General features: G+C 71.3%; 53 protein-coding genes and 1 pseudogene (2 of these 54 cut by a window edge). 30 read left to right on the top strand and 24 right to left on the bottom strand.

Annotation, left to right across the window (positions count from 1 at the left end; translation table 11 throughout):
- The 3 genes from OG904_RS15015 to OG904_RS15005 all read left to right on the top strand — a co-directional run.
- Window positions 1-810 carry the final stretch of an acyl-CoA dehydrogenase gene (locus OG904_RS15015; protein WP_405491128.1) on the top strand. Its footprint begins 1017 nt before the window's first position, so the window shows 810 of its 1827 coding nt (coding positions 1018-1827); its start codon lies off the left edge, out of view; it ends in the stop codon at window positions 808-810.
- Between the two features lie 216 nt (window positions 811-1026).
- Window positions 1027-1767, top strand: coding sequence for a hypothetical protein (locus OG904_RS15010; protein WP_405491126.1), 741 nt, complete (start codon window positions 1027-1029; stop codon window positions 1765-1767).
- 100 nt (window positions 1768-1867) lie between these two features.
- Complete coding sequence (locus tag OG904_RS15005; RefSeq protein WP_405491124.1) at window positions 1868-3163, top strand: M18 family aminopeptidase; 1296 nt, start codon at window positions 1868-1870, stop codon at window positions 3161-3163.
- A gap of 77 nt (window positions 3164-3240) precedes the next feature.
- Here OG904_RS15005 and OG904_RS15000 read toward each other — a convergent pair whose 3' ends face one another.
- The gene (locus tag OG904_RS15000) at window positions 3241-5076 is read right to left on the bottom strand and encodes an NHL domain-containing thioredoxin family protein (RefSeq protein ID WP_405491122.1); all 1836 of its coding nucleotides are present in this window, start codon (window positions 5074-5076) and stop codon (window positions 3241-3243) included.
- A gap of 140 nt (window positions 5077-5216) precedes the next feature.
- On the opposite strand from OG904_RS15000, the gene OG904_RS14995 reads away from it, so the two are divergent.
- A complete protein-coding gene (locus OG904_RS14995; RefSeq protein ID WP_405491120.1) occupies window positions 5217-5771 on the top strand; it encodes a Uma2 family endonuclease in 555 nt (184 codons plus the stop codon).
- A 12-nt stretch (window positions 5772-5783) separates the two neighbouring features.
- Here OG904_RS14995 and OG904_RS14990 read toward each other — a convergent pair whose 3' ends face one another.
- Window positions 5784-6584: a hypothetical protein gene (locus tag OG904_RS14990; RefSeq protein ID WP_405491118.1), complete on the bottom strand. Its 801-nt coding sequence runs from the start codon at window positions 6582-6584 to the stop codon at window positions 5784-5786.
- 32 nt (window positions 6585-6616) lie between these two features.
- Between OG904_RS14990 and OG904_RS14985 the strand changes: the two genes are divergently transcribed.
- On the top strand, window positions 6617-7126 hold the full coding sequence (locus OG904_RS14985) for an LURP-one-related/scramblase family protein (RefSeq protein WP_405491116.1): 510 nt from the start codon (window positions 6617-6619) through the stop codon (window positions 7124-7126).
- A gap of 88 nt (window positions 7127-7214) precedes the next feature.
- Here the strand turns inward: OG904_RS14985 and OG904_RS14980 are convergent, their stop codons facing one another.
- Together OG904_RS14980 and OG904_RS14975 are read right to left on the bottom strand one after the other, a co-directional pair.
- Window positions 7215-7916 carry a hypothetical protein gene (locus OG904_RS14980; RefSeq protein WP_405491114.1) on the bottom strand — a complete coding sequence of 234 codons (702 nt, stop codon included), beginning with the start codon at window positions 7914-7916 and terminating at the stop codon, window positions 7215-7217.
- Between the two features lie 139 nt (window positions 7917-8055).
- Window positions 8056-8835, bottom strand: coding sequence for a carbon-nitrogen family hydrolase (locus OG904_RS14975; protein ID WP_405491112.1), 780 nt, complete (start codon window positions 8833-8835; stop codon window positions 8056-8058).
- Window positions 8836-8990: 155 nt separating this feature from the next.
- Here OG904_RS14975 and OG904_RS14970 point away from each other — a divergent pair, with 155 nt between their 5' ends.
- The gene (locus OG904_RS14970) at window positions 8991-9821 is read left to right on the top strand and encodes a maleylpyruvate isomerase family mycothiol-dependent enzyme (protein WP_405491110.1); all 831 of its coding nucleotides are present in this window, start codon (window positions 8991-8993) and stop codon (window positions 9819-9821) included.
- 74 nt (window positions 9822-9895) lie between these two features.
- Here the strand turns inward: OG904_RS14970 and OG904_RS14965 are convergent, their stop codons facing one another.
- The 7 genes from OG904_RS14965 to OG904_RS14935 all read right to left on the bottom strand — a co-directional run bounded on the left by OG904_RS14965 (window position 9896) and on the right by OG904_RS14935 (window position 17336).
- Window positions 9896-11323, bottom strand: a complete 1428-nt coding sequence (locus tag OG904_RS14965; protein ID WP_405491108.1) for a nitrate/nitrite transporter — start codon at window positions 11321-11323, stop codon at window positions 9896-9898.
- A complete protein-coding gene (locus OG904_RS14960) occupies window positions 11320-11970 on the bottom strand; it encodes a GntR family transcriptional regulator (RefSeq protein ID WP_405491106.1) in 651 nt (216 codons plus the stop codon). The genes OG904_RS14965 and OG904_RS14960 overlap by 4 nt, the downstream gene beginning before the upstream one ends.
- Window positions 11971-12057: 87 nt before the next feature.
- Window positions 12058-12375 carry a protease inhibitor I42 family protein gene (locus OG904_RS14955; RefSeq protein ID WP_405491104.1) on the bottom strand — a complete coding sequence of 106 codons (318 nt, stop codon included), beginning with the start codon at window positions 12373-12375 and terminating at the stop codon, window positions 12058-12060.
- Window positions 12376-12428: 53 nt separating this feature from the next.
- On the bottom strand, window positions 12429-14324 hold the full coding sequence (locus tag OG904_RS14950; RefSeq protein WP_405491102.1) for a C1 family peptidase: 1896 nt from the start codon (window positions 14322-14324) through the stop codon (window positions 12429-12431).
- A gap of 125 nt (window positions 14325-14449) precedes the next feature.
- Window positions 14450-15223, bottom strand: a complete 774-nt coding sequence (locus tag OG904_RS14945) for a hypothetical protein (RefSeq protein WP_405491100.1) — start codon at window positions 15221-15223, stop codon at window positions 14450-14452.
- A gap of 256 nt (window positions 15224-15479) precedes the next feature.
- Window positions 15480-16709 carry a monooxygenase gene (locus OG904_RS14940; RefSeq protein ID WP_405491098.1) on the bottom strand — a complete coding sequence of 410 codons (1230 nt, stop codon included), beginning with the start codon at window positions 16707-16709 and terminating at the stop codon, window positions 15480-15482.
- Window positions 16710-16814: 105 nt separating this feature from the next.
- Window positions 16815-17336, bottom strand: a complete 522-nt coding sequence (locus OG904_RS14935; protein ID WP_405498021.1) for a GNAT family N-acetyltransferase — start codon at window positions 17334-17336, stop codon at window positions 16815-16817.
- Between the two features lie 100 nt (window positions 17337-17436).
- On the opposite strand from OG904_RS14935, the gene OG904_RS14930 reads away from it, so the two are divergent.
- On the top strand, window positions 17437-18657 hold the full coding sequence (locus OG904_RS14930; protein ID WP_405491096.1) for a DUF1266 domain-containing protein: 1221 nt from the start codon (window positions 17437-17439) through the stop codon (window positions 18655-18657).
- 305 nt (window positions 18658-18962) lie between these two features.
- On the opposite strand, the gene OG904_RS14925 is transcribed toward OG904_RS14930, so the two are convergent.
- A complete protein-coding gene (locus OG904_RS14925; RefSeq protein ID WP_405491094.1) occupies window positions 18963-19619 on the bottom strand; it encodes an FMN-dependent NADH-azoreductase in 657 nt (218 codons plus the stop codon).
- A gap of 98 nt (window positions 19620-19717) precedes the next feature.
- On the opposite strand from OG904_RS14925, the gene OG904_RS14920 reads away from it, so the two are divergent.
- Both OG904_RS14920 and OG904_RS14915 read left to right on the top strand, forming a co-directional pair.
- Window positions 19718-20077, top strand: coding sequence for a winged helix-turn-helix transcriptional regulator (locus OG904_RS14920; protein WP_405491092.1), 360 nt, complete (start codon window positions 19718-19720; stop codon window positions 20075-20077).
- Between the two features lie 70 nt (window positions 20078-20147).
- Entirely contained in the window at window positions 20148-20564 is a 417-nt protein-coding gene (locus OG904_RS14915) for a PPOX class F420-dependent oxidoreductase (protein ID WP_405491090.1), read from the top strand.
- Between the two features lie 42 nt (window positions 20565-20606).
- Here OG904_RS14915 and OG904_RS14910 read toward each other — a convergent pair whose 3' ends face one another.
- The 5 genes from OG904_RS14910 to pdhA (OG904_RS14890) all read right to left on the bottom strand — a co-directional run bounded on the left by OG904_RS14910 (window position 20607) and on the right by pdhA (OG904_RS14890) (window position 26218).
- The gene (locus OG904_RS14910; protein ID WP_405491088.1) at window positions 20607-21356 is read right to left on the bottom strand and encodes a hypothetical protein; all 750 of its coding nucleotides are present in this window, start codon (window positions 21354-21356) and stop codon (window positions 20607-20609) included.
- A 141-nt stretch (window positions 21357-21497) separates the two neighbouring features.
- Entirely contained in the window at window positions 21498-22439 is a 942-nt protein-coding gene (locus OG904_RS14905) for a GNAT family N-acetyltransferase (RefSeq protein WP_405491086.1), read from the bottom strand.
- A gap of 127 nt (window positions 22440-22566) precedes the next feature.
- A complete protein-coding gene (locus OG904_RS14900; RefSeq protein ID WP_405498019.1) occupies window positions 22567-23991 on the bottom strand; it encodes a dihydrolipoamide acetyltransferase family protein in 1425 nt (474 codons plus the stop codon).
- Window positions 23992-24020: 29 nt separating this feature from the next.
- Window positions 24021-25001: an alpha-ketoacid dehydrogenase subunit beta gene (locus OG904_RS14895; protein ID WP_405491084.1), complete on the bottom strand. Its 981-nt coding sequence runs from the start codon at window positions 24999-25001 to the stop codon at window positions 24021-24023.
- 5 nt (window positions 25002-25006) lie between these two features.
- Window positions 25007-26218, bottom strand: a complete 1212-nt coding sequence (gene pdhA / locus OG904_RS14890; protein ID WP_405491082.1) for a pyruvate dehydrogenase (acetyl-transferring) E1 component subunit alpha — start codon at window positions 26216-26218, stop codon at window positions 25007-25009.
- Between the two features lie 325 nt (window positions 26219-26543).
- Between pdhA (OG904_RS14890) and OG904_RS14885 the strand changes: the two genes are divergently transcribed.
- Entirely contained in the window at window positions 26544-27206 is a 663-nt protein-coding gene (locus OG904_RS14885; protein WP_405491080.1) for a response regulator, read from the top strand.
- Between the two features lie 198 nt (window positions 27207-27404).
- Complete coding sequence (locus OG904_RS14880) at window positions 27405-27821, top strand: pyridoxamine 5'-phosphate oxidase family protein (RefSeq protein ID WP_405491078.1); 417 nt, start codon at window positions 27405-27407, stop codon at window positions 27819-27821.
- An 89-nt stretch (window positions 27822-27910) separates the two neighbouring features.
- Here the strand turns inward: OG904_RS14880 and OG904_RS14875 are convergent, their stop codons facing one another.
- Window positions 27911-29458, bottom strand: coding sequence for a protein kinase domain-containing protein (locus OG904_RS14875; protein WP_405491076.1), 1548 nt, complete (start codon window positions 29456-29458; stop codon window positions 27911-27913).
- A 262-nt stretch (window positions 29459-29720) separates the two neighbouring features.
- On the opposite strand from OG904_RS14875, the gene OG904_RS14870 reads away from it, so the two are divergent.
- From OG904_RS14870 to OG904_RS14785, 18 genes and pseudogenes are all read left to right on the top strand, one after another.
- Window positions 29721-31406, top strand: coding sequence for a protein kinase domain-containing protein (locus OG904_RS14870; protein ID WP_405491074.1), 1686 nt, complete (start codon window positions 29721-29723; stop codon window positions 31404-31406).
- A 107-nt stretch (window positions 31407-31513) separates the two neighbouring features.
- Window positions 31514-31936: a hypothetical protein gene (locus OG904_RS14865; RefSeq protein WP_405491072.1), complete on the top strand. Its 423-nt coding sequence runs from the start codon at window positions 31514-31516 to the stop codon at window positions 31934-31936.
- Window positions 31937-32106: 170 nt separating this feature from the next.
- On the top strand, window positions 32107-32619 hold the full coding sequence (locus OG904_RS14860; RefSeq protein ID WP_405491070.1) for a hypothetical protein: 513 nt from the start codon (window positions 32107-32109) through the stop codon (window positions 32617-32619).
- A 163-nt stretch (window positions 32620-32782) separates the two neighbouring features.
- Window positions 32783-33475 (top strand): PadR family transcriptional regulator, encoded by a 693-nt coding sequence (locus tag OG904_RS14855; protein ID WP_405491068.1) that lies wholly within the window; start codon window positions 32783-32785, stop codon window positions 33473-33475.
- 32 nt (window positions 33476-33507) lie between these two features.
- Window positions 33508-34239: an ABC transporter ATP-binding protein gene (locus OG904_RS14850; protein ID WP_405491066.1), complete on the top strand. Its 732-nt coding sequence runs from the start codon at window positions 33508-33510 to the stop codon at window positions 34237-34239.
- Window positions 34236-37091 carry an FtsX-like permease family protein gene (locus tag OG904_RS14845; RefSeq protein ID WP_405491064.1) on the top strand — a complete coding sequence of 952 codons (2856 nt, stop codon included), beginning with the start codon at window positions 34236-34238 and terminating at the stop codon, window positions 37089-37091. The genes OG904_RS14850 and OG904_RS14845 overlap by 4 nt, the downstream gene beginning before the upstream one ends.
- A gap of 118 nt (window positions 37092-37209) precedes the next feature.
- Window positions 37210-37749 (top strand): bacterial proteasome activator family protein, encoded by a 540-nt coding sequence (locus OG904_RS14840; RefSeq protein ID WP_405491062.1) that lies wholly within the window; start codon window positions 37210-37212, stop codon window positions 37747-37749.
- 324 nt (window positions 37750-38073) lie between these two features.
- Window positions 38074-39045, top strand: coding sequence for an NTP transferase domain-containing protein (locus OG904_RS14835; RefSeq protein ID WP_405491060.1), 972 nt, complete (start codon window positions 38074-38076; stop codon window positions 39043-39045).
- Window positions 39042-40334, top strand: a complete 1293-nt coding sequence (locus OG904_RS14830) for a molybdopterin molybdotransferase MoeA (protein WP_405491058.1) — start codon at window positions 39042-39044, stop codon at window positions 40332-40334. Before OG904_RS14835 ends, OG904_RS14830 begins: the two co-directional genes overlap by 4 nt.
- Window positions 40322-41422 (top strand): potassium channel family protein, encoded by a 1101-nt coding sequence (locus OG904_RS14825; RefSeq protein ID WP_405491056.1) that lies wholly within the window; start codon window positions 40322-40324, stop codon window positions 41420-41422. Before OG904_RS14830 ends, OG904_RS14825 begins: the two co-directional genes overlap by 13 nt.
- Before the next feature lie 75 nt (window positions 41423-41497).
- Window positions 41498-41884 (top strand): annotated as a pseudogene (locus OG904_RS14820) (alcohol dehydrogenase catalytic domain-containing protein); the annotation flags it as partial.
- 93 nt (window positions 41885-41977) lie between these two features.
- A complete protein-coding gene (locus OG904_RS14815) occupies window positions 41978-43732 on the top strand; it encodes a recombinase family protein (RefSeq protein ID WP_405491054.1) in 1755 nt (584 codons plus the stop codon).
- 590 nt (window positions 43733-44322) lie between these two features.
- Complete coding sequence (locus OG904_RS14810; protein WP_405491052.1) at window positions 44323-45495, top strand: phage major capsid protein; 1173 nt, start codon at window positions 44323-44325, stop codon at window positions 45493-45495.
- Window positions 45496-45508: 13 nt separating this feature from the next.
- Window positions 45509-45685, top strand: a complete 177-nt coding sequence (locus tag OG904_RS14805; RefSeq protein ID WP_405491050.1) for a hypothetical protein — start codon at window positions 45509-45511, stop codon at window positions 45683-45685.
- 1445 nt (window positions 45686-47130) lie between these two features.
- Window positions 47131-47376: a hypothetical protein gene (locus OG904_RS14800; protein ID WP_405491048.1), complete on the top strand. Its 246-nt coding sequence runs from the start codon at window positions 47131-47133 to the stop codon at window positions 47374-47376.
- Window positions 47345-47869, top strand: a complete 525-nt coding sequence (locus OG904_RS14795; protein WP_405491046.1) for a DUF6879 family protein — start codon at window positions 47345-47347, stop codon at window positions 47867-47869. The genes OG904_RS14800 and OG904_RS14795 overlap by 32 nt, the downstream gene beginning before the upstream one ends.
- A 24-nt stretch (window positions 47870-47893) precedes the next feature.
- The gene (locus OG904_RS14790; protein WP_405491044.1) at window positions 47894-48745 is read left to right on the top strand and encodes a helix-turn-helix domain-containing protein; all 852 of its coding nucleotides are present in this window, start codon (window positions 47894-47896) and stop codon (window positions 48743-48745) included.
- An 810-nt stretch (window positions 48746-49555) separates the two neighbouring features.
- Window positions 49556-50569, top strand: coding sequence for an NAD(P)H-quinone oxidoreductase (locus tag OG904_RS14785; protein WP_405491042.1), 1014 nt, complete (start codon window positions 49556-49558; stop codon window positions 50567-50569).
- Window positions 50570-50681: 112 nt separating this feature from the next.
- Here OG904_RS14785 and OG904_RS14780 read toward each other — a convergent pair whose 3' ends face one another.
- The 3 genes from OG904_RS14780 to pdhA (OG904_RS14770) are packed head-to-tail and all read right to left on the bottom strand — an operon-like array spanning window position 50682 to window position 54237.
- The gene (locus tag OG904_RS14780) at window positions 50682-52076 is read right to left on the bottom strand and encodes a dihydrolipoamide acetyltransferase family protein (protein ID WP_405491040.1); all 1395 of its coding nucleotides are present in this window, start codon (window positions 52074-52076) and stop codon (window positions 50682-50684) included.
- On the bottom strand, window positions 52076-53074 hold the full coding sequence (locus tag OG904_RS14775) for an alpha-ketoacid dehydrogenase subunit beta (protein WP_405491038.1): 999 nt from the start codon (window positions 53072-53074) through the stop codon (window positions 52076-52078). The genes OG904_RS14780 and OG904_RS14775 overlap by 1 nt, the downstream gene beginning before the upstream one ends.
- A complete protein-coding gene (gene pdhA, locus OG904_RS14770) occupies window positions 53071-54237 on the bottom strand; it encodes a pyruvate dehydrogenase (acetyl-transferring) E1 component subunit alpha (protein WP_405498017.1) in 1167 nt (388 codons plus the stop codon). The genes OG904_RS14775 and pdhA (OG904_RS14770) overlap by 4 nt, the downstream gene beginning before the upstream one ends.
- 387 nt (window positions 54238-54624) lie before the next feature.
- Between pdhA (OG904_RS14770) and OG904_RS14765 the strand changes: the two genes are divergently transcribed.
- Complete coding sequence (locus OG904_RS14765; RefSeq protein ID WP_405491036.1) at window positions 54625-55068, top strand: Lrp/AsnC family transcriptional regulator; 444 nt, start codon at window positions 54625-54627, stop codon at window positions 55066-55068.
- On the opposite strand, the gene OG904_RS14760 is transcribed toward OG904_RS14765, so the two are convergent.
- From OG904_RS14760 to OG904_RS14750, 3 genes are all read right to left on the bottom strand, one after another.
- Window positions 55065-56018: an IS481 family transposase gene (locus OG904_RS14760; RefSeq protein ID WP_405491034.1), complete on the bottom strand. Its 954-nt coding sequence runs from the start codon at window positions 56016-56018 to the stop codon at window positions 55065-55067. The two genes, OG904_RS14765 and OG904_RS14760, sit on opposite strands and share 4 nt — an antisense overlap.
- A 214-nt stretch (window positions 56019-56232) precedes the next feature.
- Window positions 56233-56820 carry a TetR/AcrR family transcriptional regulator gene (locus OG904_RS14755; RefSeq protein ID WP_405491032.1) on the bottom strand — a complete coding sequence of 196 codons (588 nt, stop codon included), beginning with the start codon at window positions 56818-56820 and terminating at the stop codon, window positions 56233-56235.
- Window positions 56817-56936, bottom strand: the final stretch of a protein-coding gene (locus OG904_RS14750) for a 3-hydroxyacyl-CoA dehydrogenase (protein WP_405491030.1). It continues 1440 nt past the right edge of the window; 120 of the gene's 1560 nt are visible here — the last part of the coding sequence; its start codon lies off the right edge, out of view; it ends in the stop codon at window positions 56817-56819. Before OG904_RS14750 ends, OG904_RS14755 begins: the two co-directional genes overlap by 4 nt.

Here is a 56936-nt window from a genome sequence, read left to right as displayed (position 1 = left end):
AAGGTCACCATCACGCACCACCCCGACGTGCGCCGCTCGCTGATGACGCAGAAGGCGTACGCCGAGGGCATGCGCGCCCTGGTCCTGTACACCGCGTCCATCCAGGACGAGATCCAGTTCAAGCAGGCCGCGGGTGAGGACACCAGCTCGCTGGTCGGCCTGAACGACCTGCTCCTGCCGATCGTGAAGGGCTACGGCTCGGAGAAGTCCTACGAGCAGCTCGCCCAGTCCCTGCAGACCTTCGGCGGTTCCGGTTACCTGCAGGAATACCCGATCGAGCAGTACATCCGCGACGCCAAGATCGACACCCTCTACGAGGGCACCACGGCCATCCAGGGCCAGGACTTCTTCTTCCGGAAGATCGTCCGCGACCAGGGTGCTTCCCTGAACGTCCTCTCCGAGACGATCAAGAAGTTCCTGGCCGAGGCCGTCGGCGGCGAGGACCTCGCCCCGGCCCGCGACGCGCTCGCCAAGGCCGCCGTGGACCTCGAGGCCATCGTCGGCCAGATGATCGTCGACCTCACCGCCACCGGCGAGGACGTCAAGAACATCTACAAGGTCGGCCAGAACACCACCCGCCTGCTGATGGCCTCCGGTGACCTGGTCGTCGGCTACCTGCTCCTCAAGGGCGCCGCCGTGGCCGCCGAGAAGCTGCCGACCGCCTCCGCCAAGGACGCGCCGTTCTACACCGGCAAGATCGCGGCCGCGAAGTTCTTCGCCGCCGAGGTCCTGCCCGGCGTCGCGGTCGCCCGCGCGCTCGCCGAGAGCGTCGACAACACCCTGATGGAGCTCGACGAGGCCGCCTTCTAGGAGGCCCCGTCCCCCCATCTCACAGCTGTACGCGGTGTACGTACGCGCCGACGGCCGGGCCCTCTCTCGCACAGGGGCCCGGCCGTCGCCGTGCCCGCTCCCGGCCGTCGGCGCGCCCGCTCCCTCCGTCGGCGCGCCCGCCGCCCGACGGCCCCCGTACCGCCTGTGGTCTGCGGGTTTCCCGGGTTGTCGGTGCTTCGTGGGACGCTCGTGGTTATGAGTCCACAGGAGCAGCAGCGCGGCAGCAGGGGGTACTCCGTCCCGACCGGGCGCCCCTACGCCCTCAAGGAGCTGCAGTCCGCCGTGGGCAGCCTCGGAGACCACCTCAAGGAGCTCTACGAGGGCGCCCACCCCACCGAGTACGAATCGGTCGCCGACGCCCTCTACACCGCCTTCCAGACCGCCGCCGGGCTCGCGCCCGCCAAGAGCTACACCGGCTGTCCTGAGCACCCGAACGGCGCGCTGGACCCCGAGGCCCCCGACGGCTGGGGACGCTGCCTGATCTGCAACGACCGCCGCCGCCTCGGCCTGCGCGCGCAGGGCGCCCGGGCGGCCTCCGCCGCCCCGCCCGCCGGGGAGCAGCGCCGGCTGGGCTACCCCGTGCCCGAGCCCCCGTACACGCTCCAGGCGCTCCACGAGCGGCTGCGCGCGGTCGAGGAACGGCGCTTCCACCTGAGCCTGTCCTCGCCCCCCGACGAGTTCGTCGCGATGGCCGACGACCTCCACCGCGCCTTCATCGTGGCCCGGGAGCTGTCCCGGCCGCGCAACGCCTCCGGCTGCTCCGAGCACCCGGGCGCACCGATCGACCCCGACGCGCCCCCGGGCGAGGCCTGTATCTTCTGCGCCGGACGCAAAAGACGCGCACAGCGCTCCGCGCAGACCCCGGAGATGCTCCCGCGCATCCGCCGGGGCGAGCGCAGACAGCTGCAGCGCCGCTTCGAGCGTCCGCCGGGCTGACAAGGATCCGGGGCCCGGGCCACACCCCCCGCGACCCCGTCCTTCGACTATCCGCCGCAGTCCGGCCATGGCGAACACGACCGTCGTTAAGGTGAACAACATGAGCTCTCCCGCCGCCCGCTTCGACCGCGGCCACACCGACGATCTGATGACCTTTCTGACGGCGAGTCCGTCGCAGTACCACGCCGTGGCCAACGCGGCCGAGCGGCTGGAGAAGGCCGGATTCAGGCAGTTGGCGGAAACGGACGCGTGGGACGCGAGCACGGGCGGCAAGTTCGTGATCCGCGGCGGCGCGATCATCGCCTGGTACGTGCCCGAAGGCGCCTCCGCGCACACCCCGTTCCGGATCATCGGCGCGCACACGGACTCCCCCAACCTCCGGGTGAAGCCGCTGCCCGACACCGGCTCCCAGGGCTGGCGGCAGATCGCCGTCGAGATCTACGGCGGCACCCTGCTCAACACCTGGCTCGACCGCGACCTGGGCCTGGCCGGGCGGCTGACCCTGCACGACGGCTCCGAACGGCTCGTCAACGTCGACCGCGCGCTGATGCGCGTACCCCAACTCGCCGTCCACCTGGACCGGTCGGTGAACACCGACGGGCTGAAGCTGGACAAGCAGCGGCACATGCAGCCGATCTGGGGTCTGGGCGAGGTCCAGGAGGGCGACCTGATCTCCTTCCTGGAGGAGGAAGAGGGCCTGCCCCAGGGCTCGGTGGCCGGCTGGGACCTGATGGTCCACTCCATCGAGCCGCCCGCGTACCTGGGCCGCGACCGCGAACTGCTGGCCGGGCCGCGCATGGACAACCTGCTGTCGGTCCACGCGGGCGTGGCCGCACTGGCCGCCGTCGCGACCGCCGGCAAGGTCGACCACATCCCCGTCCTGGCCGCCTTCGACCACGAGGAGAACGGCTCCCAGTCGGACACCGGCGCGGACGGGCCGCTGCTGGGCAACGTGCTGGAACGTTCAGTCTTCTCCCGCGGGGGCTCCTACGAGGACCGCGCGCGCTCCTTCGCCGGCACCATCTGCCTCTCCTCGGACACCGGCCACGCCGTGCACCCCAACTACGCGGAGCGGCACGACCCCTCGCACCACCCGCGCGCCAACGGCGGCCCGATCCTGAAGGTCAACGTCAACCAGCGCTACGCGACGGACGGCAGCGGGCGCGCGGTGTTCGTCAGCGCCTGCGAGCGGGCCGGCGTGCCGTGGCAGACCTTCGTCTCCAACAACTCGATGCCGTGCGGCACCACGATCGGCCCGATCACCGCCGCCCGCCACGGCATCCAGACGGTCGACATCGGCGTGGCCATCCTCTCGATGCACAGCGCCCGCGAACTGTGCGGCGCGGACGACCCGTACCTCCTGGCCAACACGATGGTGGCGTTCCTGGAGAGCTGAGCGCGCGCGTGCCCGCCGGGTGTTCCCGGCGGGCACGCGCGCGTCCGTGCGTCCGTCACGCGTCCAACGCGCGTCCGTTACGCGTCCATCCCGGCCAGGACCAGGGGGAGGCGGGACGCGCCGTCGGCGGTGATGCGCAGCGGCACTCCCCAGTCCTGCTGGTGGACGTGGCAGGCCGGGTACTCGTTGGCCGGGTCGTCGTCACAGGAGGCGGCCATCGCCGAGACGTGCAGGACGCCCTCGGTGAGCTCCGGGTTCAGTTCGAGTTCCCGGAACAGGTCCGTGCCCGCGCCCTCCCCCGCCACCAGCAGCCCGGGCGGGGTGGAGGAGACCAGCAGGCGGGTGGAGGGCCCGTAGCGGGTGTCCAGCTTCTGCCCGGCCGGGGCCTGGAAGACCACGTCGAGGCGGAGCGTGCCGGGGGCCACCTCGGTCGCGGCCCGCTGCGTACGGTGGGCGACCGCGTCCACCCGTACGGCCTCCTCGGGAAGCCGCAGCCGGGTCAGCCGGTGCCGGGCGGACTCCACGACCACGATGTCCTCGCCGACGAGCACGGCGTCGCTGGGCTCGCGCAGATCGGTGGCCAGCGTGGTGACCTGCCCGGTCGCGGGGTCGTAGCGGCGCAGGGCGTGGTTGTACGTGTCGCACACCGCGACCGAGCCGTCGGGCAGCACGGTGACGCCGAGCGGGTGCTGGAGCAGTGCCTGGGCGGCGTCGCCGTCCCGGTGCCCGAAGTCGAAGAGCCCGGAGCCGACGGCGGTGGTGATGGCGTAGCCGGCGTCGGTGGCGTGGACGTACCTGATCGAGCTGGTCTCGGAGTCGGCGATCCACAGCCGGTCCTCCGTGGCCGCGAGCCCGGACGGCTGGGCGAACCAGGCCTCGGCGGCCGGCCCGTCGTGCAGCCCCTCGTTGGTGGTGCCCGCTGCCAGGGCGACGGTGCCGCTCTCCGGGTCCCAGGTCCACAGCTGGTGGACACCGGCCATGGCGATCCACACCCGGCCCTGCCACCAGGCCACGTCCCACGGCGAGGACAGGTCCACCTCCAGGGCCGGGCCGGAGGTCGGGGACCCCTGCCACCACTGGCGGCCGGTCCCGGCGACGGTCTCCACGGCCCCGGTCCGGGGGTCGAAGCGGCGCAGCGCGTGGTTCACGGTGTCGGCGACGACCACGGACCCGTCGGGCAGCAGCGCCAGCCCCTGCGGCTCGCTGAAGCTCCCGGCGCCGAACCCGCGCTCCCCGCTCCCGATCCGCCGTACGACGACCTCCCCGTCGGGGGACAGCTCCACCAGCTGGTGCCGGGTCGTGTCGGAGACGAGGAGGTTCCCGGACGGCAGCACGAGCGCCTTCCCGGGGAACCGGAGATCCCCCGCCACCGGCTCGGGAGCCACGTACGGCCCGTCCCCGCGCCGCAGCGTCCCCTTGGCCTCGTGCTCGGCCTCCAGCTCCTCCACGAGCCGCGCGATGGCGTGCGCGTGCCCCTCCCCGGCGTGCTGCGCGACGACGTACCCCTCGGGGTCGATCACGACGAGCGTCGGCCAGGCGCGGACGGCGTACTGCTTCCAGGTCGCGAGCTCGGGGTCGTCGAGCACGGGGTGGTGCACCCCGTACCGCTCGACGGCGTCGACGACGGCGGAGTGATCGGCCTCGTGCACGAACTTCGGCGAGTGCACGCCGACGATCACGACGGTGTCGCGGTGCTTCTCCTCCAGCTCGCGCAACTCGTCGAGCACGTGCAGGCAGTTCACACAGCAAAAGGTCCAAAAATCGAGGACGACGATCCGTCCTCGCAGGTCGGCGAGGGTGTACGGCTTCCCACCGGTGTTGAGCCAGCCACCTTTGCCGATCAGCTCGGGGGCACGGACACGGGCACGGCGGGACGCGGGCGCGGGGGTGTGCGCCGGGGCGGCATCGTTCATGCTTCAAGCTTGCCATCCGCGTATGAACACCGGATCACGCACGTACGGCAGACCCCGGGACGAGCTCCACCCGCCGGGGTGACGACGCCACCGGGGGCCCCGTGGGACGCTGGGCTCACGCAGCGAAGGAGGCGTCCGGCATGACCACCGCGCACGACTACAGCCAGGGCATCGACCCCGAGCACGCGCTGAAGTACGCGATCCAGCGCTGGCATGGCGACCGCTCCGAGATCGTCGAAGGGATCCTCACGCACGTGACACCCAGCTGGGCGCACGAGCGAGCCGCGAAGCTCGTTCGTCGCCAGATCGAAGCCCGAGTGGACGAGCTCGGCTGCGTCGAAGGGTCCGGGAATCTCGACCTGCCCGGTTCAGCGAATTGGTACGTGCCGGACATCGCGGTGGTCCCCGATGAGCTCGCGGACGGCGGCGGGGCCCTGGTCCCCGACCAGACCCTGCTCGTGGTCGAGATCACCTCCGAGTCCAACGCCGACACCGACCGGGTCGTGAAGCGCAAGCGGTACGCCGAATACGGGGCACCGCTCTACCTCCTCGTCGACCGGATGGACAAGACCGCCACCCTCTTCTCCGAGCCCGGGCGGCTCGGGTACGGCAAGGTCGACGGGCCGCACCCCTTCGGGACCCCGGTCCGGCTGCCGGAGCCGTTCGGGATCGTGCTCGACACCAGCGGGCTCTGAGCGCGGAGGGGGTCAGGCTCCGAAGCTGTGGAGGGAGTGGACCAGGGTCGTGACGAAGTGGTCCTGGACCTCGGTGGGGAGGAGGTCCAGGGAGAGGTACGGGTTGAGGTCCTCCAGTTCGACCAGGAGGAGGTCGCCGGAGGGGGCGCGGCAGGCGTCCACGCGCTGGATGCCGTGCGTGAGGGTGTTCCAGGTGATGAAGGTCCGGGCGAAGGACAGGTCGGCCGGGGTCGGAGCGTAGGGGACCAGGTCCCAGCGGCGGTCCGGGTCGGGGGCGTGGAGGGCGTACTGGAAGGCGTCGTCCACGAAGTAGAAGGACACCTCGTACGCGAAGTCGATCCGGGGCTGGATCAGGAACTCCCCCGGTGCGCAGTCCGGGTGCGGGGTGAAGGTGAGGCCTATCGAGTCCGCGCCCTGTTTCGGCTTCACCGCGTAGGTGGGTGAGGGCGGGAGGAGGGACAGGTCCGCCGGGTCGTCGATCGTCGGGATGACCGGGTGGCCGGCGGCGGTCAGGTCGAGGAGGTACTGCTTGCCCGCCATGTCGCCGCGGCCGGTGAGCGGGTTGTAGACCCGGGTGCCCGCGGCCAGCGCCGCCGCGCGGAAGGAGTCGTAGGCCTGCTGGTAGTGCAGGACCGGGCCGCTGTTGCGGACGAGGACCGTGTCGAAGGCCGGGAGGAGGGCCTCGGCGTCCAGCGGGTGGCACAGGGCCAGGTCGAAGTGCTCGCGCAGGCGCGAGGTGAGGAGGATGTCCTCGTCGCAGTAGCGGCGGCCGCGGGCCGGGTACGCCAGGTCGGTCACGTAGAGGATCGGCATGACGGGAACCTATCGCGGGCAGCGATGACGGCATGAAATACCTGGTTCGCGACAAACTGCTGGCCATCGGGGACGACTACTGGATCGAGGACGAGAACGGGCGCCCCGCCTTCCTCGTCGACGGGAAGGCGCTGCGCTTCCGGGACACCCTGGAGCTCAAGGATCCCGACGGGCGGATCCTGATCACGCTGCGGGCCAAGATGTTCAGCCTGCGCGACGCGATGACGCTGGAGCGGGACGACCAGCGGCTCGCGGTGATCCGCAGGAAGCGGTTCTCCCTGCTGCGCAACCACTTCCTCGTGACCCTGAACGAGGGCACCGAGCTCGACATCAGCGGCCGGATCCTGGACCGGGAGTTCAAGGTCGAGTACGACGGGGAGCTCCTCGCGCTGATCTCCCGCCAGTGGTACCGGGTCCGCGAGACGTACGCCGTCGACGTGATCCGCGAGGACGCGGACGCCTCGCTGCTGATCGCCGTCGCCGTGTGCGTGATCCGGATGGCGGAGAAGGAGCGGGAGGGGGACCGGGAGGACGAGGACTAGGGCGGGGAGTGGGGCGGGGAGTGGGGCGGGGAGTGGGGCGGGGAGTGGGGCGGGGAGTGGGGCGGGGAGTGGGGCGGGGAGTGCCTGGTCAGTCGCAGTCGCCGCGGCCGCACTCCTTGACCGGGCCGGCGCCGGGCATGCGGGCGAGGGCCTCGCGCAGGGCGGCCCGGCCGGCGGGGTCGAGGTCCTCGTCGTACGTGACCCTCAGCCGGGTGCCCGAGTCGAGGCCGCTCTCGCTGATGCCCGTCACCCCGTACTGCCAGAGGTCCGCCTCCGGGTCGGCGCCGGCCGTGCCGTACAGGTCGCCCGATATCTCCACGGAGTAGCTGTGCGAGGGCTTCAGCCAGACGTCGTACGCCAGCGGGGCCCCCGCCGTCACCAGGGTGGCGGCGGCGGCCACCGTGAGCCCGGCGTACACCCGGGCGAGGACCGGGCGGCGGCGCGGGTCCGCGGAGCGGGCCAGCAGGAGGATCACGCCGGAGGGGATCATCACGAACATGCCGATGCAGACCAGGAGGACACCGGCGACCGTCACCCCCGCACCCACGACGAGGCACCGGGAGCGGAACGCCTGCCGGTCCCGGACGAAGAGCGTCCAGGCGACGGCGAGGAACGGGAGGAGGAGGGGAATGCCGAGCGGGAACTGCGTCCCCCAGGCCGCGGCGGCGGCGGCGAGGAGCGCGGCCACCCCTGCCATCGACCGCTGGAGCCAGTGGATCCGCTCCGGAGCCGACTCCAGCTCCGACTCCAGCTCCGGCTCCGGCTCCGGCTCCGGGGTGGCCTGCGCCACCTGTTCCGCTACCGGTTCCGTCTGCGGTTCCGCTACCGGTTCCGTTACCGGACCCGCCTGCGCCCCCGTCTCCCCGTCCGCCATGCCCCGTACTCACCCTCTGTCCAGTGCCGACCTCGCACCAGTAGACCCCACCGCCTCAGCGGCCCAGACGGCGGTCCTTCAGGGCGGGGAACTGCTCGCGCGTCTCGGCGACCTTCTTCGGGTCGAGCTCCACCGTCAGGACGGACTCCCCCGGGCCCGCTTCCGCCAGGACCTCGCCCCAGGGGTCGACGACCAGGCTGTGGCCGGCCTGCTCGACGCCTCCGTTGGTGCCCGACGACCCGCAGGCGAGGACGTACGCCTGGTCCTCGACGGCGCGGGCCCGGTTCAGCAGCGTCCAGTGGCCCCGGCGGCGGGCCGGCCAGCCCGCGGACACGACCAGCGTCGTCGCCCCGGCGTCGACCAGTCCGCGGAACAGCTCCGGGAAGCGCAGGTCGTAGCAGGTGGCCAGGCCGAGGGTCTGCTCCGGCAGGGCGACGGTGGTCAGGGACTCCCCGGCGGACATCAGGACGGCCTCGCCCTGGTCGAAGCCGAAGCGGTGGATCTTGCGGTAGGTGGCGGCGAGCTCGCCCGCCGGGGAGAGGACGAGGGCGGTGTTGTAGAGCGAGCCGTCGCCCGCGCGCTCCACGAAGGAGCCGGCGTGCAGCCAGACCCCGGCGTCACGGGCCGCCGCGGACATGGCCTGGTAGGTCGGGCCGTCCAGCGGCTCCGCCTCCGTCTCGAACTGCTCGTAGGCGAAGGCGCCGACGGTCCACAGTTCGGGCAGGACGACGAGGTCCGAGGAGGCCTGTTCGCGTACGAGGTCGGCGACCCGGGAGCGGCGGGAACCCACCGACTCCCCCTCATTCACTGCGATTTGGATCAGGGAAGCGCGCACAGTACCACCGTCCTGGCTCTCAAGCCGTCAACTCGGGCCTACGATCGTCACACGAAAGCACTGCCGGGGTGCTCACCGGCAGCGTAGTTTTGAAGCCATTGCACAAGCTTCCAGAACGCGCCAACGCGCCAATGAACAGCACGCGAGGGGTCCCGTTGACCGTCCATCCGCACCCGAGTCTTCAGCCCTATGCCGACGCGTGGACCCACTCCATCGAGGCGATATCCGAGCTGGTCCTCCCGCTGACGGAGGGCGAGTGGAGCCGGGCGACGCCCTGCCCCAACTGGTCCGTGCGTGATGTCGTGTCACACATCATCGGGATTGAATGCGAGCAGCTCGGCGACCCGCGGCCGATACACACCCTGCCGAGGGATCTGCGGCACGTGGTCGACGAGTTCACCCGGTACATGGAAGTACAGGTCGACGTACGGCGTCACCACACCGCTCCCGAGATGACCTCGGAGCTGGAGTACACGATCATCCGCCGCTCGCGGCAGCTGCGGAACGAGAAGCGGGATCCGGACACCGTGATCCGCGGGCCGCTGGGCGAACCCGCGACCCTGGAGCACTCGCTGCGGCTGCGAGCCTTCGACGTGTGGATCCACGAGCAGGACCTGCGGGCGGCGCTGGGCGCGCCGGGGAACTGGGACTCCCCCGGCGCCCACGTGGCCCGGGACGTGCTGCTCGCCGGGCTGCCGAAGGTGGTCGCGAAGAAGGCGGGCGCGCCCGCGAACTCGGCCGTCGTCATCGACGTGCACGGGGCGCTGGAGTTCATGCGGACCGTACGGGTGGACGCGGAGGGCCGCGGCACGATCGACAAGGCCCCCTCGCTGGGCCCCGCGGTGGCGCTGACGCTGGACTGGGAGACGTACGTACGGCTCGCGACCGGGCGGGTGCGGGCGCACACCGTCGCCGACCGGGTCAAGGTGGAGGGGGACCCGGCGCTGGCGGAGGCCATCCTGGCCCAGTTCTCCGTGACTCCGTAGCGCCGGCCGTGCCCGCCGCCGCGCGCATCGTCAACGACCCCCGCACGCAGTGCGCACGTGGCCGTCCGGGGCGCTCATAGGCTCGCAGCACGCGTTTGGCCGGAACCCGACTCCTCGGAGCGGACGGACGGGAGCGAGCGGGCGGACGGGCGCACGGGCGGGAGAGGACGGGGGTCTGTCCCGCCCGGGCCCGTCGCCCGCGGTACGGGGGCCCGCTCGCGTTCGCGGGCCAGGGCCCGGCCGCGCAGGCGCAGGATCTGGCTGATGCCCACGAGCTCCAGGACGAAGACCGAGGAGAACGCGACGCGGTAGTCGTCGCCCGTGGCGTCGAGCAGCAGGCCCACCACCAGCAGGGTCGTCATCGAAGCGATGAAACCGCCCATGTTGGTGATTCCGGAGGCCGTGCCCTGACGCTCCGCCGGGTTGGCGGGACGGGCGAAGTCGAAGCCGATCATCGACGCCGGACCGCAGGTGCCCAGCACCAGGCAGAGGCCGACCAGCAGCCACATCGGCGCGTGGTCCCCGGGGTAGGCCAGGACCGAGCCCCACAGCAGCGCGGTGAGGGCGACCGTGCCCAGGGCGAGCGGGATCCGCGCGGACTGCCGCCGTCCGACGACCTGTCCGTAGACCAGGCCGAGCGCCATGTTCGAGGCGACCACCAGCGTCAGCAGCCCGCCCGCGGTGGTCCGCGAGAGCCCCTGCGCCTCGACGAGGAACGGCATGCCCCACAGCAGCAGGAACACCATCGCCGGGAACTGCGTCGTGAAGTGCACCCACAGGCCGAGCTTGGTGCCGGGCTCCTTCCAGGAGTCGGAGATCTGGCGCCGTACGAACTCCCCCGCGCCGGGACCCCCCGACGCGGGCCCCGCCGAGGGCGCGGGCCCGTACCCCTCGGGGTGGTCGCGCAGGAACAGCACGAGCGGGACCAGGACGACCAGCCCCGCCGCCGCGCTGCCCGCGAACGCCGGTGTCCAGCCGACCCCGTGCAGGACCGGCGCCAGCACCAGCGTGGAGACCAGGTTGCCCGCCATCCCGACCAGGCCGGCCAGCTGCGCCATCAGCGGGCCCCGCCGGGCCGGGAACCAGCGCGTGCCGAGCCGCAGCACGGAGATGAAGGTCATGGCGTCGCCGCAGCCGAGCAGGGCGCGGGCGGCCAGGGCCGTCCCGTAGGAGGGGGAGAGCGCGAAGCCGATCTGGCCGGCGGTGAAGAGCACGGCGCCGAGCGTCAGCACCTTCTTGGTGCCGAGGCGGTCCACCATCAGGCCGACGGGTATCTGCATGCCCGCGTAGACCAGCAGCTGGAGGAGGGAGAAGGTGGACAGCGCGGAGGCGTTCACGTGGAAGCGGTCGGCGGCCTCCAGTCCGGCGACGCCGAGGCTGGTGCGGAAGATGACCGCCACGAAGTAGACGGCGACGCCGATCGACCAGACGAGCACCGCCTTCCGGCCGCCCGGGGGGTCCTTCACCACATGGGTCACGGAGGGGGCGGGCGCGTCGCTCATCGGGCGGACCCCCGGACCAGTTCCCCGACCCGGCCCACGTGCGCCCGTACCGCCGCGGCGGCCGTGTCGGCGTCGCCCGCGCGCAGTGCGTCGAGGATCTCCGTGTGCTCGGCCAGCGTCCGCTCCACCCGCTCGGGGTGCGCGTGCAGCAGGGCCACGCCCATCCGCAACTGGCGGTCGCGCAGCTGGTCGTAGAGGCGGCACAGGATCTGGTTGCCGGCGCTGCGCACGATCTCCGCGTGGAAGGCCCGGTCGGCGGCCATCATCGCCCCGAGCTCGCCCGCGGCGCCGAGCCGGCGCTGCTCCTCGACCAGTTCCGCGAGCCGTTCCAGCAGTCCGGCCGGGGCGGGCACGGCCCTGCGTACGGTGAACTCCTCCACCAGCAGCCGGGTTTCGATCACGTCGGCGATCTCCTGGGCGGAGACCGCGAGGACGAGCGCGCCCTTCTTCGGGTACAGCTTCAGCAGGCCTTCGGTCTCCAGCCGCAGCAGCGCTTCTCGGACCGGCGTGCGGGAGACCCCGACGGCCTCGGCGAGCTCGCCCTCCGTCAGCAGGATCCCGCCCTCGTAGCGGCGGTCGAGCACGCCCTGCTTGACGTGTTGGTAGACGCGTTCGGCGGCGGTCACGGTGGTACTGGCGGATGGCATGCGCACAGCATAGATACAACAGAGGTGCAAGCCGGGAGCCCGTCCACGATGTGGACCTTGATTCCCGAGGCGGCTCCGGTCACCGCACTAGCCCGAAGCCGACACGGCCACGTCCAGGACGCACTCGTCGTACGGGGCCTCGTCCGGATACGGCGGGCGGACCTGCGCGAAGCGGATCCGGGCCCGGCCGCCGGCCAGCCCCCGCACGCGGTACACCCGCTCGACGGTCGCCCCGGGCAGCGGCGGCCGCGCGGCCCCGGCGTCCGGCGGCGGGCCCTCGGACACCGAGACGGCGTCCGCGTCGCCCGTCACCCGCCAGGTCCAGACGTACCCGCGCGCGCCGCGCCCGGTGAGCCGCAGCTCGTACTGCTCACCCGGCGCGAGCACCACCTCGCGCACCTCCACGCGGACTCCTCTCCGGCCATGGCGGCGGCGACGGCAACGGCGACTGCGACGACCTAGGCCGGGCCGATCACCGCCCCCTCGTGCCAGCCCGCACCGTCGCGCCAGTAGTGCTGGAGCAGGCGGTCGGCGCGCAGGACGATCACCTCCAGGTTGAACCCGAAGCTGCCCTGCAGCATCCCGGTGACGGCGAGCACGTCGTGGCCGAAGACCGCGGAGCGCTGCCAGGCTGCGCCGCCCGCGTTGTCGCGCCACCAGTGCTCCACGCGGCCGTCCGCGCCCGTCACGCACAGCTCGTAGTTCCCGGCGGTGTCCTCGTCGGCCGCCCCGTACTGCGCCTCGATCAGGCAGGGGGCCGAGGTGATACCGCTGCCGAAGATCTCGCCGGGGCGCCACACGAACCCGTTCGGGTCGTCGCGCCACCACAGCTGCATGCGGCCGTCGGTACGGGTCGCGACCAGGTCGAGGTGGCGGGAGCGGGTCTGGACCAGCGCCGGGCCGTAGTGGGCGATGCCGGAGGCGAAGCGGCCGCCGTCGTTCCAGGTCCAGGGGGCGCCGTTGATCCGCCACCAGTGGTTCAGGCGGCCGTCGGCGGTGCGGACGACCACCTCGAAATTGCCCGGCGCCCCGTAGTCGCTCTGGATGAAGGCCGGGGTCGTTCCGACCTCCGCGTCGCCGGGACCGAAGACGCCGCCGTCGCGCCAGGCTCCGGCGAAGTGCTCGTAGTACCAGTGGCGCAGCCGGCCGCCGGTGGTCACGTGCAGGGACTCCATGTTCCGGTTGTACGTGGTCCCCGTGAAGGCGGGCTGGCCGGAGGCGTCGGAGGCGAAGCTCCGGGCGCGGACCCACGCGAAGGGGGCTTCGCCCTCGCGCCACCAGTGCTGGAGGGAGCCGCCGGCGCCGATCGCCGCCATCTCGAAATTGCGGTGGGCGCGGCCGTTCCCGCTCTCGTAGACGTTTCCGGTGTGCAGGCGGCGCTTGCTCCACGGGTCGATGTTGGTGCCCACCAGCCCGCACTTGGCCCAGTGGTCGATCCGCACCTCGCCGTACGCGATCCGGCCGTGGCCGCCCACGTGGTAGCCCGTCCCCCAGGAGTTCTTGAACAGCCAGCAGCCGGCCGCGTCGTCGTAGCCGGTGATCAGGACGCAGTGACCGCCCGCGAGCCGGTCGCTGGTGCGGTGGTAGACGCCGGAACCGAGACCGAAGAAGTCGTCGTACACGTCGAAGCAGGCGGTCAGCGGCCCGACCGTGTCCAGCCACACCTTCTGCTGCTCCACGTCGCCGAGCCGGACGTGCTCGGGGATGCGGACGGTGCGGCCGGAACGGTCCCAGCTCGGGGTGTACTCCGCCCGCCAGGCCTCCCGGCGGTCGGCGGGGGTGCCGGGCGGCGGCGGCGAGTAGGGCCAGCAACCCGGGTCGGCGAGACCGCCGTTGGTCCGGATCCAGTCCAGCGCCGACTCGGGACTGCCCGTCTGCCCGCAGGGGGCCTTCAGCCCGTCGTGCACGTCACCCTCGGACCGCTCGGCCCATACGTGGTGCTCGATGCGGGCCATCGACTCCACCAGGCCGGCCGCCCCGAACGCCCAGCAGGAGCTGCACGGGTTCTGGTCCTTCACCTTGGTGATCCAGGGCCAGCCCCAGCGGCTGCGCCAGTCCACGGCCACCGGCCGGGCCGCCGCCGGGCCCCCGGTGCCCCGCAGCAGCCCGTGCGCCGCCCTGCGCCGGGTGAGGTGCGGATTGCCGCTCGCCGGGCCGATCAGCTGCCGCAGGTCCACGGCCGGCGCGGCCGCCGCGGTCGTGAGGGCGGCCCCCGGCGCCAGGCCCAGCGCGGGCCTGGGCACGGGGTCGTCGTCGGCGAGGTGTTCGCTCACGGACCAGCGCGCGCCCCTGGCCACGAGGTGCGCGCGCAGCTCGCCCGCCGACTGGACGTGCTGCTCCGACTGCTCCGGCATTCCGGCCCCCCAATGCAACCGTACGGATCCGAGCCCCGGGAGCGTCCACCTGGCCGGAGGGCGCGTCAAGGGGGTCCGTACGGTCGCGCGGCGGCACGCCGGTCGCACGCCGGGGTGCGGGCCGCTTACTCGATGGGGAGGCCGGGGGCCGGGAGCGCGGGGGCCGGGACGGGCAGCTCCGGGACCGGGAGCGCCGGGACCGGAAGCTCCGGGACCGGGAGGGTGGGCAGACCGGGCAGGCCGAGTCCGGTGAGCAGGGCGACCAGGGCGGCGACCAGGTCGGCCACCACCTCCTTGGCCTTGTTCAGGGCGTCGGCGGAGCACCCGCAGGCACCGGCGGCCTTGGTGAGGGCGTCCACGGAGGCCTTGAGCTTGTCGATGGCTCCGGTGACCGGGTCCAGCGGTCCGTCGGCGGCCTTGCGGGCGGCCACGGGGAGCGGGACGGGCAGCTTCGGGGTGTCGACCGGGAGCTTCGGCACCGGCAGGTTGGGCGTCTCCACCGGCAGCTTCGGCGCGTCCACCGGGAGCTTCGGCGCGTCCACCGGCGGCACCGGTACGGGCAGGGCAGGGGCGGCGGGCGGGCTCTTCTTCAGGTCCGCGAGCGCCGCGTCGACCTTCGCCTTCAGGGCCGCCAGGTCCGCCTCCTGGACCTTGCCGTCGGGGGCGCTGAGGATGGCGGTCAGCAGATCGGTGACGGGTTTGAGCAACCCGCCGACGGCGCCCAGCGCCTGGACCTTGGACAGCAGCGTCTCCGCTCCGGGGATGGCCTTCCCGGCCGGCGCGGCCGCCGCGGCCTGCGGCTTCCCGGACTCCGCGGTGGCCGTTGCCAGACCGGGGGACGCGGTCAGCAGGGTCAGGCACAGGGCAGCGGGAATGGTGTAGCGCGTGATGCGGTGCAACGGATCTCTCCTGTCGGAAGGCCATGGCAGTGGCCGGGGACCTGGGGACATGGGCAGGGGACGTGCCCATGTCCACTCACCGACACCCCGTCACCGCCCGCAACCCGATCCCCGGTTGCCCCAGGCATGACACGCCGGGCAACCGGCCTACACGAGCCCCTGACCTGCGCGGACACCATCACCCTCGGGCGATGCACCGTCAGGCGGACAGTCCGGGCCGGGGCCTGCCCGGACGGCTACGGGCGGCTACGGGCGGCTACGGGGCCAGCGCCTGGCCGCCGATGTCCGCCGCTCCCGCCAGCTGGCCCCGCCACCACGCCTCCGCCTCGCCGGCCCCCATGGCCCCCCAGTCCGGGGTCCGCTCCACCTGGGCCCGCCCCAGCCGCCGGGCCAGGGCCACCAGTTCCCGCCCCGCACCGCCCCGGGCGTCCTGGTAGTCGGCCAGCAGCTCCTCCCACGAACCGGCCCGGCGCCATGCCGTCTCGAAGGCGCTCGCGTCCTGCAGCGCCTTGGCCGCCCCGCTGGTGTTGTGCGGGCGCACCACGGACGCGGCGTCCCCGGCGAGCAGGCAGCGGCCCGCGGTGGTGCGGTCGGTCTCCAGGTCGTAGATCGGCTGGACGTAGACGTCCTGCGGGTCCGTCAGCCCGAGCACCCGGCCCCAGTACGGCGGGAACTCCCGCTCCAGCAACTGCGCCAGGTGGGCGGCCAGTTCCCCGGTCACCGTGCCCGGCGGGAAACTCGTCGGGTCGTCGAGCCGCAGCCCGGCCGCGGGCGGCGGGACGGCGTACAGCACCCAGTTGACGCGGAGCCCGCCGTCCGGCTCCGGGATCCGGTAGATCACGCAGCTCCCGCCGGGGAAGCACACCGTGCTCACCGCGTCGGAGGGCCAGTCGGCGCCGCCCGCCGCCGGGGAGTCCAGCCGCCGGGCGTCGAAGTGCCCGCGCCAGCACACGTACCCGGCGTACCGCGGCCGCGATCCGGGGCAGACCGCCTCGCGCACCACGGAGCGGTAGCCGTCGGCGCCGACCGCGAGGTCGTACCGCTCCACGGCCCCGCCGGCCAGCCGCACCTCGACTCCGCCCGCCGCCGGTGCCACCTCCGTGACGCCCTCGCCCTGCCGGTAGACCACCGAGTCGGGGGTCGCCTCCCGCAGCCCGCGCCACAGCAGGCCCCAGTGGTAGGAGTGGAACGGGAACGGCTGCTCCCAGATCACCCGCCCGGCCGGCCCCGCCACCGCATCGCGGACCACCCAGCGGCGCCGGGCCAGCGGGTGCGCGGGGATCCCGGCGGGCAGCGCCCCGGTCGCGGTGAGTTCGGCGGCGCGGTCGTCGTGGACGCACAGCCCGATCCCGCGGTCCGCGAGCCGTCCCTGCGTGCGCTCCAGCACCACCACCCGGGCCGCACCGGCCCGCGCGGCCGCCGAGGCGAACGCGCAGCCCGCGATGGAACCGCCGATCACCGCGACCGTACCCGTACCGCTCCGCATGGCCGCTCCCTCTGCCGCGACGAGTCCCCCGGGGCCCGACACCCTACTGGCGTTCCGGGTGCGGGCGGACCGTGCGGATCCGGCCACGCCGTACGGGAGACGCGATCAGCCGGTCGTCAGCTGCCACCTGACTTCCCCGTCGTGCCACTGACCGGTGGGGGTGAGCCCGGCCGCGGTGGCCACGGCGGCGGACGCCGTGTGGTCGGGGTGGACGTGCGCGACGACCGTGCGCACCCCGGCCGCCGCGAGCCAGGAGACCAGGGCGCGGGTGGCCTCGGTGGCGATGCCGCGCCGCTGCCAGGAGGTCCCCACGACCCAGGCGATCTCGGCGAGGCCGCCGCTCCCGTCGGCGGAGGCGGAGACCGTGGCCTGGACCGTGCCGGTCAGACGGGCCGCGGCGTCGAGCCGGACCACCCAGTTGCACCAGGACACGGCGGGGTCCGGCGAGCCGGCGACCAGGCGTTCGTAGCGCGTGCGCAGGGCCTGCGGGGTGAGCGGAGCGCCGCCGATGAAGGTGTGCAGGTCCGGATCGCCGAGCACGGCGGCCACCTCCTCGGCGTGCTCGGCCCGCAGGGGCAGCAGCGTCAGGCGGCCGGTGCTGATGGTTCCGGCTTCGAGGGCGGCCACGTGGTGCCGGCTGACGGCATCTTCTTCAGGATTCTCCACCCGCACAGTAGATCCGACACGGGCCGAACAAGCGCTCGGAAGGGCCGGATAAAGTCTCCCCATGGGGACCTGGACCGCGCCGAGCGCGATCGAGCGAGAGCTCTACGAGGCCAAGGCGCGCGGCGACTGGCCGGGCTACCTCGACGCACTCGCCCGCAGCGAGCTGTTCCTGCCGCAGTACCGCGCCCAGGTCGACGCCGAGCCCACGCAGGCCCGCTTCCACCCCACCCCCGACCGCGGCGCGCTCGTCGTCCTCACCCGTGGCATGCTGCCCGCGCCCGACCCGCACACCGTGTACCTCCCCCGGTCCCTCGCCTGGTTCGCGAACGCCTGGGACTCCGCCGACCCGCCCCACCTCGCCGTGAACCCCGGCTCCCCCGCCGAGGCCTACCTCACCACCACCCCCGCCGACCGCGCCCGCTGGCGCGCCCACTGGGACGCCGTCGCCCCGGTCTGGGGCCTCGCCCCCGGAGCCGTGCACTCCCTGCACACCGGCGGACCGCTCCACGGGCCCGTCGCGCACGGACTCGCCGTCGGCGCCCATCTGGCCGTCTCCAACGGGGAGTTCTGGAACGCCCTCGCCTACCACGGCAACGGCTACACCCGCGAGCGCGAACGGCTGCGCCAGAGCTGGGGCATCACCACCTCCGAGGGCTGGCACGAGGTCCTGCGCGGGATGCTCGGCGCCGACATGGTCAGCCCCGTCTGGGAGTTCGCGCTGCGCGTGCGCCGCGTCCTGGCCTCCGACTTCGCCGGCCCCGTCGACGTGGAGCACTGGCGGCACGCCGCCGCCTCCACCCTGCGCCGCAGCGCCGAGCGGGCCGCCGAACCGCAGCTCACCCCCGAGGGGGTCACCGTCGCCGAGCCCCGCCCCACCGCCGAGGTGGAGGGCGAGGTCGCGGGCGTGCAGCGGCTGATCGGCCGGATCGCCCGCTACGAGCAGCGCTTCCGCGCGGACGGACTGCTCGCCGACGGGGACTGGGTCCGCTCCGTCGAGGGCTGGGACCACGGCCGGGCCTCCCAGATGGCCCGCTGGGGCCTGGGCGCCCGCTACGGCACGCTCGCCGACGCCGAACGCGGCGTACTGCGCGCCGGGGAGGCGGCCCGCGGGGTGTACCGCTCCTGGGAGGAGTTCTCCGCCGGGTACGCGCTGGGGCGGTGCCTGCACTTCGACGAGGAGGAGTTCGGCGACTGGTACGCGGGCACGCTCGCCACGCACCTCACCCTGACCGGGGAACCGGCGAGCCCCTGGCGCAACATCCCCTGGCGGGGGACGGCCTAGGGTCCCGGAGTCTGCTGCCGGACGGCCGCGCCGAGGCGGTCGTACAGGGCGCGGCCGTAGGCGGTGAAGACGAGACCGAAGTCCGATGGCGGCCCGGACGACGGACGCGGCGTCGCCGCGGAGGTCGGCGACCGGTCCGGCGAAGCCCGGGGTGAGGTCGGCGTCCAGCCCGTCCGCCCCGGCGTCCGGCATCAGCAGGGACCCCAGCCCCCCGAAGAGGAGGAGGGCCCTCGCGCAGCCGTCTCCGGTATCCGCGGCGGGCGTTCCGGCCGGTTGCCACGCCCCCGGCCGGCACCGCGTGAGGCTCAGGCGGCCGAGGCCACGCGCGCCGCGAGGGACTTGCCCTTCGTCTCCGCGTCCGCGACCGCCTTGGCGTACGAGGCCTCCGCGAGGGGGATGAGCTCGGCCATCGCCGGGTTGCTCGCGGCCAGGGTCAGCTCGGGGACGATGAAGTCGACCTCGGCACCGAACATGGAGGTCAGCAGCCCCTCCAGGTAGTTCTGCACGTACTCCAGGCCCTCGCGCGGGGTACCCGGGGCGTAGGAGCCGCCGCGGCTGGCGACGACGGTGACCGGCAGGCCCTTGAGGGGGGACTCGGGGCCCGCGGTGCGGCCCATCACGATGACCTGGTCGAGCCAGGCCTTCAGGGTCGAGGGGATCGCGAAGTTGTACATCGGGGCGCCGATCAGCACGGCGTCCGCCTGCTCCAGCTCCGCCACCAGCTTCAGCCGCTCGGCGAAGGCCGCGGCCTGCTCGGGGCTGTGGGTGGAGGGGTCGGTGAAGGCGGCGGACGCGGCGAGGCCGTCGAGGTGCGGGACGGGGGCGGCCGACAGGTCGCGGTAGACGACCGTGCCCTCGGGGTGCTGCTCCTCCCAGGCCTGGCGGAACGCGGCGGTCACCGCACGCGAGGCGGAACCGGCGGCGGGGCTCAGGGACGAGTCCAGGTGCAGAAGGGTGGCCATGGGAACCTCCAGAGAGAGTGCTTTTTCGTACGTCACTATTGATAACACAGTCACTTACTTTTTTTCACCCCCTAAGGCGCGGGTAGTACCCTGGGGTCATGGCGGACAAGGGGAAGCACCAGGACACAGAGGCGTGCAGCCGGGTCAGCGACGGCATCACGCAGGTCTTCGGGCTGCTCGGAAAGCGCTGGACCGGCGTGATCCTGGCCTCCCTGATGGCGGGCCCGGTGCACTTCGCGGACCTGCGCAGGTCCATCTCCGGCATCAGCGAGCGCATGCTGTCCGACCGGCTGGTCGAGCTCGGCGCGGCCGGCCTCGTGCTGCGCGAGGTGGACGAAGGGCCGCCGCTGCGGGTGGCCTACCGGCTGACGGATTCGGGCGCCGCGCTGAAACCCGCGCTCACGGAGCTGGGCCAGTGGGCGGAGAAGTGCCTGCTCAAGGGCGAGGGCACCTGCTGACCTGCCCTAGTCCCCGCGCATCCGCCGAACCGGGCGCGCGCGGGCCGGCATCCCAACTACCGTTCCCCGCATGACTTCTGTGCTGAACGACACGGTACGCAAGCTGCTCGACGCCCCGCACCCGGCGGTGCTGGCCACACTGAACCCCGATGGCAGTCCCCAGAGTTCGGTGGTGTGGGTGACCCGCGACGGGGACCAGATCCTGATCTCCACCGAACGCGGCCGCCGCAAGGAACGCAACATCGCGCGGGACGCCCGCATCGGCCTCACCGTCTTCGACCTGGCCAACCCCTTCCTCTACGCCGAGATCCGCGGCACCGCCACCGTCACCGAGGACACCGGCCGGGCCGTGGCCGTCCGCATCGCGGAGGAGTACCAGGGTCCGGGCGCGGGCCAGGCCTACGCGAACGCCCCGGCCGAGCAAGTACGGGTCGTCGTACGCCTCACCCCGGCCAAGGTGCTCGGCAACGCGGCCCGCCAGGGCTAGGGCAGCGGGTCCTGGGCGGCCGGGGCCTAGGGCGGCCGGGGCCTAGGGCAGCCGGGGCCTCAGCGCCGTCCAGGCGTCGGCCGCCGCGGCCAGGGGGTCGGTGGCGGCCAGGTGCGGGCGGGCCGGGTCCATGCAGGGGATCAGGTTCTTGATGCGGCGCAGGTGCTGGATGGCGGGGCGCGGCAGGTCCCGCCAGGCGCGGGCCTGCCCGGCCGCCTGGGCCGGGGTCAGGCCGAAGCGGGCCAGCACGTCCCGGCAGAGCGCGGCGGGGTCGCGGTCGGGATCCCCGTCCTCGCCGGGGCCGAAGCACTGGATCAAGTAGGCACGTACGTAGGGCTGTTCCTCCGGACGCCCGGCCCGGTCGAGGGCCGCCAGCGCGATCCGGCCCCAGCGCAGCCGCATCCCGTCGGGCAGCGCGTCGTCCTGCATCCGGGCCGTCGCCAGGGCCCGCAGCGGCCCCGGATGCGGCTCCTCCAGCAGCGACGGCCCGGTGGCCAGCCAGGCCTCCACCTCCGCCAGCGCGTGCCCGCCCGGCGGTACGTACGTCAGCACCTGCCCCCGGGCGAGCAGCGCGACCACCGCCCCCGTGAGGTGGACCTTGGCCACGCGGCCGGCCCCGAAGCACTCCACCGTGCGCCCGTACCGCTCGATCCGGCGCAGCCCGAGCCGGAGCTCCCCGGCCGCGTAGACCTGCCCGGGCCGGGCGACTCCGCCGACGCACCGCACCACGCACACGCCACCCGTGGCATCGGCCGCCTCGACGGCGTACACCTGCAACTCGGCGATGGACACCCGCCCCACCCCTCTCCAGGCCCGGGAGGCTACCGCGTTTCAGTTCCCGCTCCGGCCGGTTCCCCGCTTCCGGAAGGCTTCCCGTGCCGCGCGCACCGCGGCCTCGAGGGGAAACGCTGCGCGGGGCCCCGCCGGTTCCCCTCAGGCGTCCTGGGATGACTCCAGCACCAGGCGGATCTCGGTCACCTCGTAGCCGGCGCGGGTGAAGGCGGCGGCCATCGGCGCGTTCACGGTGTCCGTGGTGGCGGTGATGCGCTCGGCTCCCTCGGAGGCGTGGAAGCGGGTGATCTCGGCGAGGATCTCGTCGATCAGGCCCTGGCCGCGCTGTTCGGGGACGACGCCGAGGTAGCCGACGTTGCGGTGGTACGGGGTCGCGGAGGGGATCGCCATTCCGGCGAGCGTGCCGTCCGGCAGGTGGGCCAGGCGCCACCAGGAGCGCTCGCCCGGGCAGTCGGTGTAGAACTCGATGTCGTCGCGCGCCAGTTCCTCGGCGTCGATCGTGCGCAGCTCGTTCTGCGTGTGCAGGTCCAGGCTGCCGGCCGACAGCCGGACGAAGGCGTCGAGGAACTCCTCGTCGGTGCCCTCGCGGAAGACGAGGCGGCCGGTGGGCGCGGCGGTACCGGCGGCCGGGGTCCACTCGAAGCGGAGCCGTTCGATCTCGCGGGTCAGACCGGTCTTGTACGCGGCCTCCTGCCGCCAGGCGATCGCGTCGGCCAGGCCGCCGGGGGCGGTGCGCCAGTCGCGCGGCAGCGAGATGTTGTAGTCGGGGAGCCTGCCGAAGGCCTCGTGCCCGGCGGCGAGCAGCCCGGCGGCGACGGAGGCCGGGTCGGCCACGGAGCTCCGTACCTGGAGGCAGTCGAGCACGGCCGGCCGCTCGCTGTCGCCGCGGCCCCACCACAGGGCGCGGGCCAGTATCTCGCCGTCCTCGTCCTCGGCGATCCAGGTCCACTCGGGACGCATCTGGTTCGCGGCGAGTTCCTCGCGGATCTTCTCGGGGGTGAGGGCGGGGACGGGGCCGTCTGCCGGGTAGGCGAGGGCACGGTCCAGGTCTGTGGGGTCTGCGAGGGCAGAGCGGAAGCGCATGGGCCGATGATCACATCGCCGGGGGGTGTTCCCCAAGGCATTTGCGCACGTCAGCAGGGATTTCACAGGTCAAAGGCGGAGGACCGGCCTCCGGGCGGTTGCCCGCAGGCCGGTCTTCCGGTGGCCGTCAGGACCAGGTGATCAGACGGCGGGGGTGCTCCAGGACGGCGGCGATGTCCGCGAGGAAGCGGGAGCCGAGTTCGCCGTCGATGAGGCGGTGGTCGAAGGAGAGCGCCAGCGTGGTGACGTGGCGGGGCTTGACCTTGCCCTTGTGGACCCACGGCTGGAGCTTGATCGCGCCGACCGCGAGGATCGCGGACTCGCCGGGGTTCAGGATGGGCGTGCCGGTGTCGACGCCGAAGACGCCGACGTTGGTGATGGTGATGGTGCCGTTCTGCATGTCGGCCGGGGAGGTCTTGCCCTCGCGGGCCGTGGCGACCAGCCCGGACAGGGCCCCGGACAGCTCCGGGAGCGTCTTGGCGTCGGCGTCCTTGATGTTCGGGACGATGAGCCCCCGGGGGGTGGCCGCGGCGATGCCCAGGTTGACGTAGTGCTTGAGCACGATCTCCTGGGCCGCCTCGTCCCACGAGGCGTTGACCTCGGGATTGCGGCGGATCGCCACGAGGACGGCCTTGGCGATCAGGAGCAGCGGGTTGATCCGGAGCCCCTCGAGGTCCGGGTCCGCCTTGAGCTCCTGGACCAGCTTCATCGTCCGGGTCACGTCGAAGGTGATGAACTCGGTGACGTGCGGCGCGGTGAAGGCCGAGCCGACCATGGCCTGGGCGGTGACCTTGCGGACGCCCTTGACCGGGATGCGGGTCTCCCTGGCCGGTACCGCCGCCGGGGCGGTTGCCACGGCCTGGACCGGGGCCGGAGCCGGGGCCGCCGGAGCCACGGACTGCGGGGCGATGGCCGCGGCCGCGTGCACGTCCTCGCGGGTCACGATCCCGCCGTCGCCGGTCGGGACCACGGCCGCCAGGTCGATGCCGAGGTCCTTGGCCAGCTTGCGCACCGGCGGCTTCGCCAGCGCCCTGGCACCGGAGCCGGCGGAGCCGTTCTGCGCCGGAACCACGACGGCCGGGGCCACCGGGGTCACCGGGGCCGCGGGCACCGCGGCGGCCGGGGCCGCCTGGGCCACGCCCGTGCCGTTCTGCGCGGCGAGCGCGGGCTGCGGAGCCTTGCGCGGGCGGCGCTTCGTAGAGGCGGTGGAGACCCCGTAGCCGACCAGGACGGGCTGGCGGGCCGCAGGAGCCTCGGGCTCCGCCTCGGCGGCGACCGGGGCGGCGGCGACCGGGGCAGCGGCGGCGGCCGCGGCCGGAGCCTCGTCCGCCGGACCTGTCCGGACCGAGATGATGACCTGGCCGACGTCGACCGTGACGCCCTCTTCGAAGAGGAGCGCGTGCACGACCCCGTCGAAGGGGATCGGCAGCTCGACGGCCGCCTTCGCCGTCTCGACCTCGCAGACGACCTGTCCGTCGGTGACGGTGTCACCCGGCTGGACGTACCACTTGAGGATTTCCGCCTCGGTGAGGCCCTCGCCCACGTCGGGCATCTTGAATTCGCGGATGGTCACGGCTCTCCTCAGTACGCCAGCGAGCGGTCGACTGCGTCGAGCACCCTGTCCAGGCCGGGCAGGTACTCGTCCTCCAGGCGGGCCGGCGGGTACGGGGCGTGGTAGCCGCCCACCCGCAGCACGGGCGCCTCCAGGTGGTAGAAGCACCGCTCAGTGATGCGGGCGGCGATCTCCGAACCCACGCCGAGGAACACCGGGGCCTCGTGGACGACCACGAGCCGCCGGGTGCGCTCCACCGAGGCCTGCAGTCCGTCGAAGTCGATCGGGGACATCGAGCGCAGGTCCACGACCTCCACCGACTTGCCCTCCTCTGCGGCGGCCGCGGCGGCCTCCAGGCAGACCTTCACCATGGGCCCGTAGGCCGCAAGGGTGATGTCGGTGCCCGCGCGGGCCACCCGCGAGCCGTGCAGCGCGTCGGGGATGGCCTCGACGTCGACCTCGCCCTTGTCCCAGTAGCGGCGCTTCGGCTCGAAGAAGATCACCGGGTCGTCGCTGAGGATCGCCTGCTGGAGCATCCAGTAGGCGTCGCTGGCGTTCGAGGGCGAGACCACCTTCAGGCCCGGGACGTGCGCGAACAGCGTCTCCGGGGACTCCGAGTGGTGCTCGACCGCGCCGATGCCGCCCGCGTAGGGGATGCGGATGACGACCGGCATCTTGATCGTGCCGAGAGAGCGCGCGTGCATCTTGGCGAGCTGCGTGACGATCTGGTCGTACGCCGGGAAGACGAACCCGTCGAACTGGATCTCCACGACCGGCCGGTACCCGCGCAGGGCCAGGCCGATCGCGGTGCCGACGATGCCCGACTCGGCGAGCGGCGTGTCGATGACCCGCTCCTCGCCGAAGTCCTTCTGCAGTCCGTCGGTGATGCGGAAGACACCGCCCAGCTTGCCCACGTCCTCGCCCATGATCAGGACCTTCGGGTCCTGCTCCAGGGCCTTGCGCAGCGAGTCGTTGAGCGCCTTGGCGATGGTCAGCTTCTGTACGGCCATGACGGTCACTCCCCGCCTTCGAAGGACGCGAGGTAGGCGGCGAACTGCGCGCGCTCCTCGTCGACGAGCGCGTGCCCGTCCGCGTAGACGTTCTCGAAGATCGCCATGGTGTCCGGGTCGGGCATCGAGCGCACGACCTCGCGCACCCGCTTGCCGAGGGCCTCGCTCTCGGCCTCCAGCTCCGCGAAGTACGCCTCGTCGGCGCCTCCGGTGGCCAGCAGGTGGGCCTTCAGGCGCAGGATCGGGTCCTTGGCCTCCCAGGCCGCCGTCTCCTCGTCGCGCCGGTACTTCGTCGGGTCGTCGGAGGTGGTGTGCGCGCCCATCCGGTACGTGAAGGCCTCCACCAGGGTGGGTCCCTCTCCCCGGCGGGCCCGCTCCAGCGCCCAGCGGGTGACCGCCAGGCAGGCCAGCACGTCGTTGCCGTCCACCCGGACGCCCGGGAAGCCGAAGCCCTTGGCGCGCTGGTACAGCGGCACGCGCATCTGGCGCTCGGTCGGCTCGGAGATCGCCCACTGGTTGTTCTGGCAGAAGAACACCACGGGGGAGTTGTAGACCGCCGAGAAGGTGAAGGCCTCCGCGACGTCTCCCTGGCTGGAGGCGCCGTCGCCGAAGTAGGCGATGACGGCCGAGTCGGCCCCGTCCTTGGCCACGCCCATCGCGTACCCGGTCGCGTGCAGCGTCTGGGAGCCGATGACGATCGTGTACAGGTGGAAGTTGTTGGTGGTCGGGTCCCAGCCACCGTGGTTCACACCGCGGAACATGCCGAGGAGGTTGGTCGGGTCGACCCCGCGGCACCAGGCCACGCCGTGCTCGCGGTAGGTCGGGAAGACGTAGTCGTCGTCGCGCAGGGCCCGGCCGGAGCCGATCTGGGCGGCCTCCTGGCCGAGCAGCGAGGCCCACAGGCCCAGCTCGCCCTGGCGCTGGAGGGCGGTCGCCTCCCCGTCGAAGCGGCGGGTCATGACCATGTCGCGGTAGAGACCGCGCAGGTCCTCGGTGGTGATGTCGGCGACGTAGGGGGCGAATTCCGCGACGTCGGGATTGTCCGCGACGTCGACCCGGTCCCCCTCGGGCGTCAGCAGCTGTACGAACTGGGGCTCGGCGTCATGCGTCTGCGCGGTGGCGGCGGCGGGGGTCTTGGCGGCGCTCGCCGCGCCTGCCGCCCGCTTGGTGCCGCTGCTGCGTCGCGGCTTGCGCGCGGCAGTGCTCTCCACGGTCACGATTGCTCCTCCGTCGGTCCGGCACCCGGGTTCTCCGGGGACCAGTGCGGCTCACCTGTATCTCTGCCCGCGCACGGGGTGGGTGCGCTTCGGGTCTGGGATTCAGGCGTGACAGGTGCCCCGGCGAGTGCCCTGCGCAATGCACGTTACCCAGTGCGTCGCATAACTGCGAAACCCCGTTTGACCTGCGATTTTGCTTGGATTTCCAAGTAAATCGGCGGAACCGGGAACAACCACTGGTCACAGCCTTGCAGGGGGCCGGAACAACGGCACGTTATCCCGGTCGTCACCGGCAGGGAAGGGGTGAGTGTGTGAAACTGAGTTCGTGCGCGAAAACGGAAAAATCAAGGTATTCCTCCTGGACGACCACGAAGTGGTACGCCGGGGTGTTCACGAGCTGCTGTCGATGGAAGCCGACATCGAGGTCGTCGGTGAGGCCGGTACGGCCGCCGACGCACTGGTCCGCATCCCCGCCACCCGCCCCGACGTGGCCGTCCTCGACGTCCGCCTGCCCGACGGCAGCGGTGTGGAGGTGTGCCGCGAGGTGCGCTCCCAGAACGAGGACATCAAGTGCCTGATGCTCACCTCGTTCGCCGACGACGAGGCGCTGTTCGACGCGATCATGGCGGGTGCCTCGGGCTACGTGCTGAAGGCGATCCGCGGCAATGAGCTGCTCAACGCCGTACGGGACGTGGCGGCCGGCAAGTCGCTGCTGGACCCCGTGGCCACGGCCCGGGTGCTGGAGCGGCTGCGCGACGGCAAGAACGGCAAGGGCGACGACCGCCTGTCGAACCTCACCGAGCAGGAACGCAAGATCCTCGACCTGATCGGCGAGGGCCTGACGAACCGCGTGATCGGCGAGCGCCTGCACCTGGCCGAGAAGACCATCAAGAACTACGTCTCCAGCCTGCTGTCCAAGCTGGGCATGGAGCGCCGGTCCCAGGCCGCCGCGTACGTGGCCCGCCTACAGGCCGAGAAGCGGAACTAGTCCCTCTCGGAACTGGTCCCCCTCGGACTGAGCATTCGCCGAACCGGTCCCCCTCGGACCGAGCATTCGCTACACAGCGTCACGCCCCGTGGTTGCACGATTCCACGGGGCGCGCTGTTTGATTCGGGACCTACGTCCCCGATGTGCGGGGCGGGCTCCTCTTTTCCGGCACCGTGTCGGTACCGGAAAGTGGATGACATGTCCCCAGAGGAACTCCACGCCATCGAACTGCTGCGCCGCGTGCCGTACGGCCGGGCCGCCACCAGCATGCGCGCGCTGCCCTTCCTCGCGGTCGCGCGCCACATCGTGGTGAACGGCAAGGTCGTCCTGAGAATGCACGCCGGTTTCGGCTACCACCACGCCTGCAACGGCAGCGTGGTTTCCTACGGCGCCGACAACTTCAATTCCAACGAGCCGCATCTGTGGTCGGTGCAGTTCACCGGTACCGCGAACATCGTCGAACCCACCACCGCCGAACTGGAACTGTTCGGCCCGGGTCCGCACTTCGTGGACGGCGCGGTCTTCGACCCCGTCTACATGCGGATCGAGCCCCACCTCGTCACCGTGCACACCCTCGCGGGCAATCTGGACCGGCAGTACCAGCACGCGCTCTGAGCGACCCCCGCGGGACTTCGGTCCCACGGCGAACGGCCCGGCGGAATTCCGCCGGGCCGTTCGCGTGCGTCAGACCGTACGACCCGGGGTCACTGCGCCTCGTTGCCGTTCCCACCGGGGTCGTCCGGGCTCTTCGAGTTCGAAGGCTTCGGGGACGAGGACTTCGACGGGGTCTGCGACGCCGAGTGCGAGGGCGACGCGGAATCCGACGGGGAGCTCGACGGCGAGTACGACGGCGAGTAGCTCGGCGTGTACTTGCTGCGGCTCGGGCTCGGCGAGTAGGAGTACGAGCTCTCCGACGAGGACTTGGACGGGGTGGTGTCCGGGGACGGGCTGTCCGGCGTCGCATCGCCCGAGGAGGAGACCGAGGACGCCGGCGGCGTGCTCGGCGTCTGGCCCTTGCCGCCGAAGCCGTTGACCGCGTACGCCACGCCGCCCGCGACCGCGAGGACCGCGAGGACCGCGAACAGCCACAGCTTCCAGCGGCCGCCGCCCGAGCGGTCGTCGTACCCGTCGTAGCCGTCGTAGCCGCCACCGCCCTGGCCGCGGCCGTTGCCGCCACCGCCGGGGTAGGCCGAACCGTCGTCCGGGTTCAGCGGCGGCACCATCGGCTGCTGGAACTGCGAGGTCGTGGAGTGCGAGCCGTACTGCGGCTGACCCTGGCCGGGCATCGGCATGGCCGTGGTCTGCGAGGGGCCGCGCCCGTGCGGCAGCGCCATGGTGACCGGACCGGTGTTCCAGGTGCCGGTGTTGGGCCCCTGGTCGTGCAGCATCTGCAGGGAGTACTGGACCAGCCCGCGCATCTCCTCGGCGCTCTGGAACCGGTCGTCCGGGTCCTTGGCCAGGGAGCGCATGACGAGCCCGTCGAGCTCCTGCGGGATCTGGTGGCCCTCCGGCAGCTGCGAGGGCGGGATCGGCGCGTCCTGCACGTGCTGGTAGACCACCGACAGCGGGGTCTCCCCGGTGAACGGGGGCCGCAGCGCGAGGAGTTCGTAGAGCAGGCAGCCCGTCGCGTACAGGTCGGAGCGGTGGTCCACGGCCTTGCCGAGGGCCTGTTCGGGCGAGAGGTACTGCGGCGTGCCCATGACCATGCCGGTCTGGGTCATCGTCGACTGCGCGCCGTGCAGGGCGCGCGCGATGCCGAAGTCCATCACCTTGACCGCGCCGGTGTCCGTGATGATCACGTTGGCGGGCTTGATGTCGCGGTGGACGATGCCGTGCTGGTGCGAGTACGCGAGCGCCTCGAGCACGCCGGACACGATGATCAGCGCCTGGTCGGGGCCCGGGGCCTCGGCGCTGATCAGCAGGTCGCGGATGGTGCGGCCCTCGACCAGCTCCATGACGATGTAGGGCACGACGTTCGGGCCGACCCGGTCCTCGCCCGAGTCGTACACGGCGACGACGGCATGGTGGTTGAGGCCGGCGACCGACTGCGCCTCGCGCGTGAAGCGGGCCTTGGACACCGGGTCCTCGGCGAGGTCCGGGCGCAGCAGCTTCACGGCGACGGTCCGGCCCAGCCGGACGTCCTCGGCGGCGAAGACCTCGGCCATGCCGCCGCGTCCGAGACGGTGGGTCAGCCGGTAACGGCCGTCTCCCACCAGGCCGCCCGCGCCCCAGTGCTCAGGACCTTCGGCCATCCCGGCGCCGCTTCCCTCGGGTTCGGGTGCCATCAGTCCTCACCGTCGTCTGTCTCGGCCGCCGCTCAGCGGTAGGTCCTCGTCGTGTGCTCCGACGAACGCTACAGCCTCACAACCGCTCACCGTTCGGACAAGGACCCCCTGTGGCCTTGTGGTCACGGAACGGGAACCTGGCTTGACGTGTGCTTGCCCTCCGGCAGACTGAGGCCGACATGCGCTCAGCCAGAGGCGTAGGGACACATCCCGAGGGGAAGCAACAGTCATGAGCCAGGACGGCACTCAGGGCCAGTACGCGGGCGGCTCTCTTGCCGGTGGCCGTTACCAGCTAAGGGACTTGCTCGGTGAGGGCGGCATGGCCTCCGTCTACCTCGCCTACGACTCGGCGCTCGACCGGCAGGTGGCGATCAAGACCCTGCACAGCGAGCTCGGGCGCGAGCAGTCCTTCCGCGAGCGCTTCCGCCGCGAGGCCCAGGCTGTAGCGAAACTGTCGCACACCAACATCGTCTCGGTGTTCGACACGGGCGAGGGAGTCGTCTCCTTCGCCGACCCCTCGGCGGCCGACGGCGCGGTCATGCCGTACATCGTCATGGAGTACGTCGAGGGCCAGCCGCTCGGCTCGGTCCTGGACGGGGACATCAGGCAGTACGGGGCCATGCCGGCCGACAAGGCGCTGAAGGTGACGGCCGACGTCCTGGCCGCTCTGGAGAGCAGCCACGAGATGGGGCTGGTCCACCGCGACATCAAGCCGGGCAACGTCATGATGACGCGGCGCGGGCTCGTCAAGGTGATGGACTTCGGCATCGCCCGGGCCATGCAGTCGGGGGTCACCTCGATGACGCAGACCGGCATGGTCGTCGGCACCCCGCAGTACCTCTCGCCCGAGCAGGCGCTCGGCCGCGCCGTGGACGCCCGCTCCGACCTGTACTCGGTCGGCATCATGCTCTTCGAGCTGCTGACCGGGCGGGTGCCCTTCATCGCGGACTCGGCCCTGGGCATGGCGTACGCGCACGTGCAGGAGGAGCCGGTCGCGCCGTCCTCGATCAACCGCTCGGTCACCCCGGCGATGGACGCTCTGGTGGCGCGGGCCCTGAAGAAGAACCCGAACGAGCGCTTCCCCACCGCCGCCGCCATGCTCGACGAGGTCGCACGGGTGGCCGGCGCCGGGCACACCGGGGCCCCCGTCATCGTCCCCGGCTCGCACCCCACCAACAGCGGTGCCGGGCTCGGCTCGGCCGTGTTCCCGCCGGTGGACTCCGGTCTTCCGGCGCCGCCGCAGTCGGTGCAGCAGCCGTACCAGTCCCCGTACACCCCGGCGCCGTCCCCGTACGCTCCGGCGCAGACTCCGGCGCCCTCGTCCGGGGCGTACGGGTACCCGCAGCAGTCACACCAGTCGCACCAGCCCCAGCCGCCGACCCCGCAGCCGTACTCGGCTCCGACCCCGCCGCCGTACGCGCTGTCGCCGCAGAGCGCGCAGGCCTCCCCGTCCGCACCGTCCGCGCCGGGGAAGAAGAACACCCAGCTCGTGGTGGGGGCCGTCGTGGTGGCGCTGCTGGTGGTCGGCGGGGTGATCGGGGCCTTCCAGCTGGGCGGGGACAAGGACAAGGGCGACACGGCCAGCCCGGGCTCCTCCACGGCGGCATCCGGTCCGGCGAAGACCGGGCACAAGGGGCCCGACACCACGAAGGTGATCGACGAGGCCAAGTGCAAGTCGCCCTCGAAGGACGCCACCGACGCGACCAAGGTGTCGGCGCCGGACTTCCGGTACATGAACCAGGTCTCGGTGAAGGCGTGCATCCGGGCCGGCGGCTGGAAGTACGAGGCGACGCCCAAGGACGAAGCGGTCTACGGCGAGGGGACGGTCATCGAGCAGATGCCCGCCGCCGGAGCCAAGATCGACCCGAAGAACACCACCTTCACCCTGTACATCTCCACCGGCGACCCGGAGTGATGCCGCCGCAGGGGCGCGCCACGGGTTGATGAACCGGAGTTCGCCCGCCGGGCGCCGGTTCTGATACATACGCGCAGGACACACCCGCCGATCTTCCGGGAGTCCTCTTGCGCAACCTCGTACGCATCCTGACCACGGCCGCCGCCGCGGTCGCGGCCTGCGCGCTCGCCGTCTCGCCCGCCACGGCCGCCGGAGCCTCGTCCAGCTGCGACAGCGCCGGTGCCTACGGCAGCGCCGACTGGACGTGGGTGAACGGCGTCTTCATCGTCCACGTCAAGCTCACCTCCGTGGACACCGCGGACGACGCCCGCGTCGCGGGGGTCCAGCTCTACACCGTGGACCGCTCCGGGCACTCGCACGAATGGCCGTGGCGGTTGAACCGGCGCGGGCACGGGAGCAGCCAGACCTGGGAGACCAACCTCCAGGACGACCGGGGCATCGACCGGGTCGGCGTGCAGGCGGCCGCGTTCAACGACGCCGGCTACCGGTCGCTGTGCGGGTCCGGATCCGTGCGGAACCCGTACTTCTGAACGGCCCGGTGGACAGCCCGGTAGGCGACCCTGCAAACAGCCCGGCAACCGGCCCGGTAGACGACCCCATCTAGGGCCCGGTCGACAGCCCGGAATCCCCCGGAATCCCCCGGAATCCCGAACGGCCCGCACAGGATGCCGGTTTTGTCCGGTTATGCAAATCTGAATCCGTGACTTACGCCCGCGCGCTGCGCTGGACCGCCGGGGCAGCGATGGCAACCGCCACGCTGCTGGTCGCGGCGCCCGCGCACGCCGGGCCGGGGCACGTCTCCACCATCGCCCGCACGGCCTGGGCGGCTCCCGCGGCTCCCGTCGCCGCCACCCCCGTCACCGGGTTCTCCGGCGCTCCCGCGCCCGTGGCCGACGTAGCGGACCGGTCGTTCGAGGATCTCGCCGGGAGCGCCGCCGGGGCCGGGCGGGAACGGCCGGGCCGGCCGGTGGGCGAGCCCGCCAATCCCGAGACCGTGCTCGCCGCGCGGCCCGTCCCGGTGCGCCCGCGCACCGAACCGGTCCCGCAGGCTCCGGTGCCCCCTTCCCCGCCTCCGGTGGTCAGCGCGCTGGGCTCCGAGCCGAACGAGCGGGCCGCCGATCTGGCCGCGCACATACTGCCGCTGGGAACGGGATTCGCCCTGATGGGACTGGGTTTCGGCTACATGGGACTGCGGCTGCGCCGGGGGCACTGACCCCTTCCCGGGCCCCCTCCGAACCAGCTCCGAACCCTCTCCGAACCCGCCCCCGACCCACTCCGGACTCCCTCCCGGGACGGACCCCGGAGAGCGCCTCCCCCTTCCGGTATAGGCCTCAGGGTGGTTGCGGCCGCGGGCATACTCGGTATACATACTGAGTATGTCGATCCGCCACGGCCTTCTCGCCCTGCTGGAACGGGGCCCCCGGTACGGCTCCCAGCTGCGCACCGAATTCGAGTCCCGCACCGGTTCCACCTGGCCTCTCAACGTCGGGCAGGTGTACACCACACTCGCCCGGCTGGAGCGCGACGGCCTCGTCGCGCCCGGCGGCGAGGACACCGCCGGGCACACCCTCTACGCCATCACCGACACCGGACGCTCCGAACTGCGCGAGTGGTACGAGCGCCCCGTCGACCGGACCAATCCACCCCGCGACGAGCTCGCCATCAAACTCGCCATGGCCGTCGGCTCGTCCGGCGTGGACATCCGCGCCGTCATCCAGGCCCAGCGGCACGCCACCGTCCACGCCATGCAGGACTACACCCGGCTCAAGGCCCAGGCCCTCACCGCCATCGAGACCGGCCGCGGCAGCGAGCGCGACGACATCGCCTGGCTGCTGGTCCTGGAACAGCTGATCTTCCAGACCGAGGCCGAAGCCCGCTGGCTGGACCACTCCGAGGCCCGGCTCGTACGGCTCTCCGCGCTCGCGGAGCCCGCACCGGCCGAGGCCGAGCCGCCCGAGACCACCGTCGGGTCCACCGGCACCGCCGTCCCGACCACGACCACCACCACGACCCCGAACCCGACCACCGACCGGCTGCTTCCCCGTACCGCCCGCACGCGGCGGGGCTGAACACCGCTCCACGTCCCAGGGGGGACTCCTTCATGCCTGACCAGCCCGTATTGCAGTTGGACCAGCTCGTCCGCACGCACGGCAGCGGCGCCACCGAGGTGCACGCCCTGCGCGGAATCAACCTCTCCGTGTACCCCGGCGAACTCGTCGCGGTCATGGGCCCCTCCGGGTCCGGCAAATCCACGCTGCTGACCCTCGCCGGCGGACTCGACATCCCGAGCAGCGGCAGGGTGATCGTCGAAGGCACCGACATCACCACCGCGAGCCGCAAGCAGCTGGCCGCACTGCGCCGCCGCAGCATCGGGTACGTCTTCCAGGACTACAACCTGATCCCGGCCCTCACCTCGGCCGAGAACGTGGCCCTGCCGCTCGAACTCGACGGCATCTCCGCCCGCAAGGCCCGCACCAGCGCGCTCGCGGCCCTGCAGGAGATGAACCTCGGACAGCTCGCCGACCGCTTCCCCGACGAGATGTCCGGCGGCCAGCAGCAGCGCGTGGCCATCGCCCGCGCCCTGGTGGGCGACCGCCGCCTGGTCCTCGCCGACGAGCCGACCGGCGCCCTCGACTCCGAGACCGGTGAATCCGTACTGGCCCTGCTTCGCTCGCGCTGCGAGGCCGGCGCGGCCGGAATCCTGGTCACGCACGAGCCGCGGTTCGCGGCCTGGGCCGACCGCGTGGTGTTCCTGCGCGACGGCAGCGTCGTCGACGAGACCCTGCGCAGCCGGGCCGACTCCCTGCTCACCGGGCAGGCGGCCGCTCAGTGATCTCCTCGTACCACTCCTGGATCGCGGCCATCCGGATAGCCCGCCGCGATGCCTGGCGCTCCAAGGGCCGCAGCGCCCTCGTCCTGGCCATGATCGCCCTGCCGATCGTCGGTGTGAGCGCCGTCGACCTCACCGTGCGCAGCTCCCAGCTCTCCGGAGAGCAGCGCATGGAACGGCTGCTCGGCGCGGCCGACGCCAAGGTCAGCGACCCCCACATGGGCACGGCCATCTACCAGAGCCCCGACGCGCAGAGCTACGCCCCGGTCGGCGGCTACGACAAGTACGAGCCGGGCCCCGGCAGCGGGAACGAGGACAGCGCCAACAAGCCCGCGCCTCCGCTCCCGGCCGGAGCCCAGTCCGTCAAGGACAGCAAGTCCTACGGCAAGGTCCGCACCCGGTACGGGATCCTGCAGACCGAGCTGCGGGAAGTGGACCCGGCGAGCCCGCTGGTCAAGGGCCTGTGGACGCTGGAGCGCGGCCGGCTGCCGCAGACTGCGGGCGAGATCATCGCCAGCACCTCCTTCCTGGAGCAGTCCGGGTACTTCGTCGGCTCCAGCGTGGTCCCGCGCGAGTCGACCACCTCGTACAAGATCGTGGGCGCCTACGAGCTGCCCGACGCGCTGGGCCAGCCGCAGCTCCTCGCCCCGCCCGGCACCCTGCTGGCCCCGCTCGACCGGGACATGAAGGCCGCCGGCAGCCCGGGCGTGCGCACCCAGGACGAGTACCTGGTGAAGGTCGGCGGCGCCGGCTTCACCTGGGACCTGGTCAAGCAGGCCAACGCCCAGTCCCTCCTCATCGAATCGCGCGTGGTCCTGCTGAACCCGCCCGCCGACTCCGAAGTGCCGCTCTTCACGCAGCAGCCGCGCGACCGCTACCAGTCCGGCAGCTTGGTCGGAGCCACCGAACTCGCCGTCCTCTCCACCGTCGTCGGCCTCGCCATGCTGGAGATCTGCCTGCTGGCCGGACCCGCCTTCGCGGTCGGCGCCCGGCGCTCGCGGCGCCAGCTCGGCCTCGTCGGCGCCAACGGCGGCGACCGGAGGCACATCCGGGCCATCGTGCTCTCCGGCGGCCTGGTCATCGGCGCCGCTGCCGCCGTCATCGGCACCGCCATCGGCATCGCCCTCACCGTGGGCCTGCGGCCGGTGCTCGAGGAGACGATCGGCAAGCGCTTCGGCGGCTTCGACGTCCGCCCGCTGGAACTGCTCGGCATCGGCCTGCTCGCCGTCCTGACCGGGCTGCTGGCCGCCATCGTGCCGGCCGTCACCGCCTCCCGGCAGACCGTGCTCGCCTCGCTGACCGGACGCCGCGGCGTGCGCCGGGCCAACCGGATACTGCCCGTCCTCGGCCTGCTCGCCATCGCGGGCGGCACGGTCATCGCCCTGTACGGAACCGTCTCCAAGATGGGCTCCACCGTCGTCGCGGGCGGCAGCGCCATTGCCGAACTGGGCATCGTCGCCCTCACCCCCACCCTGGTCGGCCTGTTCGGGCGGGCCGGACGATGGCTGCCGCTGTCGCCCCGGCTCGCGCTGCGCGACGCCGTCCGCAACCGGGGGCGTACGGCCCCGGCCGTGGCCGCCGTCCTGGCCGCCGTCGCCGGCACCGTCGCGGTGGCCACGTACCAGCACAGCCACGAGACCCAGGCGCGGCACGAGTACGTCGCCGAACTGCCCTACGGGGCCGGGCTGATCGAGACGAGCGAGAACTCCGCGTTCCGGGACGTGCCCTCGATGCGGGAGGCCCTGGCGAAGGAACTCCCGCTGGACGTACGGGCCGACGTGGAACGTCTGGTCGTCGGCAAGCCGGGCTGCTCCGGGTACACCACCAGCCAGGACTGCGGACGGGCCGAGATCGTCATCCCGAAGGAGCAGCGCTGCCCCCTCTACACGGCCAAGAACGGACCCGCTTCCTTCACCCTGGAACAGCGCAGGGAACTGCGCAACGACTGGCGGTGCAAGGACCAGCCCTTCGGCGTCCGGATCCCCCTGGTCGTCGCCGACGAGAAGCTGCTCACCGTCCTGGCCACCGCGGACCCGGGTGCGGTGGCCGCGCTGAAGGCGGGCAAGGCCGTCTCCTTCAAGAAGCAGAACGTCCAGGCCGACAAGGTCACCGTCCGGCTGATCATGGGCCGTGACGAGCCCGCCGAGGGCTACGCGCCCGGCGAGCCGGCACCCGGCCAGGACAAGGTGTTCGCCGCCTACCAGGCCCCCGAGTCGGCCAAGGGCTACGGCCTGGAGCTGGTGCTCCCCGCCTCGGCCGCCAAGGCCGCCGGGATCGCCACCGCCCCCTTCGGCTCGTACTTCACCCTCGACGGGGGCGCGAGCTCCGAGCAGCGGCAGCGTCTGGACGGGGCCCTGGACAAGATGGGCCTGGACACGGCCATGAAGATCGAGAAGGGCTACGAGGGCGACGACAGCCTGGCCATGCTCGCCCTGACCGTCTTCGCGGGCCTGGTCACCATCGGTGCGGCCGGCATCGCCACCGGGCTGGCCCAGGCCGACGCCGAAGGCGACCTGAAGACCCTCGCGGCGGTCGGCGCACCCCCGCGGGTGCGGCGCACGCTCAGCGGCTTCCAGTGCGGGGTGGTCGCGTTGATGGGCGTGGTCCTCGGCTCGGCGGCAGGCCTGCTGCCCGCCGTCGGACTGCGGCTCACCGAGCGGCGGGCCGCGGCCGACATGATCCGCCACGGCATCGAGAACGGCTACTCGGCCGCCTCCGAGACCGTGCCGTACATGCCGATCGCGGTGCCGTGGTCGACGCTGGCCGGTCTGCTGATCGCGGTCCCGGTGGGCGCGGCCCTGCTGGCGGCCCTGGTCACGCGTTCCAGCGGTGCGCTGGCACGGCGCGAGGTCTGACCGGCACACGGACCGACGACGGCGGCGGACGGCGGATGTTGGTGCCCCCGCACAGGGTGGATCACGCCTGTGCGGGGGCACACCGTGTGAATACGAAGGTGTGCGAGACAATGACGGCATGGAGATGCCGAGGAGTGAACGGTCGCAGGACAGCCCCCCGCACGGTCTGATCGTGGGCCAGGACGGGATGCCGGTCGGCGGCGCCGATGACGAGTCGCGCGAGGTCCCGGTGACGGAGATGGTCGAACAGCCCGCCAAGGTCATGCGGATCGGCAGCATGATCAAGCAACTCCTGGAAGAGGTACGCGCCGCGCCTCTGGACGAGGCCAGCCGGGTCCGTCTCAAGGACATCCACGCCGCGTCCGTGAAGGAGCTGGAGGACGGCCTGGCTCCCGAGCTCGTGGAGGAACTGGAGCGCCTTTCCCTCCCGTTCACCGAGGAGGCGATCCCCTCCGAGGCGGAACTGCGGATCGCCCAGGCCCAGTTGGTGGGCTGGCTGGAAGGCCTCTTCCACGGCATCCAGACCGCCCTGTTCGCGCAGCAGATGGCGGCGCGGGCCCAGCTGGAGCAGATGCGCCGCGCCCTGCCGCCCGGCTCCTCCCACGATGACGACGAGGACGGCCCCCACGGCGCGGTCCGCTCGGGCCCGTACCTCTAAGCCCCACCCCCCGGGGCCGCCCACCGGGCGGCCCCGGACCTGTACCCCGGTCCGGCCCGCCGGGGCCCCTTCAGCCCGTCGCGGCCCCTTCAGCCCGTCCGGCGTTTGAGGACCGGGTCCGGGCAGCGCCCGTGTCCTTCAGCCCGTCCGGCGTTTGAGGACCGGGTCCGGGCAGCGCCCGGGGAACGGTGGAAGGGCGGGTAGGGGACTCCGCCCCGCGCAGCGGCTCCGCCCCACGCAGCGGCCGGCCACCTCACAACGGCCCCGTAAGCAAGCGGTAAACGACGGAACCCATCCGCAACGCGCCCCCCGCATACTCGGAGGATGACCTACGACGCCATCGTGCTGGCCGGCGGCGCCGCACGGCGACTCGGCGGGGCCGACAAGCCCGGCCTCCTCGTCGGCGGCCGCCCCCTCCTCGACCGCGTCCTCGACGCCTGCTCCGACGCCCGGACCACCGTGGTCGTCGGCGGCCGCAGGCCCACGCCGCGCCCCGTCCGCTGGACCCGCGAGGATCCCCCCGGCGGCGGCCCCCTCGCCGCACTGGACGCCGGGCTGCGGCAGACCACGGCCGCACGGGTCCTCGTACTCTCCGCCGATCTGCCGTTCCTGGACCGGGAAACGGTCCGTACCCTCCTCGGCACCCTCCTCGACGCGCCCGGCGGCGACGGAGCCATGCTCCGGGACCCGGACGGCCGCGACCAGCCCCTGGTCGCCGCGTACCGCGCCGAGCCCCTGCGCAGGGAAATCGCCCTGCTGGCCACGGAACACGGCTCCGTGACCGGCCTCCCCCTGCGCGCCCTCACCGCCGAACTCGACCTCACCCCCGTCACCGCGGCTGCGCCACTCGCCTCTTTCGACTGCGACACCTGGGACGATCTCGCCGCCGCCCGCGCCCGGATCAGAGAGCATGGAACCGTGCTGGAGCAATGGATCACCGCCGCCAAGAACGAGCTGGGCATCGACGTGGCCGTCGACACCAAGACCCTGCTCGACCTCGCCCGTGACGCCGCCCACGGCGTCGCCCGCCCCGCCGCCCCGCTGACGACCTTCCTTGTCGGCTACGCGGCGGCCCGGGCCGAAGCACGTGGCGCCGACCCCGCCGAGGCCGTGGCCGAGGCCTCCCGCAAGGTCGCCGACCTGGCACTGCGCTGGGCCGCGGAGGCAGCCGGGACCGCGGACGCGAACCCGGCGGAGACGGCCGCGAGCGCTGACTCCACCTCGGCGCAGACGCGACCCGCGGACGCCGCCTCCGCTGACGCCGCCGCCGACGCCGGAGAGACCGGCTCCGGATGACCGCCGACGCCGACCACGCCCTCGACCAGGCCCTCGCCCTGGTCAGCCGCAACCCGGACGGCGGCGGCCACCGGGCCGCGCCCTGGCTCCGCGCCCGGGAGGCCGCCACCCGCGCCGGGTCGGCCGTCCGCGGCCGCAGCCACCAGGTCGCCCTGCCGGACGCCCTCGGCGAGGTGCTGGCCGCGCCCCTGGAGGCCCTCGGCGACCTGCCGTCCTTCGACACCTCCGCCATGGACGGCTGGGCCGTCGCCGGACCCGGCCCCTGGACGCTCCGCGTCGGCGACAGCGCGCTGGCCGGGAGCGAACGCCCCGCGCCCCTCGCGGACGGCGAGGCCGTACGGATCGCCACCGGCGCCCGGATCCCCGCCGACACCACCGCCGTGATCCGCAGCGAGCACTCGCGGGCGGCCGGCACGCAGCTGTACGCCGACCGGCCCGTCGCCACCGGCCAGGACATCCGCCCGCGCGGCCAGGAGTGCCGCTCCGGCGACCTGCTGCTGCCCGCCGGGTCCCTGGTGACCCCGGCCGTCCTCGGCCTCGCCGCGGCCGCCGGGTACGACGAGCTCATCACCCGCCCCCGGCCCCGCGTCGAGATCCTGGTGCTCGGCGACGAGCTGCTCACCGCGGGGCCCCCGCACGACGGCCTCATCCGCGACGCGCTGAGCCCCATGCTGGGCCCCTGGCTGGCCCGGCTCGGCGCCGAGGTGATCGCCACCCGGCGGCTCGGGGACGACCCGGCGGGCGCCGCGGCGCTGCTGAAGGCCGTCAACGACTCCCCCGCCGATCTGGTCATCACCACCGGCGGCACCGCCTCCGGCCCCGTCGACCACGTACACCCCGTCCTCGCCGAGGCCGGAGCCGAACTGCTCGTCGACGGGGTCGCCGTGCGCCCCGGCCACCCGATGCTGCTGGCCCGGCTCGGCGGCGGGACACCCGGCCAGGACCCGGTCCGCCACCTGGTGGGCCTGCCGGGCAACCCGCTGGCCGCCGTGTCCGGGCTGCTGACCCTCGCCGAACCGCTGCTGCGCGCCCTCGCCGGCCGCGGCGCGCGCCCCCGGTACGCGGTGCCCGTGCGGGGCGACGTACCGGGCCACCCGCACGACACCCGGCTGGTACCGGTCCTGCTGACCGACGAGCACGCGGTGCCGCTGCGCTACAACGGCCCGGCGATGCTGCGCGGGGTGGCCGCCGCCGACGCACTGGCCGTCGTACCGCCGAACGGCGCGAAGTCCGGGCAGGACCTGGAGATCCTCGATCTGCCGTGGGCCTCCGGGGGATGTTTCACGTGAAACTTCACGGCTCCGACGCGATGGCACGCGGCGCCGACGAGAAGCTCGTCTCGCGCCGCATCAAACTGCCCAAGCGCGTCGTCGAGAAGCCGCTGCGGCAGGTCACCCGGCGACTGATGATGGCGCTGTTCGTCATGTGCCTGACGGTGCTGATCGTGTGGATCGACCGCGACGGCTACCACGACAACGCCAACGACAAGGTCGACTTCCTCGACTGCGTCTACTACGCGACCGTGACCCTGTCGACGACCGGCTACGGCGACATCGTCCCGTACAGCGACAGCGCGCGGCTGGCCAACGTCCTGCTGATCACGCCGCTCCGCGTGCTGTTCCTGATCATCCTGGTCGGCACCACGCTGGAAGTCCTGACCGACCGCACCAGGGAAGAGTGGCGCCTCAGCCGCTGGAGGAAGAACTTGCGTGACCACACGGTCGTCGTCGGCTTCGGCACGAAGGGCCGCTCGGCCCTCCAGACCCTGCTGGCCACCGGCCTCCACCGGGACCAGGTCGTCATCGTCGACCCCAGCGCCAAGGTGATCGACATCGCCAACTCGGAGGGGTTCACGGGGGTCGTCGGCGATGCCACGCGCTCCGAAGTGCTGCTGCGCGCCGAGCTGCAGAAGGCCCGTCAGATCGTCATCGCCACGCAGCGGGACGACACGGCGGTACTGGTCACCCTGACGGCCCGCCAGCTCAACCGCGGCGCGAAGATCGTGGCGGCCGTCCGGGAAGAGGAGAACGCGCCGCTGCTGCGCCAGTCCGGCGCGGACGCGGTCATCACGAGCGCCAGTGCGGCGGGCCGGCTGCTCGGGCTCTCGGTGCTCAGCCCTAGCGCGGGCACGGTGATGGAGGACCTGATCCAGCAGGGCAGCGGCCTCGACCTGATCGAGCGTCCGGTCAGGAAGGCCGAGGTCGGCAAATCGGTCCGGGACACCGACGATCTGGTCGTCAGCGTCCTGCGCGGCCACCGCCTCCTCCCGTACGACGACCCGCACGCGAGCCCGCTCCAGTTGACGGACCGCCTGATCACGATCGTCCGCGCCGTCCCGCCGACTTCCCCGCCCGTGGTGCTGGGCTCGGCGGAGTGACCCGGCGCGCACGTCAGCGCCGCGGTCGGCTCCGTGGCCCTGCGCCCGGCCGGTGCGACCGGTAGCCTCCGGGCCATGCATGCGATCACCATCGAACAGCCCGGCGGCCCAGAGGCCCTGGTGTGGGCCGACGCACCCGACCCGGTGCCCGGCAACGGCGAAGTACTCGTCGAGGTCGCGGCCGGCGCCGTGAACCGCGCCGACGTCCTGCAGCGGCAGGGTTTCTACAACCCCCCGCCCGGCGCCTCGCCCCATCCGGGCCTGGAGTGCTCCGGGCGGATCTCCGCGATCGGCCCCGGGGTCTCCGGCTGGTCCGTCGGCGACGAGGTGTGCGCGCTGCTGGCCGGCGGCGGGTACGCGGAGAAGGTGGCGGTCCCGGCGGGCCAGCTGCTGCCGGTGCCCGCGGGCGTGGACCTGGTGACGGCGGCGGCGCTGCCGGAGGTCGTGTGCACGGTCTGGTCGAAAGAGCTTGTGACGACTCCCCCAGGGGGAGCGCTCGCCGCGTAGGCAACCGTCGCGCTCCCCCTCCTGAGACTAGGAACGGGAGAGCGCCACATGGGCAAGCAGAGCCTCAACAACTACGTAGCAAGGGAAGCGGCCGACGACCGGCCCCGCGCGGTGCTGTACGCGCGTCAGAGCAAGCTCAACGAAGACGGCAGCGACGCAAGCCCCCTCATGCAGTGGGAGGCAGGGGAAGCGCTCTGTGCCGCACGTGGGTACCGCGTAGTCAAGCGATTCCGCGACGTGGGGAAGTCCGGTTGGGACCCCAGCGTTCGACGTGACGGCTTTGACGAAATGATGAATTGGGTACGCGACGGCAAGTGTGACGTCGTGGTCATCTTCACCCTTTCCCGCCTTACCCGAATGGGCGCTCAAGAGGCTTTCGCCATTGAGAAGGTAATGCGGGATAACGCCGTGTCCCTGGTCAGCGTCCGTGAACCGTACCTTGACACCAGCGACCCCATCGGCGCGGGAATCTTCGCCATCATCGCTGGACTCGCCAAGCAGGAGTCCGACACCAAGTCGGCGTTCATCGTGAACACCAAAGAGCTTGCTCGAAAGGCAGGCGGCCACGTATCCGGCAACGCGCCGTTCTGGGGCGAGAACGTCAAGGCGTTCACACCCGAAGGCGTCAAGTACGTCAAGATCACACCGACAGAGAGCGGGCGCTCAACCGTTCTCCTCATGCGCGAAATGGCGGAGAAGCAAGGTCTTACGCCGGGGCAGATTGCCGAGAAGCTGACGAAAGATCCTGATCACCCGGCCCCCGGCTGGCGAACTCCGCAAGGTGTGGCCCGTGTAGACGCTCGCCGTAAGCGCGGAAACTTCAAGCAGCACGCGGAGCCGCATTGGACACCTCAAGCCGTATTGCGCACCCTTCGTGACCCCCGTATTGCCGGTATGGCCGCTAACCGCGTCACGTCGGACAAGTGGGAGATCCGACGGGACGAAAACGGCGACCCCATGCACGTGCACGACCAGATCATCACCCCGGCTGAGTGGTACGTCTTGCAGACGGTAATTTCCACCGAAGGCAAGATGCGTAGGCCCTATCACGGCGGCACCTATCTGCTGACCGGCTGGCCGATCATGTTCTCTTACTGCGGGGCCACCACAAGCACGACCATGAATGACGGCATCCCCCGCTACCGCAGCAACCGAACCGGAGCCGCCGCAAAGCAAATGGGCGTGACTCGCATCAGCGTCCGCGTGGACGAGACCGACGCATACGTTGCCCGCAAGGTGTGGGCCCGTCTGATGAATCTGGACCCAACCAACGATGACGACATGACCCTTATGACTGCCGTCGCCGAGAAGTTCGCCCGGCAGCAGGACACGGCAGGTGTAGCGGTCGAGTGCAACGAACTTGAGGCCCAGCTCAAGCACACGGAAATGAGCCTCTTGGAAATCTACGCCGACAAGAAATCCGGTCTCTACAAGGGAAATGTGGGCCGGGCAGCGTTCACAGAAGCTGTTCAGTCCATGCAGCGGACGGAGCAGATTTGCCGAGACCGCCTCAAGGAACTGCGAGCGCAGCAAGTGAAGGCCGTAAAGGTGCCTTTGGAAGACTGGCGAAATGGAACTCCGGACGAAGACCCGATCGGGCCGGGCTCACTCTGGGCCCAGTGGGGCATGATCAAGCGTCGCGAGTTCCTGAGCTTCTGGCTTGACCATGTCGAAATCGGGCCCCGGACAAAGCCGGGACGGGTGCAGGACATTGCCGACCGCGTAACGGTCCACTGGGCTAATCCGGAACCGGAAGAGGCCGAAGAGAACGGGGAGCAGACCGACGAGCTGATCAGCGCGTGACACTGAGGGGCCCCGGCGTGCGGATAACACGCCGGGGCTTCCCCCAGGATCGCAGAGACCACAGAAAGAACATGAACGCGACCTAGCCGCCCGCTTGAGCCCCTGAGACGGCACGACTGACACCCAACGTCGCTGGGCCCGACTCAGGTCCGTAGAGAGCCCCGTGAGCCCCTTGAGGCTGGCGGGGCTTTCTTGTCGGCACAGACTTGACATGGACACGATAAGCAGAGAGCCGGGGCACGCAGGGTGTGACGGCGGGGCGGGCTTCGCTCAGCGGGTGTGGTGCGGTGGCGGTTCTTTTGTATTTTCTGATTGCCTAAGAGAAACCTAAGGGCAAACCGAAGTCATCCAAGAATCACCAAAACGCCACACGGTGACCGGCGTCACAGTATCAAGCCTCCACCACCTCAGGTGACGGATCAAATCCTGGCAACCCTCACGCTCCAGGGGGAACCAGAGACTCGACGCGAAGCCAGTCGCACAGCAATAACGCACGTGCGTTATTGCTATATCGAGGGTGTGATTTCTAATTCGAACACACATTCGCGATTGGACCTGGTCGGGTAATCCCTACACTCAGAGGAGTCAGGTTGTCTCACGCCGAACAGGCGCGCAGCTACATGATGAAGCGCGACGAATATACGGACCTTCTCGCGAAGCTGAATTTGGACCCACACAATCACAACCTGAGCGCTGGCGAACTAAATGCGGAGTCGGAGCTACTCGACAAGATCCGCGACACGGACAACCAGATGAAGCGCCACCTTGAGGCGGCTGCCAAAGAAGAGGCGGCAATGCGGGTTGCATCACCCCTGCAACTCATGGGAACAACCCGTAAGTTCGATTCGAAGGAAAACCGCATGGCTGCTGTAATTCCGGGCGAGCTTCTGGCGCGCTCGCTTGAAATTGCGCGGGACGTTACAACGCCGAGTACAGGCAAGGCTTTCAGCCCAGAAGACATGGCGAAGAAGTTCGTTGATCTTTTGGCGCCTCAGTCGGTCGTAATGACATCGGGCGTCACCCGTGTACAGACGAACGCCGAGACGTACTCGTTCCCCACAATTCGCTCCGACTTCACGGCTGGGTTCGTCGGTGAACTGGATGACCTGCCAACCGGCGGATTTGGTGCTGAGCCGCTGAAGGTGACGCCAAAGAAGATTGCAGCCGCTGACATGCTCGCCAATGAGCTCGTGGAAGACGGCGGGGCTGCATTTATGGACCCCGTTGCCAAGTCGCTCATGCGGTCGGTTTCCCTGGGGTTCGACCGCGAAGCCCTCGTTGGCACGGGAGCCAATAAGGGGTTCGTTGGCATAGCGAACATGCCCGGAATTCAGCGGCATGCGGTAACGGGCGAATTTAAAGACCTTGATCCCTTTATTGCCGCTTTCGGCAAGCTGGAAGCGGTGAACTCGAAGGCCACCGCCGTTGTTATGCATCCAACTGTGTGGGCTGGGATTATGGCCCTGCGCGAAACCTCTGGTTCGCTCAAGCCCCTTCTGAGCGAGTCCGCCGGTTCTCCTACTGCTGGTGTTCAGCGTTCGATCCTCGGCGTTCCAGTATGGATCTCTTCTTTCATGCCGCTGACGGATGTTCTGACCTATGAGGCAGACCAGATTTTCGCCGTGTGGCGCAAGGATGCGGGCTTTCAGATTTCTGATCAGTTTGGATTTATGAAAGATGGCACTGCCGTGCGAGCGATCGCCCGCGCCGCTATCGCTGTCCCGAACGCTGCATCCGTCTGCAAGATTACCCTTTCCGCCTAAGAGGAGATTCCCAATGTTTTTCACCAACACCACTGAGCGAACCGCGACCATCCGCATGAAGAGCTATATGGGCTACGGTCCGACTAAGGATGGCGTTCCGGCTTATGCTCTCCATAATGGCGAGACGTACGACGTTCCCCAGCCTGAAGCAGATTGGCTGATTGGCACTGATCTCGCAGAGCGCGTCTAAGAATGTTCGTTGAATTGCTCTCAGGGGTGCGCATTGATGGTGCACCCCTGGGGGCGGGTATGTGTTTGGAGTGCCCCAGCGACGTAGGGGGGTACCTAACCGAAAACGGGTGGGGGCGCAATCGGGCGGCTGCCCACAAGCTCAGCGACGGCCGTTCGGTCATCGCATTCAGGGTGCGTGAGATTCCTGGCACTGCTGAGGAACTGAGCGAATGGCCGTCGTGGATGCGCCCTGCATGGATGCGGCCCGACGGTCGGGCAGCGCTCAGCGGCGACAATAACCAATGGGTTCCGGCGCGCTGCCGGTTGTGTCTGCGCTTTGGGTACAGACTCAAGGACCGATTGCCCCATTCAGCGCGACGTGACGAGCGCGCCGATTCCTGGTCCATTGAATGCAAACATTGCCGTCCCATTGTTGGGCCAACATCAGGTGCATAGGGGTATTCAGGCCAGAAGTTCAACAACATTGCCGCTCAGCGATCCCAGCCCCAGCTCCTTTTTCGCGTCCGTCCCGGCCAACCCCTTCCGGACTGTCCGCTAACTCAAGAGGGGAAGCAATGAGACGAAGGTGCGCGCACACTCCGTGCGATGTGTCGATTCCTGCCGACGCTGACCGGCGCACACGGTATTGCAGCGACGCTCACCGCAAGGCAGCGGCCCGCGCCCGCAAGGCAACCACAACGGCATCCCAGAGCCGCCCTGCGCCCGCCTCAGTGGACGCGGAGCGCTACCCGGCACTTCGGGCCGTCTGGGATGCCGTAGCCGCTCAGATCGTCGCTGAGGGCGTCACGGTCCCAGGTTCGTCCGGTGTGCCCGTGGCTCACCCGCTCTTGCGCTTCTTGGGGCAGCTCGATGCGGCCCTGTCGGCACACGAGCAGACAGCCGACCTCGGCGTGTCGGCCGACCCCGTTGAGGCTGCCCGCGCGGCTGCTGCCGCTGCCCTGGATGCGTACCGTCGTGGTCAGTGACGAACTCCGCGAGCTGTGCTGCGAGTTGGCGGAACATGACACCCCGGAGCACCACCCCTTGTGGCCGGTACTCGCCACGCTGTACCGGCTCGAACTCGGTTCCGCGCCAAGCGCGTTGGACCTGTTCGTCGTCGGCTGCTGCCCCCGGCACTTTTAGCCCCTGCCCCCTGCCCCCTGCTGCCCGTGTGGGCGGTGGGGGGCTTTGCCGTACGTGGGCGCGCCTTCGAATGAAAGGCTGCACCTAGGCCGGCTGCGGGAGCGAGGCGCTGTTTACCCTTTCACCCCAAGGTTTCTGCCCGCCTTCGATTCAGCGCCCAAGCCTCCATGGCCGCTTCTTCCCTGGGGCTGGCGACGGGGGTTGCTCGCGTCCGCCGCCACTTGCTCAACCCCATTGCCTGGTGGCCCTCTTGCGCTGGCTCACGCGTAGGGGTGAGGCTCATGCAACCAGACGCAACTGACTAGTCAGGAGTGCAAGGTCATGGCTCTACTGTTCTTCGGCAAAGACCCCAACAGCAACGGCGACAACTGCCCCAGCGTGTGGGTAGACGACATGTCGGCCGATCTCGTCATGCAGGGCGTGAAAGCCGATAAGGCCACGGAAGCGGAATGCCTCAAGGTTGGCGGCATCCCCGACCACGAGGGTGTCGTACGCATCCCGGTAAGCATGGTGGACCAGATCAGGAAGGCGTGTGATGAAGCCGAGCAGCGTGCCGCCATTCGGTGAGCTGATCGCAGGGTGCCAGAGGTCGGCCGTTCACCTGGAGCTGCGCGACTCGTACGGCATCGCCTCGGAGGATGAAGACTTCGCCAGGTGGCGAGAGCTTGGCGAGATCAGCCCGGCGTCCGTAGAGGGCCGCCGCCCGTGGCTGGACCTGGTGAAGGAGGCTGTGAGTCGGGGTGTTGTCATGCGGCGTGCCCGCATCGTCTCCGTGCCGGTCAGCGAGTACATCCGGTACGAGCACGCGGGTACGTATCTCAACGTCGGGGCCGGTGAGTTGATCCGCTGGCTCCCCCGTCCTGAGGCTGCCACGCTCGCTTTGCCCGGGGCGGACTTCTGGCTTTTCGATGACCGTCTCATCCGCTTCGGCTACTTCGCCGGAGACGGGGCATTCGTGGGCCACGAGCTGAACGACGATCCACAAGTGACCAAGATGTGCGCCGACGCGTTCGAGTCTGTTTGGGACCGTTCCACACCCCACGAGGAGTTCGCGGTCTGACCCTCGTCAGCCCTCCGCCAGCCCATGCCCAGCTATCAATCATCCAGCGTCGAGAACGCACGCAAGGCCGTCGCGGCACGTCTGCGGGAGGTTCGCCTTGACGCTGGCCTGAAAGGGCATGAGTTGGCGGCTCGCTGCGGCTGGCACAAGTCCAAGGTGTCCCGCATCGAGAATGCGATCACACCGCCCTCGGACGCGGACATTCGCGATTGGTGCGCTGGGTGTGGTGCTGACGACCAGGCCCCGGACATCGTTGCCACCTCACGCACGGCTGACTCCATGTACCTGGAGTGGAAGCGCCTCCAGCGAACCGGCTTGCGCCGTCTCCAGGAGTCCCGTGTCCCGCTGTACGAGCGAACCAAGCTGCACCGGGGGTACGCCTCCCACCTTGTGCCCGGACTGTTCCAGACACCTGCCTACGCCGCCGCGCTCCTCTCGTCCATCAGCCGGTTCCATGGCACCCCCAACGACACGGCGGAAGCAGTCGACGCCCGCATGTCCCGCGCCCGTGTTCTGCATCAAGGAACACACCGCTTCGCACTGCTGGTAGAGGAAGCAGTGTTGCGCTACCAGGTGGGCGACCCCGAGACGATGGCCGGACAGTTGGGGCACCTGCTATCCGTCATGTCACTGCCTGCTGTCTCACTCGGGATCATCCCTTTCGCAGCGCGTGAACGAGGCATGTGGACCTTGGAGACATTCGACATTTTCGATGATCAGCGCGTGCATGTGGAATTGCTGACGGCACAGGTGACGCTCACGGCGCCGGGCGAAGTAGGCATGTACGTCAAGGCATGGGGTGACCTACAGAAAATGACGGCGTATGGCGCAGAGGCCCGCACCCTGGTCACTGCCGCAATCGACGCGCTGCGTTGAGAAGTCGTGTGCAACAGCGTAGAACTCGCTGGAAGTTGGCCCCGGTCGATTCCTAGCGTGGTCGTCATCGGACCACGTGAGGGGACGGCAAGACATGGCAGCGACGACTGATACGGACGCTCGACTCTGGGAGTACGAGACCTTTGCGCCGCCGGGCGAGACGTGCCCCTCGTGCATGCAGCCGGTAGGGACCCTGGACCGTTGCCGCCGGGGTGCCATTCCCCGTACTTCGGGTCCTGACGTGGTGATCTACCGGCACATCGACTGTGCCGACCCGGAAGGGCTCATCAGGCGGTCAAAGCGGTGACGCTTCCCGTTGGCAAGGTGGATCGATTAGAGCCGGTCGCCGTCCCTGGGTGCCGCACCTGCGCGGGTAGGCACGTCGCCCGGGAGGTTGCCCGCCAGAGGGGCGCAATGGGCCTCGTAAGGGCCTACAGCCGCCAGATTGCCCAGCACCCCCACCGCGCGCCTGAAGGGCTGTGACAGCCCCACCACAGCGCCGATCTCCGTTCATACCCACACGCCGACCCCAACGCCAGAACGGGGGGCGGACCGGCGGGGAACCTCGTTGGTCTCTGTGGACCCAGGGTGATCTCTGCGGCTACTGCTGCGGAGCGGGGGCCGTGTGGTGTCCCGACTGTGCGGGGTTCGCTGGCTGTGACACCTGCCTCCACACGTTCAAGGTCAAGTGCCCCACGTGCTCAGTGGGCACCCGCGAGAAGTGGACCCCCCGCTAGAACGGCCCCGTCAGTGCCCATCCCCCGAGGCACTGGCGGGGCTCCGTGCTGTCTCTGGCAGTAGCGTCGGAATATGAAGGCAATCACGATCACCGAATCAGGTGGGCCGGAAGTGCTGTCCTGGTCCACGGTGCCGGACCCTGTAGCAGGGCCGGGCGAAGTGCTCATCGACGTTGTAGCCAGTGCAGTGAACCGCGCGGACATCCTCCAACGGCAAGGGCTCTACAACCCACCCGCCGGGGCGTCCCCGTACCTCGGACTTGAGTGTTCCGGCCACGTGGCAGCGCTGGGCGAAGGCGTGTCCGGCTGGGAAGTCGGGCAGCCCGTGTGCGCGCTGCTGAGTGGCGGGGGCTACGCCGAGAAAGTAGCCGTGCCTGCGGGCCAGGTGCTTCCTGTACCGAAGGGGGTGTCGGTTGCCGACGCTGCGGCGCTGCCAGAGGTGACGGCAACGGTGTGGTCTAACATCTTCATGGGTGGGGGTAACGCCACAAGCTCCAACGTGTTCATGGTGGCCGGCCTGCGCCCCGGCGAGACCCTGCTGGTGCACGGCGGGTCGAGCGGCATCGGGACGATGGCGATCCAGCTGGCGAAGGCCGTGGGCGCTCGGGTCGCGGTGACGGCGGGCGGCAAGGAGAAGCTGGCGCGCTGCGCGGAACTGGGCGCGGACATCCTGATCGACTACCGCGAGCAGGACTTCGTGGAGGAGCTGCGGGCGGCCACGGACGGCGCCGGGGCGGACGTGATCCTGGACATCATGGGCGCGAAGTACCTGACCCGGAACGTGGACGCGCTGGCCGTGAACGGCCGCCTGGCGATCATCGGGCTCCAGGGCGGGGTCAAGGCCGAGCTCAACCTGGCCACGCTGCTGGCGAAGCGGGCGGCGGTCACCGCCACCACCCTCCGGGCACGGCCGCTGGACGAGAAGGCCGCGATCGTCGCGGCCGTACGGGAGCACGTGTGGCCCCTGGTCGAGGCGGGCCGCATCCAGCCGGTGGTGCACGCGACGTACCCCATGCGGGAGGCGGCCGAGGCGCACCGTGTCCTGGAGTCGAGCACCCACGTGGGCAAGCTGCTGCTGACCGTTTGATTTGCCCAGCTGAATTGCCCAGCCCCTCCGGCGTTTGAGGAGCGGGGTCCGGGGCGGGGTGGGGGAAGTCCCGCGCAGCGGAACCCCCGCACCCCGCCCCACCCGTGCCGGCCTACAGGCTGCGCAGCAGCACCGCCGGCGACTCGACGCAGTCGGCGACGTACCGCAGGAAGCCGCCCGCCGTGCCGCCGTCACAGACCCGGTGGTCGAAGGTCAGGGACAGCTGCACGACCTGACGGACGGCCAGCTCCCCCTCGTGCACCCACGGCTTCCGGATGATCCGGCCCACGCCGAGCATCGCCGCCTCGGGATGGTTGATGATCGGCGTGGAGCCGTCCACACCGAACACCCCGTAGTTGTTCAGGGTGAAGGTGCCGCCGGTGAGGTCGGCCGGAGCCAGCTTCCCCGCGCGGGCCAGCTCGGTCAGTCGGGCGAACTCCGCCGACAGGGACTCGGCGCTGCGCGTCTGCGCGTCCCGGACCACCGGGACCATCAGGCCCCGCTCCGTCTGCGCGGCGAAGCCGAGGTGCACGGCCGGGAGCCGGACGATCTCGTTCGCCGCGAGGTCCACCGTGGAGTTGAGCTCCGGGTGCCGGGCCAGCGCCGCCGTGCAGATCCGGGCGAGCAGCGCGAGCACCGAGACCTTCGGGCCGCCCGCCGCGTTCATCGCCGCCCGCGTCGCCATCAGCTCGGTGGCGTCCGCGTCGACCCAGCAGGTGGCGTCCGGGATCTCGCGCCGGCTGCGCGACAGCTTGTCCGCGACCGCGCCGCGCACCCCCTTGAGCGGGATCCGCGTGGCGCCTTCCGGAGCGGCGGAAGCGGAAGCGGCGGCGGATGCCGCGACCGGGGCGGCGGGAGCCACCACCGGGGCGCGCAGCGCCAGCTCGACGTCCGAGCGCAGGATCAGGCCCTGCGGGCCGGATCCGCGCAGCGCGCGCAGGTCCACCCCGTGGTCCCGGGCCAGCTTGCGCACCAGCGGAGAGATGACCGGCACCGGCCCGGCGACGGCCTCCGCACCGGCTGCACGGGCCGGTGCGGCGGCAGGAGCCGCGGCCGCAGCAGCAGACCCGGCCAGGACCCGGGCCGGTGTGGCGGCAGGGGCCGCGGGGGCGCCACCCGGCGCGGCGGAGCCGGGTCGCACCCGCCTCCGACGCGCCGGACGCGAGTGGTCCGTGCCGTAGCCGACCAGGACGTTGCCCGAGCCGAACGCCTCGGCCGCGGTGGCCGCGGCCTCCGCGCCGCCCTCCGCGGACGGTGGCATCGTCCCCACCGCCACGGTGATCAGCGCTGCTCCGACCGGCAGTTCCGTCCCTTCCTCGCCGAAGCGGGCGGTGACGACGCCTCCGTACGGGCAGGGGACCTCCACCATCGCCTTGGCCGTCTCGACCTCGACGACGGGCTGGTCGATGGCCACGACGTCCCCGACCGCCACCAGCCAGCGGACGATCTCCGCCTCGGTCAGGCCTTCCCCGAGGTCCGGCAGTTTGAACTCCATCACCTGTGGCATCAGTTCTCCCACTGCAGACGGGCCACGGTGTCCAGGATCCGGTCCACGCCGGGCAGGTGGTGCTTCTCCAGCATCGGCGGCGGGTACGGGATGTCGAACCCGGTCACGCGCAGCACCGGCGCCTCCAGGTGGTGGAAGCAGCGCTCCGTGATGCGAGCGGCGATCTCGGCGCCCGGGCCGCCGAAGCCGCCCGACTCGTGGACCACCACCGCGCGCCCGGTCCGGCGCACGGAGGCCACGACGGTCTCCTCGTCGAAGGGCACCAGCGAGCGCAGGTCCACGACCTCCAGGTCCCAGCCCTCCTCACGCGCCGCCTCGGCCGCCTCCATGCACACCGGCAACGAGGGTCCGTAGGTGATCAGCGTCGCGCTCGTGCCGCTGCGCCGGACGAGGGCCTTGCCGATCCCGGGGACCGCCACGGGGGCTTCCGGGGACCAGTCGGCCTTGGACCAGTACAGCCGCTTCGGCTCCAGGAAGACCACCGGGTCGTCGCTGGCTATCGAGGCCCGCAGCAGCCCGTACGCGTCCTCGACCGTCGCCGGGGTCACGACGGTGAGCCCGGGGGTGGCCACGTAGTACGCCTCGGAGGAGTCGCTGTGGTGCTCCACACCGCCGATCCCGCCGCCGTACGGCACCCGGATCGTGATCGGCAGCGGCATCGCGCCCCGCGTGCGGTTGCGCATCTTCGCCACGTGCGAGATGAGTTGCTCGAAGGCCGGGTACGCGAACGCGTCGAACTGCATCTCCACGACCGGCCGCAGCCCGTACATGGCCATGCCGACGGCCGTGCCGAGGATTCCCGCCTCGGCGAGCGGGGTGTCCGTACAGCGGTCCTCGCCGAACTCCTTCGCGAGGCCGTCCGTGATGCGGAAGACCCCGCCGAGCGCCCCGACGTCCTCGCCCATCACGTGGACGGCCGGGTCCTCGGCCATCGCGTCGCGCATCGCCCGGTTCAGGGCCTGCGCCATGGTCGCCGGCTTCGCCGCCACCGTGGTCATGACGGGTCCTCCTCTTCCAGCTCTGCCGCGTCCTGCTCGGCCGCGTCCAGCTCGGCACGGAGCATGGCCGCCTGTTCGCGCAGCCGGCCGGTCTGCTGCGCGTAGACGTGTCCGAAGAGGTCCATCGGGTCGAGCACGGGCTCCGCGTTCATCCCGTCGCGGAGCGCCGCCGCCATCGCCTCGGCCGCGTCCCTGGCGGCCTGGATGCCCGCCTCGTCCAGCAGTCCGCGTGCGGTGAGCTCGCGCTCCAGCAGGTCGATGGGGTCGTGCGCCTTCCAGGCCGCGACCTCGGCGTCGCCCCGGTAGCGGGTCGCGTCGTCGGCGTTGGTGTGGGCCTCGATCCGGTACGTGACGGCCTCGATCAGGGTCGGTCCGCCGCCGGAGCGGGCCCGCCGGACCGCCTCGGACAGCACCTCGTGCATGGCGGCGATGTCGTTCCCGTCGACGAGCCGGCCCGGCATCCCGTACCCCACGGCCTTGTGGGCGAGGGTCGGGGCGGCGGTCTGCTTGGCGAGCGGGACGGATATCGCGAAGCCGTTGTTCTGCACGAGGAAGACGACCGGCGCCTGCCAGACGGCGGCGAAGTTCATGGCCTCGTGGAAGTCGCCCTCGCTGGTGCCGCCGTCGCCGACCATGGCGAGGGCGACCACGTCGTCCCCGCGCAGCCGTGCGGCGTGCGCCAGGCCGACCGCGTGCGGCAGCTGGGTGGCGAGGGGGGTCGACAGCGGGGCTATCCGGCGCTCGCGCGGGTCGTACCCGGTGTGCCAGTCGCCGCGCAGGAGGGTCAGGGCCTCCACGGGGTCCAGGCCGCGGGCCACGGCCGCGAGGGTGTCGCGGTAGCTCGGGAAGAGCCAGTCCTGCTCCTCCAGCACCAGCGCGGCGGCGATCTCGCACGCCTCCTGGCCGACGGTGGAGGGATATACGGCCAGACGGCCCTGCCGGGTGAGGGCGGTGGCCTGGGCGTTGTAGCGGCGGCCGCGCACGAGCTCGGCGTAGCACCGGCGCATCAGCTCGGGGTCGAGCCGGTCGGCGGCCGGCGTGCCCAGCACCCGGTACGGCTCGGGGTCCGGGAGCAGCGGGGCGGCATCCGTACGGGGCCTCCAGGCGGGCGGCGGGGTGGAACGGTGGGACGCACCGGCACCAGGCAGCTCTTGGACCGTCATGGCGGCGTACACCTCCTCGTGGGAAGCGGGCAGGGAGGCCTCGGATGTGAGGCCCCTCACCTACCGATTGTTCGGTTGCCCGGGCAATTTGGCTACAGGCGGCTCCAGGCTGTGGACAAAGTGGCGGCGACGCCCTGGTATGGGTGCAGGACGTCCAGGAGAGGCAGGCAACGCGCGATGGCGGATGAACAAATGGCCGGAACGGGTTCCGGAGCGGCTCCCGGCGCGGGCGGCACACCGGGGGGCCCTCCCGGGGGCCCGGGCGGCCCGTCGGGCGGCCCCGCCGGTGCCGGCGGCCCCGGCGGCCCTGGTGGTCCTGGTGGCCCCGGCGGCCCCGGCGGTCCGCCCAGCCCTCCCCGTCCCCTGGATCCGATCGACCGCTCGATCGTGCGCCTGCTCCAGGCGGACGGCCGCGCCTCGATACGCTCCGTGGCCGAGCAGGTCCACGTCTCCCGGGCCAACGCCTACGCCCGCATCAACCGCCTCATCGACGACGGGGTGATCCGGGGCTTCACCGCCCGCGTCAACCACGAACGTGCGGGCCAGGGCGCCTCCGCCTACATCACCCTGAAGATCGTCCAGAACTCCTGGCGGACGGTCCGCGAACAGCTCCGCGAGCTGCCCGGCGCCGCACACATCGCGCTGGTCAGCGGCGATTTCGACGTCCTGCTGCTGGTCCACACCCCGGACAACCGCACCCTGCGCGAGCTGGTCCTCACCCGCCTGCAGTCGATCCCGGAGGTCCTCTCCACGCGCACCCTGCTGGTCTTCGAGGAAACGGACCTCCTGGCCCGCGACCCGGCCGCGGGCCCGACGATCAGCGAGGACTAGGTGTATTGCCCTGTGAGGTTGGGGACGCGGCTGGCGGGTGGTTTGCCTGCGAGTGCGGTGTGTCCGCGGTGGTGATTGTAGGTGTGCAGCCACTTCGGGAACGCGTCGCGGCGTTCCTGTTCTGACTGGTAGGGGCGGGCGTAGGCCCATTCCTCGGCGAGGGTGCGGTTGAGGCGTTCGACCTTGCCGTTGGTTTGTGGCCGGTAGGGCCGGGTTCGCTTGTGGGTGATCCCCGCTGCCGCCAGTGCGTCCCGCCAGAGGTGGGATTTGTAGCAGGAGCCGTTGTCGGTCAGGACCCGCTCGACGGTGATCCCGACGCTCGTGAAGTAGGCGTGCGCCCGCTGCCAGAAGGCGGTGGCGGTTTCTTTCTTCTCGTCGGTGAGGATCTCGCTGTAGGCGAGGCGGGAGTGGTCGTCGACGGCGGTGTGGATGTAGCTGTAGCCCAGGCGGGGCCGCTTCCTGCGGCCGGCCTGGCGGCCGAGGGTCTTGTGGCCGCCGCCGTCGGGGATGTTGCCGAGCTTCTTGATGTCCACGTGGACGAGTTCGCCGGGCTTGTCGCGTTCGTAGCGTCGTATGACACGGCCGGTGGCCCGGTCCAGATGGCTCAGGCGGGCCAGCTTGTAGCGGGTCAGGACGCGGTGCACGGTTGAGGGCACCAAACCCAGCAGGTGGGCGATGCGGGCCGGTCCCCACCGGCGCAGGACGCGGACTTTGATGATCCGGCGTTCGGTGCGGGTCGGGGTCCGGCGCGGGCTGTGACGCGGGCGCGAGGAGTGGTCACTCATGCCCGCTTCGCCGTGATCTCGGTAGCGGTCGGCCCACCGCTGGGCCGTCGTCGGCGAGACCTGGAAGCGCTCGCCTGCACGGCGGTAGGTCCAGCCGTCTACGACCACGCAGCGGGCAAGGCGCAGGCGTCCGGTCTCGGTCAGGGGTGCATTACGGTGGGGCATGAGGGCCTTCTGTCGTTCGGTGTAGACGTCGCAATCCACACCGAACCCGGAAGGCCCTCACCCGTTCAAGACGCCTCAGCCGAGACCTCCATCACCCGTCCACAACCTCCCGAGGCAATACAACTAGGCCGTCTCTTTCGGATCTTGCAGGCGTCGCGGGCCCGGCAAGATCCGAAAGAGACGGCCTGGACGGCCCCGGCGGGGCCCGGCCCGGTCAGCGCTGCGTGCGCAGCCCGTCCAGGGCCATGCTGACCACCGCGTCCGCCAGCTGGTCGGGGGTGGTGCCCGGGTGGGGGCGGTACCACTCGACCAGGGAGTTGACCATGCCGAAGAGGAGGCGGGTAGCGAGGCGGATGTCCACGTCCGCCCGCAGGTCCCCCTCGGCGGCGGCGGCCTTGAGCAGCTCCGCGACCTGCTGGTCGAACTCGCGGCGGCGCTCCAGTGCCCAGCGCTCGGTGCGGGTGTTGCCCCGCACGCGCAGCAGCAGCGTCACGTAGGGGAGCTCCGCGACGAGGACCTCGACCGTGCGGCGGGTGACGTACTCGACGCGCCCGACCGCGCGCCCCCGTATCGCCCCCGATTCCCCGAGGACGGCGAAGAGCTCGTCCAGTGCCCGGCTGACGGCACGGTGGAGCAGCTCCTCCTTGCCCGCGACGTGGTGGTAGATCGAGGACTTCGAGATGCCCGCGGCCTTGGAGAGGTGCTCCATCGAGGTGCCGTCGTAACCGCGCTCGTTGAAGACCTGGACGGCGACGGACAGCAGCGTCTCGGGCGTGTACGTGTCCCGCTTGGCCGTCGTCATTCCGTCTCCCCCGCCTCGTCGTCCTCGTCCGCCGCATCGGCGGCCTCGTCGGCGCCCTCGTCGTCGCCCGCCGCGTACCCCAGCTTGTACAGCGCCAGCGAGGGCGCGTACCGGCC

The organism is Streptomyces sp. NBC_00096 (assembly GCF_045041305.1).
GTDB lineage: Bacteria > Actinomycetota > Actinomycetes > Streptomycetales > Streptomycetaceae > Streptomyces.
This window is presented reverse-complemented; position numbering and strand designations above follow the sequence as displayed.

Bases quoted from the DNA above. Each gene is read 5' to 3' on its own strand.
- OG904_RS14805 (WP_405491050.1), top strand. From the start codon at position 45,509: ATGTTTTTCACCAACACCACTGAGCGAACCGCGACCATCCGCATGAAG.
- OG904_RS14920 (WP_405491092.1), top strand. From the start codon at position 19,718: ATGGCGGACAAGGGGAAGCACCAGGACACAGAGGCGTGCAGCCGGGTC.
- pdhA (WP_405498017.1), bottom strand. From the start codon at position 54,237: ATGACGGTCCAAGAGCTGCCTGGTGCCGGTGCGTCCCACCGTTCCACC.
- OG904_RS14775 (WP_405491038.1), bottom strand. From the start codon at position 53,074: ATGACCACGGTGGCGGCGAAGCCGGCGACCATGGCGCAGGCCCTGAAC.
- OG904_RS14795 (WP_405491046.1), top strand. From the start codon at position 47,345: ATGAAGCCGAGCAGCGTGCCGCCATTCGGTGAGCTGATCGCAGGGTGC.
- OG904_RS14870 (WP_405491074.1), top strand. From the start codon at position 29,721: ATGAGCCAGGACGGCACTCAGGGCCAGTACGCGGGCGGCTCTCTTGCC.
- OG904_RS14825 (WP_405491056.1), top strand. From the start codon at position 40,322: ATGTTTCACGTGAAACTTCACGGCTCCGACGCGATGGCACGCGGCGCC.
- OG904_RS14915 (WP_405491090.1), top strand. From the start codon at position 20,148: ATGACTTCTGTGCTGAACGACACGGTACGCAAGCTGCTCGACGCCCCG.
- OG904_RS15000 (WP_405491122.1), bottom strand. From the start codon at position 5,076: ATGAACGATGCCGCCCCGGCGCACACCCCCGCGCCCGCGTCCCGCCGT.
- OG904_RS14925 (WP_405491094.1), bottom strand. From the start codon at position 19,619: ATGGCCACCCTTCTGCACCTGGACTCGTCCCTGAGCCCCGCCGCCGGT.
- OG904_RS14950 (WP_405491102.1), bottom strand. From the start codon at position 14,324: ATGCCGGAGCAGTCGGAGCAGCACGTCCAGTCGGCGGGCGAGCTGCGC.
- OG904_RS14800 (WP_405491048.1), top strand. From the start codon at position 47,131: ATGGCTCTACTGTTCTTCGGCAAAGACCCCAACAGCAACGGCGACAAC.
- OG904_RS14965 (WP_405491108.1), bottom strand. From the start codon at position 11,323: ATGAGCGACGCGCCCGCCCCCTCCGTGACCCATGTGGTGAAGGACCCC.
- OG904_RS14960 (WP_405491106.1), bottom strand. From the start codon at position 11,970: ATGCCATCCGCCAGTACCACCGTGACCGCCGCCGAACGCGTCTACCAA.
- OG904_RS15005 (WP_405491124.1), top strand. From the start codon at position 1,868: ATGAGCTCTCCCGCCGCCCGCTTCGACCGCGGCCACACCGACGATCTG.
- OG904_RS14875 (WP_405491076.1), bottom strand. From the start codon at position 29,458: ATGGCCGAAGGTCCTGAGCACTGGGGCGCGGGCGGCCTGGTGGGAGAC.
- OG904_RS14995 (WP_405491120.1), top strand. From the start codon at position 5,217: ATGACCACCGCGCACGACTACAGCCAGGGCATCGACCCCGAGCACGCG.
- OG904_RS15010 (WP_405491126.1), top strand. From the start codon at position 1,027: ATGAGTCCACAGGAGCAGCAGCGCGGCAGCAGGGGGTACTCCGTCCCG.
- OG904_RS14985 (WP_405491116.1), top strand. From the start codon at position 6,617: ATGAAATACCTGGTTCGCGACAAACTGCTGGCCATCGGGGACGACTAC.
- OG904_RS14785 (WP_405491042.1), top strand. From the start codon at position 49,556: ATGAAGGCAATCACGATCACCGAATCAGGTGGGCCGGAAGTGCTGTCC.
- OG904_RS14905 (WP_405491086.1), bottom strand. From the start codon at position 22,439: ATGCGCTTCCGCTCTGCCCTCGCAGACCCCACAGACCTGGACCGTGCC.
- OG904_RS14900 (WP_405498019.1), bottom strand. From the start codon at position 23,991: ATGCCCGACGTGGGCGAGGGCCTCACCGAGGCGGAAATCCTCAAGTGG.
- OG904_RS14790 (WP_405491044.1), top strand. From the start codon at position 47,894: ATGCCCAGCTATCAATCATCCAGCGTCGAGAACGCACGCAAGGCCGTC.
- OG904_RS14830 (WP_405491058.1), top strand. From the start codon at position 39,042: ATGACCGCCGACGCCGACCACGCCCTCGACCAGGCCCTCGCCCTGGTC.
- OG904_RS14850 (WP_405491066.1), top strand. From the start codon at position 33,508: ATGCCTGACCAGCCCGTATTGCAGTTGGACCAGCTCGTCCGCACGCAC.
- OG904_RS14835 (WP_405491060.1), top strand. From the start codon at position 38,074: ATGACCTACGACGCCATCGTGCTGGCCGGCGGCGCCGCACGGCGACTC.
- OG904_RS14755 (WP_405491032.1), bottom strand. From the start codon at position 56,820: ATGACGACGGCCAAGCGGGACACGTACACGCCCGAGACGCTGCTGTCC.
- OG904_RS14815 (WP_405491054.1), top strand. From the start codon at position 41,978: ATGGGCAAGCAGAGCCTCAACAACTACGTAGCAAGGGAAGCGGCCGAC.
- OG904_RS14880 (WP_405491078.1), top strand. From the start codon at position 27,405: ATGTCCCCAGAGGAACTCCACGCCATCGAACTGCTGCGCCGCGTGCCG.
- OG904_RS14840 (WP_405491062.1), top strand. From the start codon at position 37,210: ATGGAGATGCCGAGGAGTGAACGGTCGCAGGACAGCCCCCCGCACGGT.
- OG904_RS14990 (WP_405491118.1), bottom strand. From the start codon at position 6,584: ATGCCGATCCTCTACGTGACCGACCTGGCGTACCCGGCCCGCGGCCGC.
- OG904_RS14855 (WP_405491068.1), top strand. From the start codon at position 32,783: ATGTCGATCCGCCACGGCCTTCTCGCCCTGCTGGAACGGGGCCCCCGG.
- OG904_RS14940 (WP_405491098.1), bottom strand. From the start codon at position 16,709: ATGCGGAGCGGTACGGGTACGGTCGCGGTGATCGGCGGTTCCATCGCG.
- OG904_RS14780 (WP_405491040.1), bottom strand. From the start codon at position 52,076: ATGCCACAGGTGATGGAGTTCAAACTGCCGGACCTCGGGGAAGGCCTG.
- OG904_RS14930 (WP_405491096.1), top strand. From the start codon at position 17,437: ATGGGGACCTGGACCGCGCCGAGCGCGATCGAGCGAGAGCTCTACGAG.
- OG904_RS14760 (WP_405491034.1), bottom strand. From the start codon at position 56,018: ATGCCCCACCGTAATGCACCCCTGACCGAGACCGGACGCCTGCGCCTT.
- OG904_RS14895 (WP_405491084.1), bottom strand. From the start codon at position 25,001: ATGGCCGTACAGAAGCTGACCATCGCCAAGGCGCTCAACGACTCGCTG.